The sequence below is a fragment of the Algoriphagus algorifonticola genome (assembly GCF_007655305.1).
Classification (GTDB): Bacteria; Bacteroidota; Bacteroidia; order Cytophagales; family Cyclobacteriaceae; genus Algoriphagus; species Algoriphagus algorifonticola.
The window spans coordinates 57,672-115,342 of sequence record NZ_VLOG01000055.1 but is presented as its reverse complement, the minus strand read 5'-3'; the positions used below and the strand labels follow the sequence as shown (position 1 = coordinate 115,342).

Genomic DNA, 57,671 nt, shown 5'->3' with positions numbered 1-57,671 from the left:
AGGCAGGACCAACAAACACCTCCGCCGTGGCAGGGCATGTTTCATAAAGGGCGATTTCATCATCGCTTAATCCGTCAGGAATTCTATAGCTGACCACTACTGTGTAGATACTTTCCTCATCAACCGTAATTGTGTTGGAGTTTTGATCTCCAAATACCTGACCTGCTGCATTGGTCCACTGAAAATCATACAATCCTTCAGCTGGATCATAACCATCAATTGCTGTTAAAACTACTGGGGTTCCAGAACATAAAGTGGCATCAGATTCCAATGTTAAAGTTGGTGGAGCATCAACCTGAATCTCTAAACTGTCCACAAAATAATTCTCTGTCGCACATCTGGTTACATTCAGTTCTACTGTATACAATCCAGGCTCATCGAATAGTTGATCCAATGTCTGGAACTGATCTCCAGGACCTCCGAAATTATCCAAAATCACTGTGCCGTCGTCTCTGGTTATGGTCCAGAAATAGGAGTCGATATCGGGTTCTCCGCCACCTTCCAATAGGGCACTTGCCCCATTTACAGGGTCTAGGCATAATCGTTCAGGTGCCAAAATTGAAGGTTCAGGAATAGAACTGCCGCTGTTTTGAACGAAAGAGGGTAAGCCAAGATTTGCAGTTCCCGGCATAGGCTCGACAGAATTCTGATTGAAGGTACTACTGGAATTACAACCTGCGCCAACTGCAATTTGTCCAATTTGATTGCTTCCCACTACAGCGACATAGATGTTTCCATCCGGACCTATCTGTAAGGCTCCCAAGTTGAGCCCGGTAGTGCCTCCTACTTGATTTCGGGTGGAAAGAATACAGGCTTCTCTTTGAGGGCGCGTATTTGCATTACCAAAACAGGATGGACATGTGGCAGCATTGGGGTCATCATTATCCACAGGCTGAATGGTGAATTCTTCCACTCCAGGCCCTCCATTTCGGTAAGACACAAAGACTTTTTCACCGCTGTCTGAGAATTCCAAGCCATAAACATCTCCATTACAGCCCAAATCAATTCTGGCATATTCGGTCATTCTACCAGTTCTGGCATTGAAATCGAAAATTTCTAATTTATTACAGCCTCCCTCTGAGATTGTAACGGCTACTTTGCTTCCGTCAGGACTAAATTTCATAGCACCTACTCCTGAATTGAATCCATGATTGCTACCCACCGAACTGAGCACGGGCTGCCCGATACCCTGAGAGGATACAGGATATGCTCTAAAGGTATTGTTCCCCAATTCATGGAATAGCACCCAGGTAGTATCTCCGTTGTTAAAAGCTGCAGAATGTTCTGTAGCAGGGCTAAATAGGAAGTTGTCTTTGGTTACTACATTTCCTACCCCCGTCGGATTATCAGATTTGATATCTACCAAAGAGAATTTTACTTGGTTACTTCCATTTGCACTTCTTTGAGTCGTAAAAAGGTAAAATAAAGTTTGTTCGTCTGGGACAGGAACCGCGATAACGCCTTGACTAGATCCATTATCTCCACCAATGGCATCTCCATTAGCCATCAAGTCTCCGTTTAAATCCCAGACGGACTCCCCGTCTGTATAAAACAATACCTGACCGGCTTCATCTGAAATGGTGGTTGTACCTGCCGGAATATTTTGAGGGTGTCTTTGGGCAATGGGTCTCGGAACAGGTGCATTCGGATCATTTGGATCAGGATTAAAGTCTATCCCTGCTCCATCTCCAAAATACCAGATATTATTGCTTTGATCTTGCAGGTCCCAGACCTTGACTCGGATTTCGGCATAGGCATAGCATTCTGAACCTGGCTCTCTCACCAAAACCCAGTATAGTCCAGGAAGACATACTTCATTCTCCTGCCTTGTACCCCAGCCTTCATCACGGTAATTTGACCAGAAATATTCGTATTGATCGCCACCGCCCGGAGGTGCTTCGCCATCCTGTTGACCAGCTGAATTTTGAGCCTCAAGGAGTGCTGCTATATCCACACATTGACCCTCGCAAATCGTGGTGTCTTGTGGCGTAAAGTTCGCCTCCAGATTGTTTTCAGTGAGTGGGATATTTTTTGTAACAGTTTGACTTTCCCCATCCGCAAATGTTACAGTCAAAGTCACCGATACGCTTTGTCCCTGGGCTGCATCAGCCGGAATTAAAAAGTGTTCTTCTGTATAATCCGCAGGCAATGGGTTGCCGTCAGAATCAGTGAGCGGAGGATTGAATTCCCAACTGAAAGAAACAGGCCTGTAATTTTCCGGCGTAATTTCGCTGGTCAGCTGAACAGGATTGTTAGCACAAGGCATGTCAGGGTCCCAATCAAAGTCAACTGTGGCGTTAATATCCGCATTTGGTGCAAAGGTTGGGAAGATAGTTCCGCAAAAGTCAACACCAGCAAATGGATCAATTTCTACATTGATTTCATCTATTTCCTCCTCATTTGGGTTGGTTACTTTACTTATGAGTTGTGGTCCTCCAGTGGTTTCTTCATAAATAAAATAGAGTTCTCCATCAGGCCCAACTTTCAGATCGTAAACGGTGGAAGGTTGTGGATCTAATGGAATTTCCTCTGGAGTAGCTGAGAGATCATTGCTTGGAACTCTGAAAAGTTGACTTCCTCTGGAGAAATAAATGAAATTACCATCCGGAGAAAAGGTTGCTCCTTCTATGGAGTCTGTCCCTCTGGATTGGCTAATAGGTGTAGGATTGCTGAAATTTCCTAATGAGGTATCAAAATCCAGTACCATGATATCATCTCCTGGATTTTCCGGAATTAAAATCAATTTCCCACTGTCCTGATCAAAAACTATGGCTTTTGGAGTGAAAGGAAGGGGTTGCGTATCCGTTTGGGTAAAGTTGCCCGCTGTTCCTTCAATTCTCCTAGAAATTAAATTTCCTCCATTAAAGCTGATCAGGTAAGAAGGAGAGGATGGAGATTTAACTACTAAAATTGCTCCCTGAGCATTCCCGATAGGTTGATCTTGCTCAATGATTTCTCCCAATGGACGCTCATTTCCGGTCGCTTGCCCGGGAGCATTCATATCTATCAAGGTGTAGAGCAGTTGTCCCCCTGGTGATACGTAGAATAAATAAAAGAGCTTATTTCCATCCGGCTCATATTCCAAAAAGCCAGAAGCCACTTGCTGTCTGGTATCAATCGGACCATTTAGATTTCCAACTTGGCCTTGAATGGGAGCTCCACTATAATCATAAACAATAGAGCCATTTGAATAAAATAATGGCTGCCCAGTGATGGGGTCGATCGTAACTGAGTTACTGAATTTATCCAGGATGATAGAACCGGGAAGACTTTGAACAGTCGGGCTTTGTCCTTTACCGAAGGATAAATAATTATTTGGAGTGCCAGAACCGCAATATCCAAATATCCATTCATTGTCATTAAAACCCTGAGCAAAGGATACAGATGTATTTCCAGCACAGAAAAATGCGCTTAAGAAGGTGAAAAAAAGGATAATATGTATGGAATGCGGTTTGCTTTTCATATTTTTCGAACTGCTATCTAAAACAACCTAGAGGAAGAAACGTTTTAGATGCTGACTGAATATTCAAATAAACGAACAAATCCTTGTTACGGTCTTCGCTGCTTATAGTTTTTTTCGGAATATTGGCTTTTGGCCTTAGCATGCCCTTGCATGCGCAGGATCCGCAATATAGCCAATATTATGCAGCGCCTTTGTATCTCAATCCAGCCATGGCAGGCGGAGAGCTTACAGGCAGGGTAGGTTTCAATTACAGAAACCAATGGCCAAGCATTGATGCTCAGTTTACCACCTTCTCAGCATTTTATGATACTTACCTCCCCGAATATAATGCAGGAGTAGGTTTTCATGTAATGCAAGATACAGAAGGAGCGGCCAAACTTCGATCTACAACCATTTCAGGTATATTTTCTTATGAATTAAAATTAGGCGAAAACTCTTATTTCCGCCCCGGATTTCAGGCAAGCTACATTCGAAGAGAAATTGGATTTTATGAAAATTTAATCTTTGCCAATCAAATCAATCCTAGTGATCCTTTCGGGCCTACCTTGCCTGGGTCTGATATTCCGGGTCTTGGAGATCCTGTAGGTATGCTCTCACTTTCTTTGGGAGGGATGTTTTTTACAGAAAACTTCTGGATTGGATTGGCTGCTCACCATGTTAATGAGCCGAATCAGTCTTTTATCGATGGCTTAAGTCCCTTGCCAGCCAAATTCTCTCTACATGGGGGATATAGAATTGCATTGGGCGAGGGTAGTTTCCGTGGAGATTTTACCCACATCAGGAAGCAGAGATATTTGACACCGACATTTAACTACAAAAGACAAGGGCCATTTGAGCAATTGGATGTAGGAGCCTACTTTTATGTGGAACCCTTGGTTTTCGGGCTTTGGTACAGAGGGCTTCCTTATAAGCCTGTCAATAACCAAAGCAACCGTGATGCAGTTGTCATGATGGTGGGAGTGAATTTACTGAGTGGTTTGAATATTGGTTACAGCTTCGATTATACTGTGTCCCAGCTTGGAATACAGTCTGGAGGAGCTCACGAATTAAGCCTTTCCTGGACACTTCCGAACAATTACCAAGGCAAGCCCTCCAGAAGGGATACTATCTTGCCTTGTCCTAAATTCTAAACATTTTACATGAGTCCTGAGACTTTAAAATACCTCTTGATAGGAGTGGTGAGCTTTGGTTTTTTGCTTGAGAAAATTTTAAGCTACCTGAATATCCAAAGGCCTGTGCCTAAAGTGCCAGAGACCTTGGGTCAATATCTGAGTTCAGAAAAGTTAGTGGAAGCCAAAGCCTATCAGCGTGAAAATTACAATTTTGGCCTAGTCACAGGTATTTTTTCTTTTGCATTAACAATCCTGTTTATCTATATGGGCTGGTTTGGCTGGATTGATGATTGGATTGGTAACTATATCAGCAATCCTCTTTTTCATTCGGTAGCCTTTTTTGCCCTCATATTTATTGGATCTGATTTGATCAGCTTACCTTTTGATTATTATAGCACCTTTATCATTGAAGAAGAATACGGTTTTAATAAAACCAGTTTAGGTACTTTTTTCTCAGATAAACTGAAAGGATATATTCTTTCCCTGATTATCGGGGGTGGCTTATTACTAGTTTTCTTATGGTTAATCCATCAGATGGGACCTCATTTTTGGTGGATTTTCTGGTCAGTGGCAGCAGTATTTATGATTTTGGTCAATTTATTTTATACTGCCTGGATACTTCCCCTCTTCAATAAATTAACTCCCCTGGAAGATGGAGAATTGAAGCAGAAAATCATTCATTATGCACAATCAGTTTCTTTTCCTCTGGAAAATATTTTGGTAATGGATGGAAGTAAAAGATCAGCCAAAGCCAATGCCTTTTTCTCAGGCTTTGGCAAGAGAAAAAAAGTAGTCCTGTATGACACATTATTAGGACAGCATCCACCAGATGAATTGGTCGCTGTTTTGGCTCATGAAGTCGGGCACTACAAGAAAAAGCATATCATTTTGGGCATGTTGACCTCTGTATTGCAGGTTGGCTTACTGTTGTTTTTGCTTTCTCAATTTATTTTTTCAGAAAATATGAGCCTGGCACTAGGTGGATCTGCATGGTCCGCTCAATTGAATATCATTGGATTTACCATGTTATTTTCACCCATATCCATGATAATTGGGATCGGAATGAATTGGCTCAGTAGAAAAAATGAGTTTGAAGCAGATGCTTTTGCTAAAGAAACTTTTGATGGTAAGCCTTTGGCGGAAGCACTGAAAACTCTTTCAGTGAAAACGCTAAGCAATATCAATCCTCATCCCTGGTACGTGTTTGTGAATTATTCCCATCCGCCTTTACTGCAGCGATTAGATAAACTGGAAAATTGAGGGGGTAGGCCAAGAATATAGAAATCGATACATTTTTTTTATCTTCAAATTTGCTTGAAGCCTCAAACCCATGAAAGACCTAGCCGATTTTCATCATCCACTTTCTGATCTTTTCTCCCAGCCTAAATCTCAGCAAGATTGGGAGCAATACAGACTCAGCCAAGATCAAATCGATTTTTTCCATGAGAATGGTTACCTCGTCGATGTAAAACTGATTGATGAGAAACAAATTGAGGCTCTAAAAAAGGCCTTGGATGAGGTCATGGATCCTCAGCACCCTTTGCATCATTTGTTTCATGAGTTTCACAGCAATGAGTCTGGAGATCCCAATAAGGTGCTTTTTCATTCTTTAGGCCATTGGCGAATTGCTGAGGCCTTTCATGATGTAATCTGGAATCCTGCCTTTAGAATGGTTGCGAGTCAGTTACTCGGAGATCGTGCGGTCCGATTTTGGCATGACCAACTCTTTTGTAAGCCTGCTCATCACGGAGGGAATGTGGCCTGGCATCAGGATTATAGCTACTGGACCCGAACTATAGAAATGCAGCATTTGACCTGTTGGTGTGGATTGGATGATGCCACGGAAGAAAATGGCTGTTTGCAGTATGTACCCGGCTCACATCGCTGGGGCTTATTGGAAAAGCCGGCACTTGCGGGAGAGATGGACGGTTTGAAGCAAATGATGACAGCTGAGCAGATAGCAGAGTTCAAGCCTGTACCTATTCCATTGAAAGCAGGATATGCGGCATTTCATCATCCTTTGTTAGTGCACGGAAGCTTTGCCAATTACTCTGATCGCTCTAGGAAGGCTTTTGTTCTGAATGTATTTGCGGACGGAACGATTTCAAATTCAGATGAACCGCTTTTGGAGGGAGTGCCTGTAATTCCAAAAGGGCAAAAAATGGAAGGGAAATTTTTCCCGCTGATTTTTGATCCAGCGAATATTTAAAGACTGATTTTTTATAATTTTTTCTTTAAAGCAGTGCTTAGCTAATATTATGATTTATAAAAACCGAATCTGAGGCAAATAGATTTCTAAAGATCGAATAAATCCAGTAAAGTATTTTGATTTTTAGGAAGTCAGACCGGTTGTAAAGTTTAACTTAGCTGATTAGAATCTGAATATGTCTGCCAATATTTGGAAATTATTGTTGCTTGCAAAATTTCAGATTTCAAATTTTATCTTTCAAAATTCTAACAATGGCTTCAGGATTATTTGCCCTTCTCGATGATGTAGCTACACTGATGGATGATGTCGCCAGCATGACCAAAGTGGCTGCTAAGAAAACAGCAGGAATTTTAGGGGATGATTTGGCGGTGAATGCCGAGAAAGCTTCCGGTTTTGTGTCCAATAGAGAGCTACCCGTGCTCTGGGCAATTACCAAAGGCTCTCTTTTAAATAAAATCATCATACTCCCATTAGCTTTTTTATTGAGTGCATTTTTGCCGGTTTCTATTACAATCATTTTAATCATCGGAGGTGTTTATCTTGCTTATGAAGGTGCTTTGAAAGTAATGGAGTGGATCCTTCCTGAAAAAAACAGAGAAAAAGCCAAGCTTCAACCCGAATTGAGCAAAGAGCAAATTCTCGCTCTGGAGAAAAAGAAAATCAAATCTGCAATCACTACAGACTTTATCCTATCGGTTGAAATTATCATTATTACTTTGGGAGCGGTAGAGGGAGAGCCGTTTTTGAATCAAATTTTGGTGGTCACCTTGATTGCATTGATCGCCACAGTGGGGGTTTATGGATTGGTGGCAGTCATTGTGCGTATGGATGAAATGGGACAGAAGTTAATCAATTGGAATGAGGAGGATGACACGCTGTCTGATAAAATAGGAATGGCCATGGTTGTAGGGCTTCCTTATCTTGTAAGGTTTATAAGTATTGTTGGTACCATCGCTTTATTTCTTGTTGCGGGAGGAATTTTTACCCATAAGATTGACTTTTTCCATCATCTTCTCACAGGATTGCCAACTATCCTAAGGGACTTTTTAATCGGTTTGATAATCGGTATTTTAGTGTGGATTCCTATCCATTTGATAAAAGCGAAGGCTTCAAAGAAAAACTAATTCCCATGAAAAGATTCCTTCCCCTGATACTCTGTGCATTTTTGATTTCCTGCGGACTCAGCGCACAGCAATACTTACAATTTGACGGAAAAGATGGGCCGGGAAAAGGAAAGCATATCGTTTTAGTAGCGGGAGATGATGAGTATCGCTCAGAGGAAAGTATGCCTATGTTGGCAAAAATTCTTTCTGAGCATCATGGTTTTAAAACCACCGTATTATTCCCTATCCACCCTGAGACAGGTGATATAGTACCAAACTATCAGAACAATATACCGGGCTTAGAGCATCTCGCGACGGCAGATTTGATGATCATGTTGATCCGTTTTAGGGAATTACCGGACGAGCAGGCACAGTATATTGAGGACTTTTTGCAAGCCGGAAAACCTATCATAGGATTACGCACTTCTACCCATGCTTTTGCGTATCAAAAGAATAAAGATTCACGCTTTGCCAAATGGCATTGGATGAGTCAAGTGGAAGGTTGGGAAAGAGGTTTTGGTCAGCGGATTTTTGGAGAAACCTGGGTAAACCACCATGGAAATCATGGAAAAGAAGGAACAAGAGGATTGATAGATGGAGTAAAGCAGGCTAATGATCATCCTGTGCTTCGCGGGGTAACTGATATATGGGGTCCCTCGGATGTGTATGGAATCAAACACTTGCCAGACGATGCCGAGGTATTGGTATATGGACAGAGCACTGAAGAGCTCGATCCTAATTCCTCCTTGGTTTGGGAAAAATCCCTCATGCCTATAGCTTGGACCAAGCCATACCAAATCGAAAATGGCAAACCCGGAATGGCTTTAGCTTCCACCATGGGGGCTTCTTTGGATTTTCAGAGTGAAGATTTAAGACGCTTGATTTTGAATGCTAGCTTTTGGCTGCTGGGAATGGAAGAGGATATCGAGCCGGACCTTTCGGTTGCTTTGGTAGGGAAATACGAACCCACCATGTTTGGTTTTGATACTTTTAAAAAAGGGATGAGGGTTTCTGATTTTAAATAAGGTAAACCTAAAAGGATTTAAAGCTAGGTAACTTTAGCTGAGTGGATTCTTATTTGTATCGGTCATTCAGTCCAACTCCTTGCAGGATCATAGGAATGATCTTTTCCATTCGGGAAATTCGGGTGGCTTCCCGCTTAGCTTCTGCAATGTATTCTGCATACTCCTTTTGTTTATAAGGGGGGAGGAGTTCAAATGCTTTTTGCAAGCTCAAATCAGTTTTTAGTTTTTCTTTCAACAACAGCGGTAACTCCAACTCTTTTGATTTTTCTGCTTTCCAAACCAGTCCTTTTTGCTCATTGGAAATAGCCTCTCGAACCAATTCTAAAAAAACCTTTTCATCCAAATCCGCCTCAGATTCCATTCTCCATTGGCGCATGGCTTTGGTTTTTCCTTCTTGGGCATTGATTAAAACTTGATGGGGATCTTTTAGAAATACTCCATTGTAGAACCAAACAGCAAAATGATGCTTCATCCCTGCAAAGCCCAATACATTTTTCCCTTCATGGGTAAATACAGGTATTCCCCATTTGATGGTTTCGCTGAGGTCTGTGGAAGACTCTATCAAATTTCTGAGTCGGTTTTCCAGTTCGATCCATTGAGAGTTTTTGGGCATTGCAAAATGATTTTAGAGATAAGAAGCCAAAATGAATGATGATTTAGGTTAAACAGGCTTTTATGTTTTTACGATAATTTTACCGGTAGCTTGATTGTCCTCCATGTATTGGTGAGCGGAGGCTACCTCATCCAACTGAAAAATCCGATCAATTCTTAGTTTCACGAAGCCCTTTTCCACTTCATCTATAAACTCCTGAAGTAATTCTTTAGAAAGGTTTTTCGAATCGCCCATGTATACGGTTAGTCTTCCTAAGGATGGAATGTCACCCATAGGCGTAAAACTTTCCATAGTCCATTCATTTCCAAGAATTCCAGTCATGCAGACAATTCCCTTCGGAGCAATACACTTCAAAGAATCCTTCAGTGTTTTAGTCCCAATCAATTCGAGTACTTTTTCCACACCTTCAGGGTAGATTTTTTTCACTGATTCACTGACAATCCCTTCATCCAAAATCACCTGATCAGCACCATTATCAATTAAAGCCTGCTGTTTTTTGAGGTTTCTGGTGGTAGCGATTACGGTCAATCCTTTGGCTTTTGCAAGCTGACATGCAAGCAATCCAATAGAGGAAGTTCCTCCCCGAATCAACAATTTTTCACCTTTTTGGATCTCGAGTGCCTGATTTAGCGAGCCTGATACTGTTTGAAACATTTCCGGAATAGCACCCAAGACTTCCCAAGGAAGCTTGCTCTCAAATGGAAATATGATCTCCAATGGAGCTAGAGTATATTCGGCATAAGCACCGTCGAAAAAGCGACCCATTCCACCCATCATGGCTGCGACCTGTTGTCCTTTGGAAAAGGTTTGTGAAGGATCCTCTACTACTATTCCTACACATTCAATTCCTTGAATTCGGGGAAAAATAACTCCGGGTGAATCACCTCTTCTGGTAAAAAGCTCGGAGCGGTTTAATCCAAACGCTTCAATCTTAATTAATACCCAACCTTTTTTAACCTGAGGTAGGGCTACCTCTTGAATTTGGATTACCTCCGGATTTCCTGCTTGGGTGGTTACGGCTGCTTTCATTATATATGGGAAGAAAGGAAGTAAAGAAGGTACTTATTTCTTCCAGATTTCGCAAAGACCACTCAGTGGATTTCTAGTCTTCAGCCGATATCAACAGGAGGAATTAAAACATAGATTCTCCATGAAGGCTATGATTCTCCAATCTGGAGTTTGTTGATTTCACTTCTAAGGAATAGCTGATTTGGCTTTTATTTTTAGGATAGAATGTTTTGGAAGAATGATAGACTATAGTTTCTCCAGGCTGGATTTCGGTAGGCGCTTTTTCAAAACTGACCGTTTTACCTTCGACTTTGAAAAATACTTGATAATCTATGGATGAAATAGGGGTGGTTCCGGTGTTTTTAATCGAATACGAGTAATATATTCCATTGTATTCGGTTCTATTCTCTAGTACCTGCCAAGCTTTCAACTCGTTAGTTTTTGGTTCAACTGTCCAAAGGTTTATTAGGGAGGTAATTCCAATGAAAAGAAGAGTAGTTGGATTCATATTTTTTTTGATTAAAAAGGTTTAAGACTAATCATAATTTCAAGAAAAGCTTTTTTAGCTTTTTATTAACCAGTTAGGTAAATCGGTCAACGTTTTTTAGGCATTTACAACTTCCTACTGCAAACTGCTCAACGCCCACTGCCTACTGCAAACTACTTCTCCTCCAATACCTCCCCATCAAACTGCACGCCTTCCCAACCGGAATTCATAAAGTTTCTGATGTTTTGATGGTCTTTTCCATTGGGGTTCAACAAAACGTCTTTTCTGTAATAATCTCCAAAAAGCTGAAGGGTTTCTTCCTTGGATAATCCTTGCATTTTTGCAAAAGAAAGGATTTTACAGCTTCCATTATTCTGCCCCGCTTCGTTGACTTCATTTCCATTGGTAAAACGGGTGGGGGTAAAAGTATAGTGCTTTTCGATAAACTCAATAACCTCGGAAAACTGGATTTTATCTGGAGCACTTTTCAGTTGGTCTAGCATATATAGGATTGATTTTTTCGCAAGTTGCAGTTTTTCTGATCATCAGGAAATCAAAAATTGATTGGTGGAAACAGGTTTTCAGGCGAGGTCATTCGGTCTTCTGTCTTCCAACCAATTAGCCTAAGAAAATCCAGCAACTGGTATGATTGCCGATAATCAGAATTTTAAAAAACATATTCTAGACCCACAAAAAAGGATCTTCCATCGGCTGGGATAATGCCCGGACCAGGATAACCTGCTGCTCTCCTCGTAAAATATCGTTCATCACTTAGGTTATTCACTGAGGTTTCGATTTTCAGACGTTTGATTTGGTATTGAAAAGTTAAATCCATCACCTGATATGAAGGGATGATGCCTTCCACTGCAGAAGGAGTTCGCACAGCATTGGTGGCGTCAGTGAAATGTTGCTGAACATAATTGTATTGAAAACTCATTCTGAATTTCTCCCTGCTAAATGAAAGGCCAGGTTTGATCATAACCGGAGGAACCAACTCCAATTGATTGCCTTCGACTCCTGACTCACCGGAGTTGAGATACCTTGCCTGAATCAGGGAAATATTAGAAAATACAGAAATCTTATACTTTTTATCATAGCCCAAAGCCTTGATCAAATTAACTTCTCCAAATGCCTCCATTCCTGCGCTGTAGGCATCTGCTACATTGGTTCGAAATCTGAAAATCCTGAAATTCTCTGGATCAGTCTTCAATACCGCACCGATTCTGTCATTGTACCGGAGATAAAATAAGCTGACATCATAATTGAATAGATCGGCTTTATTCCCACGAATACCTAAATCAAAGTTGTACCCGCTTTCGTCTTGAATATTTTCATCCACCACCAAATTGGGATTGTTTACCCGGATATCATTGAAATTAATGGACCTGTAATTTTGGGAGAAATTCGCATAAATCTCCTGATTGGGTATGCCTTTGTAGCTGAGTCCGATTCCGCCAAATAAAAAGGATCGGTCTCTGATTCTGGATTCATTTACCTGAAAAGTGGAGTCTACCGCAAAGCCTGTTTGGGGATCCAGCACCTTGGTAGTTTGGGTATAATAACCTTCGGCCTGGGTTCGTATCATCTCATATCTCAGCCCAGGGGTAATGCTGAAATTAGGACTTAGGTTGAATACATTTTCTGCAAATAGCGCCACATTTCTTCCCGGAAATTCATAGTCAGAGTCTTCCAGATCGCCGGGATTCAAAAATCTGAAATTAGCCTCTTTTCCTGCCGGTCCCAAACCCTGTTTTCTAAGAGTTAGTCCCTGATAATACCTTGCTCCGATCAGCAATGCCTGTTCTTGCTTTCCAATTTGGTAGTTGTAGATCAGTCTAGCTTCAGAACCGAAATTCTTAAAATTATCCACAAATAAGTTTCTCTCATCATCCGTATCTACCCGATCAATTCTTCCCAAATTTCCCAAGGCATCTCTTCCTCCGATCAATCCGAAATTTCTCCAGTTGAATCGAAGTTTTGATGAAAGCTTGTAATCTACAAGAAGGGAAAAGAGGTTCCAGTTGACCTGAAACCAGTTTCTTTCTCGAATAGACTGTCGTGCATTTTCTTCAAAAAGGGCATCAGTCAAGCCCCCAGGCTGCTGAGCCAGATAGTTCATGAATGTATATTGACCCGTTATACTTAAATTTTCATTGGCCTCAAAAGTCAATGAGGTATAAGCCACTTTGGAATCAAATCCGCTATTGGGCCTCCAACCATTTCCTCTTTTATACTGGAAAAAAGTATAATGATTGAGCTTTCCAACTTGTCCTCCAAAACTGGAAAAGGTATTGAAAAAACCAAATGAACCCACAGTATTTCGGAGAGTGACTTCCGCGTTTTTCTCCGGATTTCCTTTTTTCATCTGGAAATTCAGCAAGCCGCCAAACTGAGTTCCATACTGCAAGGAGGCTGCTCCTCTTACCACTTCTATGCGTTCTACGCCTTCCAATGAAGGTGTGTAATAGCTTTCAGGATAGCCCAAGGCATCGGCGCTGATATCATAGCCGTTTTGTCTTACATTGAAATGGGAAGTTCTATTTGGATCCAAGCCTCTTGCTCCAATGCCCAATTGTAATCCCGCCCCATCGTTTTCGTAGATATTCAGTCCCGGTACTTTGTTATAAGTCTGCCGGCTGTTGTTAGTTGCGAGGTTGAGAGCCAGATCCTTCAGTTCTATTACCTCATTTTTCTTTCCTTCGAAAATATTACCTCCTTCAATAGCATTAAGTCTTCTGACTCCAAAGGTATTCACGCGTTCATCTTGGATAGTTACATTTTCCAGTTCCTGGCTCAGTTCTTCCAGTTGAAAGTCTTTTTTCAAAATTGGTTGATCGGCTCTTACTTCTATTTCTTCCTGAATGGTACCAAAGCCCGTGAAAAAGACTACCATCATATAATTTCCTGTCGGAACCCCAACCATTTCATAATTTCCCCTAGCATTTGTAATCGCTTGATAGTTGGTCTCTTTGAGATAAACCAAGGCTCCGGGCATCCCTTCTTTGCCACTTTTTACCGATCCTCTGATGATTACCTGGCTTATGGCAAGGTGACAGCATAGGATAAGAACTAAACTTAGGAAGACTTTTTTCATCGATTAGAAAGGGGTAAAATCCAGTTTTTGGGAGCGAAACTATCTTTAATCTGGGTTAGGTCCTGATTAGGATCCAAAAACAGCTGACTGCCTCTTCCATTTAGAGAGACATACACCTCAGCTCTAATTTCAGGCTTGGATATTCCTTGCTTTTTCAGGCTATCCTCCAGAAAGTGCGCAAACTGAAGAATCATATCCGGTTGGGTCGACATCTGTTTTTCTTGCATGGGACTTAAATAGTCCTTTGGGTAGAGTTCCCAGCTTCTGCCTGTGTCAGGATCTGTCACATGGAAGATGGCATAGCCAGCCTTTTCCATCAACATCACCCTCCAGGAAAATCTATAACCTTGCTCAGTCCAAAAAAGATTTCCGGGATAGAGTAAATATCTGAAAGGGAAAAGAATCTGAAAGCTGAAAAACAGAAAAAATAAACCTGTCAATAGACTCAAATTCTGAGGTTTATATAGTATTTGCTCCTGTATAACAACTTTTTCTTTCTTGAAGAAAGCTTGAATTTTTTCATGCGTATCAGCACTAAAAAATACAGTAGTCAAGCCTATCATAATGAAAGGAAACATGCCGATCGGGAAAAGAATCCAGGTGGTAATATGAAAGACAACAACAGCCAAAAATGCCAAGCTTCTGTATTTCTTGGAGAATAAAAAGAAGGGGATGCTTAAATCATAAATGGCACCAAACCAACTGAAAAGGTATGCTACCCAGAGTTCATCTAAGAAAGGCCCAATCAATGGGAGGGAAGTATGAGGAGCTAACCATATTTTCAATGGAAGCGCTTCTATAAGCCATTCATGATTGAGCTTGGCTACACCTGCATAGAAATAAACAATCGCCAAGAGAAGTTTGACACTGAATATGAATCCATAGGGAACATGCGTGGCCAAATTGTTTTTATTTCTCAGAGAGTCGATGGAGAAACTTTTATGAGCAGGCAAAAAAATCATCACAAAAGCCAGTAAGCTGACAAAATAATAGTGGTTTAGGTAATTGGTCAAGTCTATCAGCTCTACATAAGTGAAGGACAGAAAGAAAATCACAGCGGAGATTCTGTAAAATAAACCGAGCATGATGCCTATGCTGGATAGAATCATCAGTCCAAAAAGTACATACATCCAAGTAGGGCCCGGATAGCTCACCCATTCGAAACCAAAATAGGAAAAATGGAAAATCGGCTCATTATATTGGGTTTCTATCCATCCATAAAAAACAAATCGAAGGGTACTCCATAGCATTAAAAAGCCAAAAAGCACCCTTAAATTACTTAAGGGTGCAATGCTGTAAGGTTTGTTTAGAAATGCCAGGAATCTATTGAGCACTTAATCTCCGTCGTTATCTTGATAGGAAATGAGAATGCCTAAGGCAGAAGCCAAATCAACTTTGACTAGCACAACTGTTTTTTGAAGTTCCAAATATGCCTCATTAGCTATGCTAGCCTGAGCTTCAATGGATCTGCTGTAAGGATCAGAAATTTGATTCAATTTGCTCAAGCTGTTTTGGAACTGTTGCTCCAAAGCGCTTGACAAGCTTCCTCCATTATACTGAGCATTCAGTTGATTGAGATATGCCAAAAGACTTTGAGGGTTAGTTCCTTCTGTAGTTCTGGATCCTTTGAAAACATCTAGGTATCCCTGCACATTGGATCTTGCCAAAAGCATGCTGTTTCCACTGTAATAAGCTTCTGCATTTTTGGGAATTAAAATGCCTTGAGATCTTTTTCCCAAAGGAATTCCCACCTTAGCATCTCTGGTAAATACCTCCAAAGACTGGGAGAGTGAATTGATTAATTGACCCAAAGAAGAACCCACATCAGTTCCTGTACGCTCCACAAAAGTAGAACGGTAATTTCCTTCTCCTGAATTCCAAGCCACAGAAACTCTAGATACTAAGGTTTGCATATCCTCAATGCTTGCTCTCAGATACTCTTTTCGGGTGGAGGCATTTGCATTGGTTGTGAAATCAGCAATGATGTCCGCGTCTGATTTGTTTTCTCCATAAAGCAAATAATCAATCGCGGGGAATCCCTTCTTGTTGTTGTTGCTTAGAGATTGCAATTGGATATTGCCTGTAGCGATAGCATTGTCTATTGCAAAATTATCTGTTGGAAAAGTGTTGACCTGTGCACGAAGGGTCTGGTCAAATGCTGGTCCAAAATCAAAGAATTCAACTTTCTGCCAGGCTACATAGGCTTTTATAAATGCAGATCTAGCATTGCTTAAGGTAGACGGGCTAGGTTCATTCAAAAATGTCGTAATGCTAGAATTCATCGCAGTCACCTCAGTATTCAACTGGGTATAACCTGGTATAATTACCTGGTCCGCCAAGTTTTCCAGAAGAGGCTTTCTGTCAATCTGAACTTTGGTTTCTTCAGTTGAGTCAACGCAAGAAAACAGCATGACCAAAAGGCCTGCTGTTAACATAGAAAGTTCTTTAATATTGATTTTAAAGGACATCTTTGATTGGGTTTAGTTCAGGATAAGCATTGCTTAATCTTTCTTTTGCTCTATTTAGACCTTCCATAGTTACTTTCCAGAAGTTGCCTCCTTCACCGAAATCTTTTGTAAGGATGTCATTGATTTCCTGGTTAGTCAATTTCTTCATTGGGCTATATTGGATAGCTTTCACAAAACCATATGTTTCAGAAAGTAAGTGAAGCATATTGCCGATATCGCCAGTACTCAGGGAGTTCATGGTTCTGTTGATATAGTGAACTGTAGTTGCGGCAGTTACTAATTCATGCAGTTCGATGATTCTTTGCTTTTGGGTGTCTCTCAAAGCATAGTCTTTTGCGACAATTGCAGCACGTCCGGTGATGTAGGCTTTCATTAATGGCTCATTTACATTCAGAGCTGCGTCTCTGCCATTGGTATACTTGGCCCAGAAGATGTTTTCGCTATCCTGCAATACGGGATCCCCTGATGGGAAATCTCTTGGTACACCCCAGTATCCAAACGCTTCATCCCAGTGATGCTCCATTGCTGTGTAGTTTTTACCTTCTACTAAAAGGGTATTCTCCACATTGTTGCCAATTTTAGATTCAGAAAGGTAGACATTCATGATTTGGTCATAGAATATCGAGCCCATCACGCCTTTTTCAAACATCTCCTTGAATTCCCATCCTTTTTCATTCACCAAGATGAAATTTCCGGAATTGCCTCTTTCAATCAAACCTGCTACTCCGTCTGAAGCTGTAGTTCTATTTTGAGCCATTTTGGCACTTGTAGATGCAGCTTCACTTAAGACAGATTTGATGAAATTAACCTCCGCAGGATTGGTTTTATCTTCTAGTTTTTTGCTGGAAGCATTCAATTCGCTGCTTTCAAAAGGGCTGTTGGTATTTGAATACATGTTCAACAGCTTCGTAAGCGAGATTTCAGAACCATCATTAGCAGAAGAGATGTAGTTCTTGATTTCAGTAGTCATGTTCAAACGATCAGTTTGACCTTGATAGCTTACTGTAGAAGAGCCGTTGCGCTCAAAGCTGTATGTATTAGGGATAAGGATACTTGGCTCTTCATTGGTGCTTTCACAAGCGAAAAATGGAGCCAGAAGGGAAACAAATAGTAGTTTTTTGAATTTCATACTAGTTGGTGATGCTACCTTTTATTTAGACTGATTTTAATTACCCGACAAAAGTAGGGGCTCGAAATAAAAAATCAAAGGTTAATTAGATTAATTTTAAATAAGAATAAGATAGGTAAAAACACAAGAGGGTTGAGTCACTCAAAACTATTTGAGCTCTAATAAATTACCGGCAATTAAAAGTGTTTCTGGTCTATTTAAATTTTATTCCCGTAACGCTTTCACAAAGGCCTAACAATCGCTCTTGGTAAATGGGATCGTTTACAGCCTCATGACAAGGTTTTATTCGTTTATGAAAAAAATAATGCCCCGAAGTCATTGCTTCTTTTTCCTGACTCTCTGCCAACCAAACCTGGGTCTCCATTCCTTTTTGAAGGTCGTCAGTAGCATTTTTACCGCCCATTTTGGTTGGAACCCAGCCGGGATCAACAGAATTAGAAAGTGTATTTGGATAGCGCTTTGCCAAAGCAGCAGCCAAAGTGCTCACCATTAGCTTAGTGTCAGAGTAATTGATGGAAGGTAAATCCTCTTTTCTGTAAATTGGTCTGCCACCTAGATGCATTCCTGAACTGAGATATATGAGCCTTTTTGGGAGTTTAACGAGTGCGGTAAGTGTATAAGGAGCTAAAACATTTACCTGAAAAAGTGTTGGCGAATCGGCAGAGTAAACTCCGGCGTTATGAATGATTGCATCCATTTTTCCATATGCGTTGACTTGATCAGCAAGACTTTTTACTTCCTCCATCTTTGATAAATCACCAACCAGAATATCAGCTGCCTCCGTAATTTGTCCGGCAAGAACTTCTTTCTTCTCGGTATTTCTGGCATGAAGAAAGACAGTATGCCCTGATTGAATCAATTTTTCAGCGGCTAGTTTACCCAAGCCATCGGAGGATCCTGTTATAAATATCTTAGCCATAACATTTCTTTATTTCTCCATGGGATGCATTCGCAGTAATTCTTCTGCATTCCAGAACCCTTTCTTATCCAGAACCTCCTGCCTTACTTTCTTTACCAACTCAGGGGAAATAGGAGAAGCTTGATTTCCGAAAGAATTTCTCACATAAGTTAATACCGCAGCAACCTCTGTATCATCCAACATTCCCTCATAAGGTGTCATAGGAACCTGACCAGGATATTGTCTTCCCGCTACCTCAATAGGGCCCATAATCCCTTTCAAAACGATTTTGATTAGACGCTCCTCACTTCCGGTTACCCATGGAGTTCCCTTGAGTGGAGGAAACTGCGAGGCAGTCAAACCATTGCCATCCAATTGATGACAAGTAGCACAAAATCCCTCTCTAGCATAGATTTCCTTTCCCAAGACAAATAATTCCCGATCTGAACCTGTCAGAGAGGACTTGATGTCTTCTTCTTTCTTTTGAGCAACAGAGAGTCCATTGATATGTGCCACGGCTGTTTCCAAAGTTCTCGGAATCCAGGTATTATCCTTGGGTTGATTTTCTGCCTCAGCTAAAATCGGTAAGCCTTTCTCCCTCGGTAACCAGGAAGCTGCAGCTACTGCTTCCATTCTTACCCTACCATGTGGGTCTTTCACAGCCTGCATCAAGAAATCAGCTTGATTTTCCACCTGATGCCCGGTATACCGAAGCACCCTGGTGGCAGCAGCTCTTACCTTATGGTCTTCAGACTTTAATAAATCACTTAATAAGGATTGATTCACCTGATTTATTCCCCAAGTTACCCACAGCGCTTCCAATCTATGATGCTCAAAATTTGGGTCATTTTTATCCAAGTTTTTAACCCAGTCAACAACAGCCTCACTGACTTTCTTTGGATCCCTTCCTCTCAACTCTCTACGGGTTCTGTAGCGGGTTCTGTATTCAGGCAATTTTAAATTTTCCAAAAGTTCAGGAATTTCTGCTCCGTCTATTTTTGCGGGAGTAACCAAGGGTCTGGAAGGGTAGGTAACCCGATAAATTCTACCATGTACATGGTCTCTGAGTGGGTCACGGGCATTGTGCTGCATATGTCCAATCAGGATATTATGCCAATCCACAATGTAAAGTGATCCATCCGGAGCAAATTCCAGATCGACTGGCCTGAAATTTCTATCTGTGGAACTGACCAGATCCTGTCGGTATTCGGCATGGAAACCCACCGAATCCTCTACAATTTGATGCTGCTTGGTTCCCAAAAATCCTATGGTATTATTTAATAAAATATCTCCCTGAACCTCATCCGGAAAATGCCTGCTGGAAACAAATTCCAATCCTGAGGTAGGTCTGACCATTTGCTCCTGCTCAATCAGATTTGGTCCCTTGAAGTTATTATTGCCATAGCGGGGAAGCGTGGACCCGGGAAGCATCCAGTTGAGGTTGGGACCCGAAGTTTCTAGATAAAAATTTTGTCCCCAATCATCAAAGGCTATCCCCCAAGGATTGGGAATGGGAACCTGGTTCACTCTTTCAAGTTTATGTCTTTTGGGTTCGTAGCGATAAAAACCTCCATTGGTTGCTCTTACAGGTCCATAAGAAGTTTCAACATTGGTATGCAAAAATACGCCCTCAGCCATGTAAATAGCTCCTGATTCATCAGTAGTGTAGGCTGAAATCGCATGATGGGTATCATGATCATCAAAGCCTGAAAGTAGAATGGTCTTTTTATCAGCTTGATCATCTCCATTAGTGTCTTGCAATAAAACTAAATTTGGAAGCTGGGACACATAGACCCCTTCCGCAGCCAGCTCAAAACCTACCGGTAAATGTAGATCTTCGGCGAAGACGGTTTGTTTATCCGCTTTTCCATCTCCGTCTGTGTCCTCCAAGATGATCAGCTTATCCTTTGGCTTGGGATCGCCAGGTTTGTAGTGGGGGTAACTTGGCATTGTAGCTACCCAAAGTCTGCCTTTATTGTCAAATGAAATTTGGACAGGGTTGGCTAAGTCCGGGAAATCCTCTTCTGAAGCAAATAATTCGATTTTATACCCTTCAGCGACTTGTAAACCTTTTAGCGCCTCTTCACCATATTTATACTCCAAACTCCCATTGGCCTGAGGATTGTAATTGGTTTCCACCTCGGGAAGAGAGCGGGTTCTTGCATCTGCTGCTGCCAGATCATAGTTTTTCCCCAGGTTGGCATCCCAAATTGCGGAGTCGCGATTAGCAGTCATTTGCCTGATTTTCTCCAGTTCATAGGGATAATTATCCGGGCCAAAAGGGTCATAACGACGTCCGAATACGTGAACCCCATTAGGTATTTTATAGTCATTGTGCCATAACCAATTTTTCTCCATTACTGCTATATGAATTTCAGCGAGATGTTGTTCAGCCTTTCTTTTTTCTTTTCCGAAAAGTTCATCTGCCAAAAAAGTAGAAAAAAGCTTGTAGCCATCCTCATTGAGCTGTGATCCGTCTATCGTTAAATCCTCCTTTTCAGAGTTATACCATTTTTTACTGGCGGAAAAAGCGTCAACAAACACGATTTCATGTTTTTTGGCCACTTCTTTCATGCCTTGGACATAGGCTTCGATTAGTTTATTTTGGGATTTTCCGTCTGGGACATCTAAATGATCGCTGAGATCTTCGATGGCTATGGGAGAGACGAGGGCCAGTTGAGGCGAAGCCTTTCCATTGTACTGTTGAGCTTTGGAATGAGTAATCCAGGCTTCTAATTCTTCCTTGAAAATGGGGAGTTTTTCCAGTCCTTGGAAGGATTCATTGAATCCAAAGAATCCTACCACAACATCAGCCTGAAGTCTTGTTAACCATTGATCGGGTTTTTCTAGAAACCCTTCACTGTTGGATTTGGTAGCAAATTCATCCTGAAACACCTCTGCACCGGGGAATGCCCAGGGGTCATTGGTCCCGGATCTTGGTCTGAAGCCGGGAGTATCCCCGGGATCGCATAAATTTCTGATAAATAGCGTGCTATCCGGATAACGAACATGCATTTCTGTTTCAAACCATCCATATTCCATCATCCTGGAACCCAAATTGTTTCCTACGAGCGCTATATGGGCGTTCTTATGTAGCTGGAGGGTCATTTTCTCCTTACATGAAGAAAAAAAAGCGGTGAGCAGTAATAAACAGATGATTGAAAATTGCTTCATGGGTTGAGGTTGTTTAGGCTGAAAGCATCCAGATTTTTTTAGGCTTTTGAAAAATCTACTCTTTCTGAATTGATATCTCTAAAATATCTCCTTTCTGTCAAAACAGTCGAATTATTCTGAAAATACTCCTGAAATAAGGATAAAGTAAGTTGAAATTTTATGTAAACGGTAGATTGATTTGCAAGAATTTAAAAGATAAAAAAACTAAATTCAGGCTTGTACTAGCCCAATCAACCTATGAAAACCTTTCAGAATATATTTTTCATAATTCTTCTTGCCGGGATCAGCTTTTCATGTGTCAAAAAAGAAGAATCAAGCCGGCAATTGACCGGAATCCCAAAAATTGACAAACTGAAACTTCCTGAAGGATTTGTTGCCGAATTACTGTATAGTCCCGGAGAAATGGATCAGGGTTCCTGGGTAGCGATGACATTTGATGATAAGGGCAGAATGATTGCTTCGGATCAGTATGGGTTTTTATATCGGTTGGAGCTGCCTCCGATCGGTTCGGATACTTCCGTCAAACCAAAAGTTGAAAAATTGATCATCGGAGATATTGCAGAGCCTCAGGTGGGGATGGGGTATGCACAAGGGCTACTTTATTCCTTTAATTCACTCTATGTCATGGTCAATCATCATTCGAATGAGACTTTTGCAAAGAGTACTGGATTGTACAGAATTCAGGATTTGGATGGGGATGATCAATATGAAACAGTGTCTACGATCCGACTTTTGGAGGGTGAACCGGGAGAACATGGGCCCCATTCCATGAAGCTTTCTCCAGATGGTCAATCCATAGTTTTGGCAGCAGGAAATCATGTGGATGTTCCTGAAATGGATCACTACAGGCTTCCTCGTGTTTGGAGGGAGGATAACCTTTTTCCATTGATCAAAGATCCTCGGGGACATGCCAATAACCGAGAGGCACCAGGAGGATGGATTGCTAAAATTGATCCGGAAGGAAAAAATTGGGAATTGATTGCAGCCGGTTTCAGAAATGAATTTGACATAGCATACAATGAAGTAGGGGATCTTTTTACCTATGACTCAGACATGGAATGGGACTTTGGGATGCCTTGGTACAGACCTACCCGAATTCTGCATGTCACCAGTGGAGCTGAGTTTGGCTGGCGAACAGGAAACTCGAAGTGGTCTCCTGAATTTCCGGATAACTTACCTGCCGTATTGAATATTGGACAAGGTTCCCCGACCAATGTGATGTTTGGAACAGAGGCCAAATTTCCGGCTCAATACAAAAAGGCCCTATTCGCTTTCGACTGGAGTTTTGGGATTATTTATGCTATTCATTTGACCCCTTCTGGAGCAAGCTATGAAGCTACTGCAGAAGAGTTTATTTCGGGCTCCCCTTTACCCTTGACAGATGGTACCATTGGGCCGGATGGGGCTATGTATTTTGCCACAGGAGGCAGAAGGTTGGAGTCGGATTTATATAGAGTTTATTACAAAGGCGAATCTGATGCTGCAGAACCAATGGAAGTAGCTGACTTGCCTGAGGCTGCAAAGACTAGAAGAGAGCTGGAACAATACCATTCGAAAAATGCAAGCTCAGAAGGATTGGAATTGGCATGGGCAAATCTGGCTCACGCTGACCGCTTTGTTCAATATGCTGCCAGGTTAGTTTTGGAGCATCAACCTATTGAGCTATGGAAATCCAACGCATTGAATGAATCAGATCCTGTGAAAAAGACTCAGGCCATTTTGGCTTTGGCTAGACATGGAAAGGATACAGATGCGGTGCCTATGGTTCGATCATTAATGGAGATTGACTATTCAAGCCTATCAGAGAAGGCAAAAGGAGACTTATTGAGAACTTTTGAAGTCATTTTATATCGTTATGATCAGGTGGCTACACCATTCAAGGCAGACTTGGTGGCTTATCTCAATCCTAATTTTCCAGCAAAGGATAATCTGTTGAACCGATCACTTGCTGTTTTATTGACTCATTTGGATGCTCCTGATGCAGTGGAGAAGACTCTTGCTTTATTAAAAAGTGCTGAGGACGATGAGGAATATCAGAAAACTGTCACTTCTTCCTCGGAATTGATTTTCCGGAATCCTCAATATGGTTTGGATATAGCTAATATGCTGGCCAATGTACCTCCTGCGCAGCAAACCTATTTTGCAACTGTTTTGGGAGGGGCTAATTCTGGCTGGACCGAAGATAGCAGGAAAGAGTACTTCTCTTGGATTAGAAATGCTTTAACCAATTACAAAGGGGGAAGAAGCTATGTTGGGTTTTTGGATCGGGCTAGAAAGATGGCTTTGGCTAAGGTTGCAAAAGAGGACTTTGATAGGTTTGATGAGCTTTCAGGAGGAAAATTGCTGACAAGCAGTGGGAATGATTTGGCTGGAGATGGGATTCAGCCTGAAGGTCCGGGAAGAAGATGGACTGTGGAGGAAGCTTTGCCTTTGGTAGATAGCCTTCAAGCTAGAGATTTTGTGAGAGGTAAGGCCATGTATGCTGCAACCCTTTGTCAATCTTGTCACAGCATGCAGGGCGAAGGAGGGGTGATTGGTCCGGATTTGACCCAATTGGGCTCCAGGTTTTCTAAAAAGGATATTTTGGAAGCTACCATCAACCCAAGTCAGACTATTTCTGAGCAATATCATGCTACGGTTTTTGAATTGAAAGAAGGTGGATCTATAGTCGGAAGATTGACAGATGAAGATGGAGCCAATTATTATGTTTCTCAAAATCCATTTGCTCCGGACCAGTTGAGAAAGATTCCGAAAAGCACGGTGGCTTTCACCAAAAACTCTGATATTTCAATTATGCTCCCGGGTTTGATAAACAGATTGAATGAGGAGGAGTTAAAGGATTTAATGGCCTACCTGATTTCCGGAGGAAATGAAAATCATCCGGTGTTTCAAAATAAGACCACTGCTGAAAGATAGATTGACCAAAGAACTTTACTTGATCAGAATTATGAAAAAACTTTTTTCAATTATACTGTTATTAGGCCTGATTGCCTGCCAAAGTGGTTCTGATCAATCGGAACTAACTGAAAGCAATTCCTACCTGGATTTTTCCAATCGGGATGATCAATGGGAGGGAGGGATAAAGATGATCCCTATACAAACACCTCTAGGTGAATTCAAGGTTTGGACCAAACGAGTGGGAAATAACCCCACCAAAAAAGTATTGCTGCTACATGGAGGTCCAGGCTGGACACATGAAATTTACTCTTCCTTTGATGGTTATTTGCCTCAAGAAGGAATAGAGTATATTTATTATGATCAATTAGGGTCTTACTATTCAGACCAGCCGGAAGATTCCAGCTTGTGGACAATTGAGCGCTTTGTAGATGAAGTAGAGCAGGTCAGGAAAGCCTTGAATTTGGGGCCGGATAATTTTTACCTCTACGGTCAATCTTGGGGAGGAATGTTGGCCATGGAATATGCATTTCGCCATCAGGATAAGCTGAAGGGGCTGATTATTTCCAATATGATGGCAAGTTTGGAAGATTACGAAAAGTATGCGAAGGAAGTGTTAGGCCCTCAAATGCCACAGGAGGTGTATGAAGAGGTGATGGAAATGGATAATAATCAAGATTTTGACAATCCTAGATATGGGGAATTATTGATGGAACATTACTATCCTGAGCATGTTCTGAGGAGGCCTTTGGATAAATGGCCGGAGGCTTTCAACAGAGCTATGAAGCATATGAATCCCGGTGTTTATGTGTACATGCAGGGATTTAGTGAATTCGGAATTACTCCCGGAGCAACATTAAAAGGCTGGGACGTCAAGGATCAGCTTAAATCTATCGAAGTTCCGACCTTAGTAGTAGGGGCTCAATATGATACCATGGATCCTGAACATATGAAATGGATGGCTTCGGAAGTTCAAAATGGAAGATATCTTCATTGTCCGGAAGGAAGTCATTTGGTTCAATATGACGATCCCTCACACTTTTTTCCGGGATTGATTCAATTTATAGAGGATGTGGATTCTGGAAGTTTTTAATCTTTCAATCACAAAACTTGATACACTACAATAAAGTGGGACAGAGTGCCTAGAAGTACGAATACGTGCCAAACCGTGTGAAAATAGCGTCTATTGCTCATGATGTAAAAAATCACCCCTAAGGTGTAACTCAAACCTCCTGCGGCCAGCCAGAAAATATTTTCGGGACTTAAGTTTTGGATGATGGAATCATAAATAAACACTGAGATCCAGCCCATCAAGAGGTATAAGCCAACTGATACAAATTTGAAACGGCCGGTGAAGAAGATTTTGAAGAGAGTTCCGACAAGAACAAAACTCCAGATCAATCCTAAAAAAGGCAGCGCTTCTTCCTTGGGCAGCACAGCCAAAACCATGGGTGTGTAAGTTCCTGCGATCAGGAAATAGATGGAAATATGATCGCTCTTTTGAAGGAGTGCTTTCCATTTTGGGTTAGATATAGCATGATAAAGGGTAGAGCTGGCATAGACCATCAACATTCCCAAACTGAAAGCAATAGCTGAAGCAAAAGTCCAGGAATCGTTGCTTTCAAAGGCTTTCCATAACAAAAAAGGAATTCCGATTAAGGCTAGAAGAATACCAATCCCGTGAGAAATTGCATTTGCAATTTCTTCCATTTTGGTTTGGGGACGTTTTGATTTTTTGCTTGCCATACTTAAATCGAAGAAAAATCAGGCCAAAATAGTTCGGGGAATAAAAAAATGAGGCTGTCTCATATATCGGTCTAATGTCAGCCTGAGCGCCTGCCTGACTTCAGGCAGGGAGTCGAAGGCTATTTCTATTGTTTTAAGCACATTTCGACTTCGCTCAATTGACAAGTTTCACCTTTGAGACAGCCTCAATAAGAAGTAATACTTTTTTATTTAGAACTGGCTTTTAAACTGTTCCATTTTTTGATCCACCATGGTATCAACAGGGAAAGAAACCATAACGCCTTCCCAAGCCATTGTCACGGTTGCTACCTTATTATCTCCTGCGGAAATATGATATTGCAATCTTTCGGTATTTCCACCTCTCGTGGTGGAGGCTTTGAATGCAACAGCATCATCTTTTGCAACAGCCTCTTCATCTATTTTACCGTCTTTCATGTAGGCAAAAACGGAAGCTGCCTTACTGTTTAGATGCACTGTCCAGTCGCCTGACTCAGTTGGAGTCATGAAAATAGAGTATTTACCTGCTCTAAGTGTTTTGCCGCCCACACTTACCGCTGTACTGAATTCAATCACGGTTTGAGCATTAGCGCCTGCTCTCCACGTTACCCCATACTTTTCTAATTCTCCAAAGATTTTTCTTCCTTTCACGGCAGGAGAGGAGTAATCAATGCTGATTTTAGTGAATCCTACAACCTGCGAAACTGAAGCTGCAGGGCTTAATGCCGGACTTTGCAACTGAGCAAAGGCTGAAAAAGAGGTTGCCACTAGTAGGGCAAACGCTAAAAAAAGAGATTTTGAATTTTTCATATCTGTTTGGTTTTGGGTTTTGTTTGGAAAGCTAACAAAAAATAAGGAAGCTTGTTTGAAGAGGGCTGTTCTTTATTTGATGCCCATATAAGACTTAATCAAAGCGTCAAAATCACCTAAGGATTTGTCTTCATATACTTTTATAAACTGACCAAACTGTAGAAATCCATAAATAAATGGGTTGGAAGACACTTGGTCATAGTTTTTATTGAAATATTCTTCTACCGTCATCCCTTTAGGTACCGGGTTTGGTAAGATACCCATGATGTGCTGCGCAAAATCATAACAAGATTTCAGGTTAGCCTCTTGCCCATGTTTTCTCCACCATTGCATTCCTATTTGATTGGCAAACAATTCATTTATGTAGGATCCTTTTTCGTCTCCTTTCACGAAAAACTGAACTCCGTGTCCCAGTTCATGAGGGAGGTAGAAACCATTGAAAAATAGTCCAAATAGGGTTTTCCCTGCCTCTTTAGATCCGCCCATTTGATCAAAAAAACCGATGGCTTCTTTTTGTAATTGATCCCAAAAAGGAAGGTTGACTGTTTTGGTGGAAGGGTCAAAGAATACTAATGCAGGGGTGGTGTTGATAATTACTTTTACATCAAATTTCTGATTTGGATTGATTTGATGAATATCTGCAACAAATTGTTCGGTGATATTTTTTCCATCTGCAATTAATTGATCAGTAGAGGAAAAAGTATGAAACCATTCATTGGGGATGGTTGACATAATTAGAAAATTTTGTGAATTTGAATATAGGAAATTAAAGAGCTAAATCTTGAATATAAGCTGTTTTCCAGTCCCAAAGAACAATTTCCCATTCCTCGTATTCGTCCTGAAAAGTATGGATGGTTTTAAAGCCAATCTTTTTGTGTGCCTTTAAGGAACGTAGGTTTTTCTTTGAGATTTCGGTAATGGCAAAGTCATACTCCTTGCTGAATAATTCTCTGTAAGCAGCATATGCATTTGCAAAGAGCCCTTGTGATCTGAATTCTTTGGCGACGCAAACCTGCCCGATCGCTAAGTAGCTATAGCTTGATACTTTCTGGCCTTTCCAATCTATTTGGTCAAACTGCTCAAACATGGGTAGCAACATCGGAATCGAGTTTTTTGAAGCATGCGGCATGGCTAAAATATAAGCTACTACTTCCTTGTCTTGGATGGCGATGAGTTGTTTTTCATACTCATTCAACTTTTTTAAATCCTCCAAACTGTGACAAACCCGAACGAAGCCTTCTTTTTGAATAGTTTCAGGACTTAGATTTTGCAAAAGATTGGCTTGCTGTAAAGCTATTATCCCCTTGAAATCCTCAATGTTATGAGCTGTTCTGAAGTAGTAGTCCATGATTGAAATAGAATGAAAGCAAGTGGAAAGTAACAGGTTTGACCTGATAAAAGTCAGGTTTTCAATCTGTTACTGTCATGAAATCGAGCACGACCCAAAGTGACACACAGAGAGACGCCTCGATGTATCGGGGAACCAATGCGAAGATTCCATCTGACCAATGAAAAACAATTTATAAACAGATGAAATTTAAAATTATTTGAAAAAAAACTTAGCACTGGAAGGTCAAACTCTTTTAAGTTCAGCTAAAAATTAGGCAAGAAAAATAAGGAAGGTCAGACCAACAGTAGCCTGACCTTTCCAAATTAGGGGTTTAATAATTTACTTGGCATTGAATGTAATATTTGCCAAAATAAATGTTCCAATTTCAGCTCCTCCTTGAGGCTCACTTACAATGTAAAGTTTATGCTTCTTTCCATCTATCTGGCCCGTGACAGGAATAGTTACCTGATCATAGATTACTGGCATTCCAGGCGCTTTTTGTTGGTTTCTCTGAACAAATGTGCCTTTCGCCAATACTTCACCAGTTGGACTATCCAACCTGATTTCGAAATCTACTCCCGTTTTCAAGGGCTCTACAGAAGCGGTAGTCAAGGTAACAGACCCAACCCCTGTCATGTCAGTAGCAGGTAAAGAAAAATGACCTTTTTGACCTGGCACCATCATCAAGTTATTGCCATCGAAGGACATTGAAGTATATCCTTCCATATCCCCTGATCTTCCTAAATCAATGGTATTGGCAGTCAAAACTATCGAGCTACTGCCTGACAAGGGTTTGATGTTTTCTCCACCTGCGTCGGTGTAGGATGCATTGATTATTAAGGCTCCTTTTGGTGAAGGGGTTTTGCCCAATGTTGGATCTAAACTGCCTTTAGAAGCTAAGCTAGGTTTTTGTTCACCTTTTAAAGAAAGTACATAGGTCACCAAAGCCTTCAAATCTGATTCTTTCAAATCTGGATTTGCTGGCATTACTGTTTCGCCCCAGACTCCTCCGCCACCATTTTTGATTTTATCCATCAAATAGGCAGCATCTCTATTTCTATACTTTTTGGCTACTTCTGTATAGGCAGGACCCACGGAAGCCTCGTTTTCTTTGTGGCAGGTTTTACAAGTAAGCGACTGTACCAGTGCTTTTCCAGTCATAGCTTCGCTCATTACTTTGTGGCCCATGTCTGCCTCTGCTTGATCCAACCCTTCGATGTAATCAGCAGCTACATACAAATTGCTCAAATCATTGGAAGCTTCAGGGTGGTTTTGGTCAGTTACCGTGATTTGGTAGTTTACTTTTCTACCAGGAAAATAGAAGGATTGATTACCCTCTACCTTTATACTCACTTCAGGAGCTACATTTCCCACATATACATTTGCTTTCGGTCCTTTTCCTTCCATCCCTGCCGGATCAGAAGCCATGACTGTTACTTCATATTCACCTACCGAATCAAAAGTGGTGGTAATCGTTGGTTCTGTGGTTTTTTCTGTTTTTCCATTTCCCAAGTCCCAAACATAGGTGATTGGGTCTTTTTCAGGATCTGAGGCTTGGGCAGTAAAGGTAACTGACAATGGTGCCAACCCGGAGGATTTATCTGCTGTTACAGATTCAACCACAGGAGGTCTATTTCCTCCGTTAAAATCTATTCTTGAAAGTCCGGCATCAGGATTTTTGGTAAACCAGCCATTTCCATATTCCAAAATATAAATTTTGCCATCAGGCCCCATTTCCATATCTATCAAGGAGTTGAATTTGGTATTTGGCATGAAAGGCTCCATTTTAGAGAAGTCACCGTTTTCTTCCATAGTAACTACTTTAACCCAACCTCTAATCCAATCATAAATGAAGAGTTTGCCGTCGAAATAATCCGGCATTTTACCTTCACTTTGATATAAATCGGAATAATAAACTGGTCCTGCCATTGCATTTCTACCTCCTGTTCCTACTTGTGGAAAGTCAGGTGATGCTGCATATGGATACCAAATGAATGCCGCTTGGGTGGCAGGTAATTCTTTGAGACCTGTATTATGAGGTGAATTATTTACTGGCTTTGCAGGATCGAACTTCAATCCGGATTTTCCAGCGGCGTAATCATACTCAAAATAGGTGTAGTTATTTCCAATAGCATAAGGCCATCCAAAATTACCGGCTGTTCTTGCTTGATTGACTTCGTCATAGCCTCTCGGGCCCTTGCTGTCTAATGAATCATTGCTGGCATCGGGACCTACTTCACCCCAGTATAGAAAACCTGTTTTTTGGTCTACGGCAATTCTGTATGGGTTTCTATTTCCTTGAACATATATTTCAGGTCTGGTATTAGCAGTGCCTTCGGGATAAAGATTGCCTGCAGGGATAGTGTAAGAACCGTCATCTTGGACTTTGATTCTAAGGATTTTTCCTCTTAGGTCGTTGGAGTTTCCTGAACTTCTTCTGGCATCCCATTGCTTTCTTCCCTCTCTTCCGTCCAAAGGAGCAAAGCCACTCAAGACATATTGGGAATCATTTTGATTGAACGGGGTAGAGTTGTCACCAGTCGATAAATAAAGGTTTCCATCCTTATCAAATGCGATGGAACCACCAGTATGACAACAAATATTTCTATCTGAAGCGACGTCTAAGATTACTTTTTCTGAACTCATATCCCAAACACCGTCTTTGAAGACAAATCGGGAAAGTCTGTTTATCTCCGCATCACCTGCTGGAGAATAGTAAACAAAGACAAAGTTATTGGAAGCATAGTTGGGGTCTTTCTGGATTCCCATCAATCCCTCTTCAGCATTTACTCCGGGTACTTCAGATTTCCAATAAACATTCAGTTTGGCTACTTCTTCTAGCTTCTCGGTTTCATTATTAAAATAAAGAATTTCACCTCTTCTTTGAGCCACCAAAATATCCAGGTTGGGTAAAATGGTCATTTCAGTAGGCTCGGTAAACTCACCCATGGAAAGGTAAGTCTTGGTAAAGCGATTTTCCTCTGGAGCCCTCTTACTTGTGGCTGCGGTATAATCCAATTCCAGATTTTCGCCGATTGCATATTGAATCCCCGCCAATAAATGTTTGAGAAAGTCTTCTTCCTGATAGGACTCCTTGGTATGGCCACCACCGGTATAAAATGCTCTTCCTCCATCAAAGTCATGATACCATGCGATTGGGTGCTCTCCCATATCCAGTCCTCCTTGGTAAGAAGACTCGTCCAGCATTAAAAGTTTTTTGGTATCGGGGTTTACCTTTTTATAGCTGTACCACTCGTCTGTTCTTTCCCATGATTCAGGAAGAAAATTGACGGAAGGGTGTTTTTCAGCAGTTCGTGTTACGATTCCCTTCTGAACATTTGGATGAGGGTCATTGATACCCGGGTGATCTGCGAAATAGCCGCCAACCAATTTCCCGTACCAGCCCCACTCGTATTCCGTGTCAGCAGCTGCGTGAATTCCCACATAGCCACCGCCTGATTGAATATATCTTTCGAAATCAGCTTCCTGATAGTGATCCAATACATCTCCAGTAGTGCTAAGCCAGATTACCGCAGCATATTTGGCCAAGTTTTCCTCATTGATGTCTTCTGCATTCTGGGTTTGATCCACATCAAAGCCATTTTCAGCTCCCAACTTCTGAATTGCTGCTATTCCATCCGGGATAGATTCATGAACAAATCCAGCTGTTTTACTGAAAATAAGGACTTTAGGGTTTCCTTCTCTTTTGTTTTTACAGGCAGAAAATGCCAGCAATACTACCAAAAAAAGGAGAAATAGGTTTTTAAGGGTTTTTGAGAAATTCATTACTGTATAATTTTAAGCAAAATAGGGAATTCTAAAATTCCGCCTGCTAAGTAATTGAATTTCGGTGATTTTCGAAGATGAATAGCTCTATTTTTTCAAATTGAGACAATAAAAAATTAAAATCTGATAAGCATTGGTTTATCAGATTAGTAAGAAAGTCTTTTATAAGACTTAAGCTTGTCTATTGGATGACTTCCTTGGTACCAAGGTGGTTTCCAAAACAATGGAAATAGGATCGTCTGAAGCTAGGCCATCCAATTGATCTAAAAGATGGCTTACTGCCAATTTTCCCATTTCATAGCCGGGTTGAGATACTGTAGTCAAAGGCGGTTCTACTACCGCCGATGTAGGGTTGTTTGTAAATCCTGCAAGGGCGATTTCCTCTGGAACTTTAAGTCCAATAGATTTCCAGTAGGTTAAGACATCTACCGCAACCGGATCTATCATACAAAAAACTGCATCAGGACGAGATTTCATCGCTGCAATTTCTTTGGCTACTTCTATATTTCCCTCTAGAGTCAAATCGGTGACTTTAATAAAGTCAGAGTTTTCCTTAATTCCGTACTCATTAAGGGCTTTTAGATAGCCTTCTTTTCTCTTTTTAGAAATATATAGGTCTTCAGGTCCGGAAACGAATACAATATTTCTACATCCCATTTCCAAAAGGTGATGAGTCACCTGATACGCGCCGCCTGCATCATTGAAAGTCACTTTGGACACAGGGATGTCCTCCTGAACACGATCAAAAAGGACAAAAGGGATTTCTCGGCTATAGAGCTCGTAGAGATGTTCGTAGTGATTGGTTTCTCTACTCAAAGAGATCAAAAGTGCATCTACCTGAGAGGCAACTAAGGTTCTGATATTGGCAATTTCCTGATCAATGGATTCATTGGATTGACATATCATTACATTATACCCTCTTTTATTGGCGTGATCCTGAATGCCACTAATACAGGATGCAAAGAAGTGGGAGGTAATTTCAGGCACAATCACTCCAAGGGTTTTGGTTCGGCTGATTCTAAGACTCTGCGCCAAGAGATTGGGTTGATAGTTCATCTCCTTTGCCATCTCCACAATCTTCCGCTTGGTTTCTGGATGTAACTCAGGAGAATCTTTCAATGCACGAGAAATGGTGGAAACGGATACCCCCAGTTTCTTCGCAATTTCCTTCATGGTAACCTGATGCCCTTTTTTCATGTGTTTAAAATCGTTTCTCAGAAGTCACATGGAATCTCGAATAAATTATAATCGTCCTGGTGTGTGTCGGATCCGATATGCTCGATTTCATCTGTCTCTAAATTGTCTATTTCAGTTTCAGCAAAACTTAATTTCCAAATTTATAATTGCAATCGTCAACAATTGTTTGAATTGCAATAAAATCAGTTGAAAATTTTATTCCTGATAAACTGTAAATAAAACAGTTTCTCCGACAGCTTGCAAGGATCTTGCATCAATCAGTTCCATATTATCCTGATGAGTATGGTGATATAGGCCAAAACCGTAGTCTGGAGAGAACTCAATGATGTCAATCATCGGAATTCCAGCATCCTCGTTAACAAATACATGGTCGTCCAAGATCTCTGGGGCATTTCTGTTGATAAAAAAGGCTGAATGTCCAATTTTAGCGGCGTTGTCCCAGACTTTCTTCAAAATTCCTGAGGCATATTGGCGGGAGTATCCTTCTTTGAAAAATCTAGCTCCCTTGGCACCAACCAAGTCCACTAAAATGCCATAATAAGCGGTATAGTTTGCCTGATGCTTGTTTTTTGACCAGTACTGCGAGCCTAAACACCACCAGATTTGTGAATTATTTCTAGCTCTGGAAGTTTCAGGCTCCCCATCATCTTCCCCGTCAAAGAGGATGATATCTATGCCTACATCCGGTTTTAATCCCTGAGCTTGAATTACCCGGGCAATTTCCAATAAAACTCCAACTCCTGAACCTCCATCATTGGCTCCGTCAATTGGTTCATCGATCCTGTCAGTATCTTTATCTGCGATTCTTCGGGTATCCCAATGGGCAGCGAGCAATATTCTCTTTTCCGCCTCTGGTTTAAAAGAAGCGATGATATTAGTGAGGTCCCAATTGAGTCCATCATAAGTTTTAGCTTGAAAATCCTGAGTTTGTACAGACCAGCCCCAATTTTCAAACTGGGAGATCAACCACTTTTTGGTGTTTTCATGCGCTTCGGTTCCTGGTACTCTCGGCCCAAAATCCACTTGTTTTTGCACAAAAGCATAAGCAGAATCTGCACTGAAGCTTGGGTAAGGCTTTACAGGTTCCTCGCTGCTATTGGATTGTTGAGTACTTTTTTCTCCTGAGCAAGCTCCAAAAAGAATTAATAGTAAGAGAATCCAGAGTTTATTCTTCATATGCCCAGTCAATTTTGTCTTTCATATCTTTTATTACAAATCCCATGGACTTCAAGCCTGCCCTGATTTCATCCACCTTGGCATAATCTCTAGCTTTCTTAGCTTCTCCATACAATTGCAGCAATAAGTCAAGCATATTTTCCTGAACATCGCTTTTTTCTTCAACCAAGCCTAGTATTTCGGTCACAAAAGTGATGTAGTTATCTTTTAACTGATCAAATACCTCTTTCCCTAGGGAGGCGGATTTTAGTTGGCCTGTAAAGATGGAGTTGATCTTTTTAAGCAAATTAAATAAATGTCCAATCGCCTGAGCAGTATTGAAATCATCGTCCATGGCCCTGTAGGCATTAGCGATACTGGACTCAATCTGCTTGATTTGATTTTCATCCAGAGCAATACCTTCCTCTGATTGATATTCTAAATTTCTGGCAATTCTCAATCCATTGATAATCTTCTTATAGCCTTTTTGAGCAGCCTGAAGAGCTTCATTGGAGAAATCCAAGGTAGATCGGTAGTGGGCAGTCAATATAAAATAGCGAATGGTCATCGGGCTGTATGCCTGTTCCAATAAGTCATGCTTCCCGGTGAACAATTCCTGAAGGGTAATAAAATTCCCCAAGGATTTGCCCATTTTCTGCCCATTGATGGTAATCATGTTATTGTGCATCCAGTAACGGGCCGGATCTCTGTGATTGCAGGCATTTCCCTGTGCTATTTCACATTCGTGATGAGGAAACATCAAGTCCATACCGCCTCCATGTATATCAAATTGACTTCCCAGGTATTTGGAGCTCATCGCTGTACACTCTAAATGCCAACCAGGAAAGCCCAATCCCCAAGGAGACTCCCACTTCATTAGATGCTCAGGTGCAGCGTTCTTCCATAATGCAAAATCTACCGCATTTCGTTTCTCACCCTGTCCATCCAAATCCCTACTTCCGCTCATTAACTCTTCCAGTACTCTTCCGGAAAGCTTCCCGTACTTATAGGTCTTATTGTATTTCAATACATCGAAATAAACTGAACCATTTACTTCATAGGCCAAACCTTCTTTTAGAATCGCCTCAACCAAAGCGATTTGTTCTGGAATATGGCCTGTGGCACGAGGTTCAATGTTTGGTTTCAGAGTATTCAACAAAGCCATATCTCTGTGATAAGTATCCGTGTATTGCTGGGCTACTTCCATAGGTTCCAACTGCTCTAGTTTGGCTTTTTTGGCAATCTTATCTTCTCCTTCATCCGCATCACCCTGCAAGTGACCTACATCGGTAATGTTTCTGACATAGCGAACTTTATATCCTAAATGAGTCAAATATCTATTGACTGTATCAAAAGTGATTGCAGGCCTGCCATGCCCTAAGTGCGCATCGCCGTATACGGTCGGACCACAAACATACATTCCCACAAATGGAGGATTGATTGGTTGGAATTCTTCTTTATCCCTGGAAAGGGTATTGTAGAGTTTGAGTTGGTGCGATTTCATAATATATACGAAGTACTAGTACAAGGTACCAAGTACAGGATGATTCCTTAATTTTATTTGAATTGCAAATTAGGAGAAAATTAAAGCAGATTAAAGGATCAATTGTAAAGTTTAAGAAGGTGAATGTTGATTAGTTCATCTCTAAAGACTCAATCAGCTTTCCTAGGACTTCAAAATAAAAAGACTCTCAGTTCCGAAGCGAAACCAAGAGTCTTATTTAAGGCATCTCTTATCTAGCCTCTAGCTTCTTTTTTTCTTAGATCAATGCTTAAAGTGTCTGACTCCAGTCATCACCATGCTCATGCCGTGGGCATCACAGAAGGCAATGCTGTCTTGGTCCTTGATAGATCCTCCAGGTTGAACAACTGCTGTGATTCCTGCTTCATGTGCAATTTCCACACAATCTGGGAATGGGAAGAAAGCATCGGAGGCCATCACAGCACCTTTCAAGTCAAAACCAAATTCATTGGCTTTAATGATTGCTTGCTTCAAAGCGTCTACTCGGGAAGTTTGACCTACACCTGAAGCAAAGAGCTGATTATCATTGCTCAACACGATGGTATTGGATTTGGTGTGCTTACAAACTTTTGCAGCAAAGACCAAGGCATCCATTTCCTTATCAGAAGGAGCTTTTTGTGTGGCTACTTTAAAGTCTGCCTTGCTTTCTGTTGCCAAATCCTTGTCTTGCTCGATTACTCCATTCAGCAAGGTTTTGATCATTTTGGTACCAGGCAAAGCCATCTTTTGGCGAAGTAGGATTCTGTTTTTCTTGCCCTTCAAAATTTCCAAAGCTTCCTCCGTAAATTCTGGTGCAATTAATACTTCGAAAAACAAAGAATGCATTTCTTCAGCCGCAGCCTTGTCTACAGTCTGGTTGGTCACCAAAACTCCTCCGAATGCAGAGAGCGTGTCAGCAGCAAATGCTTTTTGATAGGCTTCTTTTACTGTAGAGGCCGTAGCACAGCCGCAGGCATTAGTATGTTTTAAGATCGCAAAGGCTGTTTGATCAGGAAACTCAGCGATAAGGTTTACTGCAGCGTCTACGTCTACTAGATTATTGTAGGAAAGCTCTTTTCCGTTTAATTGGTCAAAAAGTTGCTCCAAGTCGCCATAGAAATGAGCAGCCTGATGTGGGTTTTCACCATATCGAAGAGCTTTGGATTTACTTTCAGATACTTTCAATGCCGGGATATTTTCGCTTTGATTGAAGTAGTTGAAAATATGGGTGTCATAATTGGATGAAACCTGAAATGCCTGAGCGGCAAAATATCTTCTATCTTCCAAGGTAGTTCCACCGTCTTGCTCAGTCAATTTTGCCTCTAATTCAGCATATTGATTCTTTGAGGCTATGATGGTCACATCTTTGAAGTTTTTGGCAGCTGCACGAATCAAAGAAATACCACCAATGTCGATTTTTTCAATGATATCTGCCTCGGAAGCACCAGAAGCTACTGTTTCCTCAAAAGGATACAAGTCCACAATCACCAAGTCAATAGCGGGAATTTCGAATTCGGCTGCTTGTGAAAGGTCTCCTTCATTTTCTCTTCTGTAAAGAATACCTCCAAATACTTTTGGGTGAAGGGTTTTCACTCTCCCTCCAAAGATAGAAGGGTAGGAGGTTAGCTCTTCTACAGGAATAACTTCAGCTCCTTGATCTTCGATGAATTTCTGGGTGCCACCGGTGGAGTAAATTGTTACTCCGTGTTTTTTCAATAGGGCAATAATAGGTTCGAGATTGTCTTTATAAAAGACTGATATAAGGGCAGATTGAATTTTTTTGACAGCCATTTTTGGAATGGGTTGGGATGAATTTCAATGAAGCTGCAAAGGTAGGAAAAAATGGGTAAAGACTCTGAGAAAAGGGTGATAAGAAAAGGAGCTGTCTCAAAAGTGCAATTTGTCACATTGAGCGAAGTCGAAATGTAGGCCAAAACGATAGAAATGGCCTTCGCCTCCGCTCAGGCTTACACTAGACCTGTTTATGAGACCGCCTCTTTTATCAGTCCTTCGGGGATGAAAAGTTCTTATTCCTCTTCTTGATATTCTCCGAATATCATGTTTTCAATTTTCCAGTTTTGGTCATTTTGCAATTTCCAAACAGTCGTGAATATTCCTTTGTCTGTACCTAATAATGAATCATTTTTAACAATATCCAGTGAATAAGTCCCCGAGTAATATGCTAAATTTTGACCATTGCCCGAAGAAATTTTAAATGTTTGGAGATTGGATACATTGGGGAGATTATTTTTTACCCATTTAAACATGATGGAGTCTTTTCCTGTCATGATATAATTGGTTGAAAAAATCACTACACTTTGTTCGTTAAAGAAATCCGAAATAGCCGTAGAATCTTTGGAGTTCCAGGCCTTGTTCCAAACTTGGATAAGAGAGTCTGCGGAAACTGTTTCTTGAAGATTTGTACTTATTTCTTGCTTAGGAGTTTGACATGAAAACCCTAATAAAAGTAATCCAAGAATTAGGGGAAGCTGGGTGTTTGTGATGAATGATTTCATGATTGAATCCAGGTTGGGGATTTGTGGTTTTGTTATTTTTTTTAAGTAAAAGTACTGATAGCTAGAGTAGTTAGTTAAGTCTTGCTATTATTAGAAAAAGTAGTGTAAAATTTTGAAATAAACTACTGAAAATGAATTAATTATATAGAATAAAGCTTAAGGGTTACAACCCAAAAAAATGATATACCTTGAATTTGAAGTTAGTTTACATTCCTTCTTAAATGATAAATTTTGAGGGAAAAGTAGTTTTTTTGAAAAAAGATAGAATCTACAGCAAACTTTCAATCACCTCTGGGAAATATCGATGTTCTAAGGCATGAACTTTCTGAGCGATAGTTTCCGGGCTATCCTCTTTGGAGACTGGGGTTGCTGCCTGAAAAATGATTTTTCCTTCGTCGTAGTGCTCATTGACCAAGTGAATAGTAATTCCTGTCTGCTGGTCACCGTTAGCCTTCACTGCTTGATGGACATGCATACCGTACATTCCCTTTCCCCCATATTTTGGAAGTAGGGCAGGATGAATATTAACCATCTTTTCAGGGAAAGCTCGAATCAATTCATCCGGGATTTTCAATAAAAAGCCTGCTAAAATGACCCAATCGATTTGTTCTTCCTTTAGTTTATTTAATAGTACTCCCGCTTCCATTTCTTTTTTGGAAAAAGTAAATGTGGGAACATCAAACTCTTTTGCTCTTTCTAAAACAAAGGCCTCGGATTTATTAGAGGCAATAAGCACTACCTTTCCTTTGGTAGATTTTTGAAAATGCTCCATGATTTTTTCAGCATTGGAGCCGCTACCGGAAGCAAGGATTGCAAGTCTTTTCATCTGTTTATAATTTGTTTTTCAAAGGTCAGATGGAATCTTCGCATTGATGATTATAATCGTCTCTCTGTGTGTCACTTTGGGTCGTGCTCGATTTCATCTGATTATAATTTGCTTTTTAGAGGTCAGATGGAATGCCCTACCCCGATTTATCGGGGCATCCCCCTCCCTATCCGCCGCGGCGGACGGGACAAGTTGTTTGAGATTTATTCTCATGGGCATTTCACAGGTTGTTTGTTCAATTGAAAAGTAAAAATAAAAAAGGCTTCCCGATTACCAAGAAGCCTTTCTTTTCATCTGTTTATAATTTGTTTTTCAAAGGTCAGATGGAATCCCTGCCTGCGGCAGGCAGGTCGCACCACTTCCCCGATACATCGGGGAATGCATGTGTGTGAGGTTCCATCGTGCTCGATTTCATCTGTTTATAATTTGTTTTTTATATGTCAGATGGAATGCCCAGGATAATCATCCCCTCCCTATCCGCCGCGGCGGACGGGACAAGTTGTATGAGATTTTTCCTCGTGGGCATTTCAATGAGTTTATTTAATAAGCGGGAAACTCCTGCTGAAGGCCTTTGAAGGCATCTATCATTTCCCAACTTGGTCTATAGAAGGTATTTATCATTCTTCCGCTGACAGTACCATTCTGAATATATTGCAGCGCTGCCGCTAATCTTAAGTCTTTGGTGTCTCCCCAAGGAACCTGCGGGCTATCTCCCACAGAGAAATTAGCTGGAAATCCGTCAAAATAATCTGCTTTCCCCTCTGAGTTGGCAGTCGCAAAGGTGATTGGGACAAGTTCAACGTTGTTCTCCGCTAGGGTTCTGTTGAATCGGGAAAGTGGAAATGAACCTACAGGCTTACCGAAAGTATTATCGCCAATAAGTATCAATTCCATATAGGGATTTAATGAATTAATAACTAATTCGGAAGCTGAAGCAGAACCTCTACTGGTGATAAAGATTATTCGGTTTAAAGCTAGATTTCCTTTTTTAGAGAAATTTTCAGAATCGTTCAGACTACTTTTTAGGCTGTTTAATTTATTGGTGTACATCAACTTGTTGCTATTGGATGCCTGGATCAGGTAATTATTGATCTGCTCTGCAACGGCTACCGAACCACCGCCATTATACCTTAAGTCGATGATTAATTCATTGATGTTTTGCTCCATAAAGAAATTCATGGAGTTTTCTACCTCTTGACTTCGGGTAGGTGTTAAGCCTGATGTGGCTTTGAAACTCTGATATACCCAATAGCCCACCTTCTTGGCTCCGATAGTATATACATTTTGAAATAATACCGAGTTGGATTGGTATTCTGCCTTGACATTGGTTCGCGTTGTGGTGGTTCCGTCAGGCAGTCTGAACTTGAATGTGTTGGAGATTCCGGGGTCAGGAGGACCTAATTTAAAATCATATCCACCACTTGATGTCTTGTAATCCACCAAAGGTTTCCCATTGATCTCAAGGATTTCCCAACCTCTTTTCCAACCGTCCTTTCCTGCTGGTGCCTCATTAAATACAAATGTAAGATATAGCCTTTCTTCTGCGTCGAAAGCAAAACCAAAGCCATGCCCCGCATTTCTTCCGACAAAGGCATTATTGAAAGCTTCCTGGGTAGTTAGGTAGGAAAATCTGTCTAAAGGTTTAAATAGGAGAGCATCCAGAAATTCTTCATTGCTGGAGAAATCTAAAGTGTTTACAGTTCCCGGAAGTTCTTGGTTCCAATAATACCATTCCTTCATGGTTTCAAATATAGCCCCTCGCACTGCATCTGCCTGGGGACTGGGATTGGGATCATCCTTAGGCTCACAGGCCCAAAATCCCAACACAAGCAGAGCAAATATCCACTTCACATTTTTCATAGTTACTTATTTAGAATGGCAATAATAAAGTCAGAACTGTCTTAGTATGCTGATTTTTGTGTAACCTTTAAACCTTAAATTCTTTGGCTGAGATCTAATTCTTCAGGATAAATTGACAAGTCTTGAATTAAGTACGGTAAAATAAAGAAAATGGATGTTTAAATTGCTATGTCATAAACTTTTACAGTGCTCCACATAGAAGAGTATTTTTCAATAAACTCTAGGTGTAATGGGTCTTTTTGGTAAACCAATTGATCCTCCAAACTATCAAAAAACAGGGTACATGAAACCTGCCAGGAATGATCAACCACATCTCTTTTCTCTGTTTCAGCAGGCGTACCGGCTATGAATTTTCCTACGGTCTTGCATCTTCCCAACATAGGAACAGCTTGGGTTAAAAATTCCTCTTTATTGGCTGTGTCATGTAGCCAAAAATAAACTTGGTGAATCATGGGTTGTTTTGCCATTTCTTTTGCGATTGTTTGAATAGGTAAGACAGCAGCAGCACTTGCTACGCTGAGATGTTTGAGAAAGGTTCTTCTAGATTTCATCTGTTTATAATTTGTTTTTCAGTGGTCAGATGAAATCCCTGCCTGCGGCAGGCAGGTCGCACAATTTACAATCATTCCAGTGTGTGTCGCTTGCGTCGTGCTAGATTTCATGTGAGAAATAAGTAAAGCGAGCTAAATATAAGGATTTATAAAATCTAGACTGGAGAAGTCCTTAGCAAATTGATCAAGAGCAGAGGATTCTTTTAGGGGTACAAAACCTCGATTGAACCTTTTTTCTTATCCCTCATTTAAGTAAATTTTGATAATTTAGTACTCTAGTTTGATCACCTAACACATAGCTATTTACTTTTATGAATTTCAGAAAACTTGGAAAAACCGGTTGGGAAGTATCAGAAATAAGTTTGGGAACATGGCAAGTTGGAGGAGGATGGGGAGGTCCTTTTGATCCTAAAATTGCAGAGCAAATACTGCATACGGCATTCGATCGAGGGATCAATTTTGTAGATACTGCAGATGTTTATGATGGTGGTCTCAGCGAGGCGGCAGTAGGTAAAGTGGTTCGGGAGCGATCTGAAAAAATATATGTCGCCACTAAGTGCGGCAGGAGAATTCAGCCTCATGCTAATGAGGGCTATACTCCAGAAAGGCTCAGAAAATTTGTGGAAGACAGCTTGAGTAATACAGGACTGGAGCGTTTGGATCTTATCCAACTGCATTGCCCTCCCAGTCAGGTTTATCATCGAGATGAGATTTTCGGTCTTTTTGAAGATTTGAAAAAGGAAGGTAAAATAGCGGCTATGGGAGTGAGCGTGGAAAAAATCAATGAAGCCATGACCGCAATGAAGTATGATATTGTATCTACTGTTCAGATTATTTTCAACATGTTTCGTCAAAGACCCTCTGAAGTCTTTTTCAAACATGCCCGAGTTAATGAAGTAGGGGTGATAGTCAGGGTTCCTTTAGCCAGTGGCCTACTTACTGGAAAAATCAGTCAGGAAACCAGTTTTTCAAAAGATGATCACAGGCATTTTAATAGAGAGGGAAAAGCCTTTGATAAAGGAGAGACTTTTTCAGGGGTTCCTTTGGAGGTAGCTTTTCCAGCGGTGGAAAAACTGAAAGAGGTATTTGGGGAAAACCTGGCTAAAGCTGCCTTGCAATGGGTTTTGATGTTTGGGGAGGTGAGTACAGTTATCCCTGGTGCCAGTAAAATGGAGCAAGTGATTCAAAACTTAGAAGCAGGTCAGGCTAAACCATTAAGTACCCATCAGATGAAAGTAGTGGAGGAGGTATACGAGGAGTTTATCAAAAAAGAGGTACATCATCTTTGGTGAAAAAAATAAGGGTTGCTTTCAAGTGTGCAACCCTTATTTACTCGAAAGTAGAGAATCTTAGTTTATTCTATTTTTTACAAACTGATGATTTTCGGTAAGCATTTGGTAATTAGTGATTCCATTTCCGTCTCTTTCCATGAGAACTATGGAGTTGTCGTCATATTTTACAACTTTCAGCTGGTTTGATTTTGTTCTCAAATCCCGGATAGTAACATAGATTCCATCTTCTTCACGAGTGATTTTATCTATGTTGACGAATTCTCTCAGACCCTTTTCATTAATAACAGAGATAGTGCTCACATTTGGAGACCATCCATTTCTTTTCAAGGTGATTTTTTGAAAAGGAGTTATCTTTTGATTGATCAAAACTTGCTCTATTTCATCCAAATCCAAACTTTCATTAGAAAAAGCCATTCCGGAATAGGATGTTTGAGTGCTATTTCCTGGAGTGTACTCATTTCCATATTGATTTCCCCTTTGATATTGATTGCCTATATAGATTGCATTGGCACCTAGCATGGCAGCTTCGTATTTCAATTTGGTCAATGCCCGATTATTGACATTGTTGATACTGGAAAGAGTGGTTACTCCTGTTGCTTTTGAAAAAAGACTTCCCAAATTATGAAGTCCTAGCATTTCGTCCGGGTTGAATGTGATATACACATTCTCCACATCCAAAATATTTTTTATCGGTTTAAGGGGGGAGTTGAATTTTTCTACTCTTCCACTTTCAAATTCAACTTTAGTAACCAAAAATTTATTGATGGTGTAGATTACCTCTTCTCCAGGGTGCGTGTATTTAATATTTGACTGTCCGATTTCTTTGACATTGACCTCTTTGGTTCCATCGCTGAGGTAGATAATATCATTCTTAGATTGTGATATTCCTTTACTAATTGTAAAAAAAGCTAGGAAAACTAGTGATAGATAGCGCATAGTAATTAAAATTGAAATTTAAAGAATACACGATTAGGATGCTCTAAAAGTTTAATTCTTGCGTGAGAATTTTGTAAAAAATTGATTGCGAGGCGGAAAACTTCTGGATTGAAAGGTTATCCGACTGGCTAATAGTGATTATAGATTGAAATAAACTAGTGAAAGGAAATACTGGAAATAAAAAAGACCCCGGGATTACCGAGGTCTTGGGACTTAGCTCTTAAAGTCTAGCTTCTGTATTAAGCGTCTTTCTTAGCCATTCTGTTTCGCTCGTTTTCATCCAAATAGATTTTTCTCATTCGGATACTTTTTGGAGTGATCTCCAGATATTCATCTTTTTGGATATACTCCATGGATTCTTCCAAAGAGAATCGCTTTGGTGGAGCAATACGCGTATTGTCATCAGAGCCAGAAGCTCTCATGTTCGTAAGTTTCTTGCCTTTCTGCACATTCACCACGATGTCATTGTCACGGGAATGCTCTCCAATTACCTGACCCGTGTAAAGGTCTTCTCCTGGCTCTACGAAGAAAACACCTCTATCTTGGAGTTTATCAATGGCATAAGCGGTACATGGTCCACCTTCCATAGAAATCAAGGAACCATTGATTCTTCCCGGAATTGTACCTTTGAATGGTTCGTATGCTGAAAATCTATGGTTCATAATCGCTTCACCCTGAGTTGCGGTCAAGACATTATTTCTCAAACCAATCAAACCTCTGGAAGGAATCTTAAACTCTAGGTGTTGTAAGTCGCCTTTTGGCTCCATGATCAGCAATTCACCTTTTCTTTGAGTAGCCAGTTCGATGACTTTACCGGCAGTTTCCTGAGGCACGTCAACTACCAATGTTTCGATGGGCTCACACTGTACGCCGTCAATCTCTTTATAAATCACCTGTGGTTGACCTACCTGCAATTCGTATCCTTCCCGACGCATCGTTTCGATCAAGACGGACAAGTGGAGAATTCCTCTTCCGTAGACCAAGAATTTATCTTCCGAATCAGTGGATTCTACACGAAGGGCCAGGTTTTTCTCCATTTCCTTCATCAATCGATCTCTCAGGTGACGGGAAGTCACAAACTTTCCTTCTTTTCCGAAGAATGGAGAGTTGTTGATCGTGAAGAGCATATTCATCGTAGGCTCATCTATGGAAATTCGTGGAAGTGGCTCTGGATTTTCAACATCAGCTACTGTATCTCCAATTTCGAAGTCTTCCAAACCGGTAATGGCACAGATATCACCGGCCTGAACGGTTTGCACTTTATTTTTACCAAGTCCTTCAAAAGTATGAAGTTCCTTCACACGCATTTTCTTGATGCTTCCATCAGCCTTGCAAAGGGCAATCTGCTGGTTTTCTGAAACAGTGCCTCTTTTCACTCTACCGATGGCGATACGGCCTACAAAGTTGGAGTAATCCAAAGAGGTAATCTGCATTTGAAGTGTTCCTTCATCAATTTTGGGAGCTGGGATATGTTCCAAAATTGCATCCAGCAAAGGAAGAATAGAATCAGTTGGGTTTTTCCAATCCGGTCCCATCCAGTTTTGCTTGGCGGATCCATATAATGTTTGGAATTCCAACTGCTCTTCTGTAGCGTCCAAGTTGAACATCAACTCAAATACGGCTTCATGCACCTCATCCGGTCTACAGTTTTCCTTATCCACTTTATTGACCACTACAATAGGAGTAAGTCCCAGAGATAGTGCTTTACCCAATACAAATCGGGTTTGAGGCATAGGTCCTTCGAAAGCATCCACTAGTAGGATTACTCCGTCAGCCATTTTCAAAACTCGTTCTACCTCACCTCCAAAGTCGGCGTGACCAGGAGTGTCAATGATATTGATTTTGGTGTCTTTGTATCGTACCGATACATTTTTGGAAAGAATGGTTATACCTCTTTCACGCTCCAAATCATTGTTGTCCAGAATCAAGTCGTCAAACTGCTGATTCTCTCTGAAGATTTTGGAAGCGTGGATGATTTTGTCCACGAGGGTAGTTTTCCCGTGGTCAACGTGTGCGATAATCGCGATATTTCTGATATCCTGCATGATCTGCGTTTTTCAAGCCGCAAAGGTAGGGAAAAATAATGGGATCAAGGTTATGAGTAGATGAAGTTAAATGAGATGGGAGAGAATAGAGCGGAGAAGTGAGATATTTGATGCGTGAGGCTAGAGTTTAGAAGCGAGAAGCTAGCGGTCAGAAGAGTGGAAATAGATACTAGAATCGAGAGATTAGAAGTTCTAAACTAGATAAGAGACCAAGGGGTTTGGGTTAAAAAAATATTCTTGGTGAACTTTTAACCTGGAATTTCAATAACATACTAGTATTGTCACCTTTTTCATTTTAAACTATTTTCATCAAATGGATTACCAAGAACTCATAGAAGAAGTTTATCAAGAAGTACAGGAAGAGAATCTCAGAGGAAAAGTTGCGAATTATATCCCGGAGCTGGCCACTGTGGATCCCCATCAATTTGGGATTGCCTTAGTAGACCTCAAAGGGAATGTATATGGTGTGGGTGATTATCAAAATCCTTTTTCAATTCAAAGTATCAGTAAGGTGCATACCTTAACCATGGTTTTCCCAAAATTTGATACGCAGCTTTGGTCTCGAGTTAATGTGGAACCTAGCGGTAACCCATTCAACTCCATTGCTCAGCTGGAATATGAAAAGGGTATCCCTCGAAATCCCTTTATAAATGCAGGTGCTTTGGTAATCACGGATGCGCTTTGCAGTAAATTTGAAAAGCCTGTCTCGCAGATATCTGATTTCATCAATGAATTGGCAGGTGAAAACTGTGTTGAGATCAATCAGGCTGTCATGAAATCTGAAAAGAATCATGCCGCAAGAAATACCGCTCTTGCCTACTTTCTCAAATCCTACAAAAACTTTGATAATTCGATTGATGAAGTATTGGACGTTTATTTTTCCCACTGCGCTATGGAAATGAATTGTGTTGACTTAGCCAAATCTTTCTCGTTTTTAGCTAATGATGGATATTCCATTTTTGCCAACAAGGAAATTTTGACCGAGAGTCATGCCCGAAGAGTCAATGCGATCATGTTGACCTGTGGATTCTACGATGAGGCAGGAGAGTTTGCCTACAGAGTGGGATTACCTGGAAAGAGTGGGGTAGGAGGTGGAGTAGCTGCCGTGATGCCCCATAAGTTCAGTATTGCAGTCTGGAGTCCTGAATTGAACGAGAAGGGAAATTCTGTAAAGGCGATTCGAGCTTTGGAATTGTTGACAAATAAGTTATCCTTCTCGCTATTTTGAATTCGAAGCCAGGTTTTCTATTCAAATAGTCCTTAAACCCGAAATATGCAGTAGACTACTTATTACGAGTCCAAACCGCTTCAAAATCAATCGCTTTGCTGTATTTAGCTCAATCACCGTAGCGGTGCTATGCTTCATTCTCCGCCTCAGGCGGATTGATTTTATTGCGATTTGACCTCTCACTACAGATTCTAATGCATAATCCGGGTTAAAGTATGCTAGATATCTTCTTTTGCGATTTTTGAATGCAAGTCAAAAAGTAAAGGCAAGGTAGCAGATCCATACCATTCCTTAAGTTCCATTTTCAGTACACCAGCCTTGATAGAAGGGTCGGATTCCGTTAATGCCTGTGCCTCTTCTATACTCTGCACATCAAAAAAGAAGAGCCCTCTCAAATCCTCATTTCCGAAGAATGGGCCTGCTAAAACCATTTTGCCTTCTTCAGCCAACCTTGAAATATTGGCCATGTGTCCTTTTTGCAGCTCAGCTCTTTCTTCAGCGCTATATTCATTGACCCGATCTCCCCGATATAGGAAAGCGATGACATATTTCTTCATACCATAGGGATCAGCTCCTACTTTGTCTGCCAGCTCCTGATCAAATTTCTCCTGAGCCTGACTCAATCCGCTAATAACAAATAAAAGAGCCAAGGTGATGATGATATTTTTCATAGTGAGTTTTCTTAATATAGAATCAAAGCAACTGTATCTGACTTGGTCCTGAGCTTTAGCCATTCGATAAATTTATCCCTTTCAGCTCTTGGAGGCTTAGGAACAAACTCAGCATAGGCGACCAATAAGGTATCTGCTTTCTTTTTTTCCAGATCGGTTACTAAAGAACGGTTCAAAGTGAATTTACGAAGATTCGGATGATTGATTTTTGCCTCCTGGGCAATTTCTCCTCCGAGTGCTCTTACCTGCGCATAATTGGCAACTTCATTTTCCAGAATAGCGATACGCTGGTCCTTGTCTTGGATGACTTGTTCATTTCGCTCGTAAAGATCTTTAAGGATATCTGATCGAAGTACGTTGAGGTCTGTTCCTCCATTTCCACTTTGATGGATGACCACTTCCGTCTGATCCAAACCATACTCTTTAGCTTTTTCCTTGGTGATTTCTATCAGGTCGGAGTCTAGTTCTTCTCCAATCAGATTTACCTGAATTCTTCTTGGCTCTGTGGAGTAATCAAAGTCCGAATTTAATATCTGAGTCCTCGGAAAAACCATTTCAATTTTAACATACCTCTTAGCTTGCTCTTCCCAAATCGAACGAAGCACAATGCCATAAGCCAAGTAAATAGAAGGTACTATGGTGATGATGGTAAAGATGGTGATATAGGTCTGAACCTGCTTCTCTTTTTTATGATCCAAGAATTCTTTCTTGGGGTATTTCATAAATCGAACGATCAGATAAGTTGAAAGGCTGATGAAAACTGAGTTGATAAAAAAGAGGTAAAATGCTCCGAAGAAATAATAGAAATTGAAGGTCGCTAAACCATAGCCGGCAGTACACAAAGGAGGCATCAAAGCGGTAGCAATTGCCACCCCTGGAATCGCATTACTCTTCTCTTTTCTGGAGCCTGCCACAATTCCGGCGAGACCTCCAAACAGAGCGATCAACACATCCCAAACTGTGGGTTCGGTACGAGCCAAAAGTTCGGACTGAGGACCATCAAGAGGGGAGAAGTAAAAGTAAATTGTAGAGGTTAAAATGGAGATGAAAACTGCTACTCCAAGATTCCTCAAAGAGCGTTTCAAAAGTTCAAAATCATTGATCCCTGCTGCCATCCCAATACCCATGATTGGACCCATCAATGGAGAGATCAACATGGCTCCAATGATGACCGCGGTAGAGTTGACATTCAGACCTACAGAGGCCACGAAAATGGCGAAGATCAGAATCCATAAATTGGCTCCTTTGAAGTCCACATTTTTGCGAACATACTCGATAGTTTCTAGCTCGTCTTCCTTCCCTTCATGTAGATCAAATCGATCTTTCAAGTAGAGCAAAAATCGGATAAACTGATTCCTTTTTCTTGGCTTAGGAGGGGTTGATGTCATACAGTTGAATTGAAAATCAATGGCCCAAAATAAGTATTAAAAGGCTATTTATTGATCCATAGGTCAAAAATATAGCTGGCTCGATCCTTGAGTAATGGATTACGGATAGAAAAGATTCAGAGTATCTAACCTCAAAAAAATCATTAATTCATTACTTCTTATTTGGTATCTTAAATAATTGATTTATAATTAAATATAAGATATTTAGCCCCGATATAATTAAGTTAGGCTAAATTTTTTAGATTTAACTAAAAATATGAAAACTTCATTTATTGACGTTTTTTGAGGAATTAGCTATAATTTTAGGAATTGATTTTGGTTCTTGGAGTCCACGTCACGTCAAGCTTAGATTTAGAAAGTAAAAAGTATTCATGGCATCAATTATTTATTTAGACGACGATTTGATTCAGCATATGCTGATGAAAAAACTTTTAAAAATACACATCCCCGGAAGCATTACAGAGTTCTTTCATGAGCCTGAAAAACTCAAAGTTTGGCTTCAGGAAAACAAGGCAGATTTGATACTTTCTGATCTGAATTTGGAGGGAGAATCCGGTTGGGATTTAGTGGAAGATTTTACCAAAATTTCTGACGCTCCTATCGTATTTATAACGGGGCATGCGTCCCCTGATGACAAGAAAAAAGTGAAGAATTTTCCTCAGGTAAAACAGCTTTTGGAGAAACCTTTGGAGAAGGGGGATTGGGAAAAAATAGCGGGCTTGATTTGATCATTTTAAAGGGGGATTATCCTCTGGGCTTCGATTTTTTTAAACCTAAATCTGAACCCTTTTTCATCACCGTAAATTACCTTTCAAAACCACTAAATGGATAAGAAAAAGTTAGAAGGAATCCCTTTAGAATATTTTGACTAATTTCGGGCATTCGAAGAGAAACTATGGCTGAAAAATCAGATGAAAGAAAGCCTTTGCTTTCGAAGAAAATAGATAAGTTTTTTACGGGTCTGGCAGACGCCTGGAATTTCGTTAGGCGATTTTTTCAGGAAGTGTTTTTGCCACCCTATGAATTCAAAGAGGTAGTCCATCAATGTTACAGAATTGGAGTTGAGTCATTGCCTTTGATCTCCTTGACAGGGTTTATAGTTGGGATTGTTTTTACCAATCAATCCCGGCCTTCTCTGACAGAATTTGGAGCTGCATCTTGGCTTCCTTCTTTGATATCTATCGCAGTGGTGAGAGCGATGGGGCCTCTCGTTACAGCCTTGATTGCTGCAGGAAAAGTGGGTTCCAGTATTGGAGCCGAAATAGGTTCCATGAAAGTTACCGAGCAGATAGATGCGATGGAAGTTTCTGCAACCAACCCTTTCAAATTTTTGGTTGTTACACGGGTATTAGCTACCACGTTTATGATTCCAATTCTTGTCATGTACACAGATTTTGTGGCACTGATTGGGTCTTTCCTGAATGTGAATTCCAATGAATTGGTCAGTCTATCTACCTTCTTTGTCCAGGTATTTGAATCTATTTCATTCTTGGATATCTGGTCCTCTGTTCTCAAATCCCTGCTCTTTGGTTTTACCATTGGCATAGTGGGATGCTACAAAGGTTACAATTCATCGAAAGGAACAGAAGGTGTAGGTAGAGCTGCAAACTCAGCGGTGGTTATCTCTATGTTCCTGATCTTTATTGAAGAGCTATTGGTTCTTCAAATCGTAAACGCAATTAGAGGAATGTAATCATGGCAGAAAAGGTTGTTGAAATAAGAGGATTAAAAAAGTCTTTTGGAGATCTGAAAGTACTTCAGGGAGTTGATTTAGACTTGTTCAAGGAAGAGAACTTGGTGGTTTTGGGTAAATCAGGCTCTGGCAAATCTGTATTGATCAAAATTATGGTGGGCTTGCTCAAGCAGGATGCGGGGACCATGCATGTTTTTGGGAAAGAGGTTTCGCAATTGAATTCCAAGCAACTGAATGAATTAAGGCTAAAAATTGGCTTTTCTTTTCAAAATTCGGCCTTGTACGATAGTATGACAGTTAAGGAAAACTTGGAATTTCCATTAGTTAGGAATGTGAAAAACCTGACTAAAGGGGAAATACAGAAGAAAATTGAAGGTTTGTTGGATTCAGTGGGTTTGCCACAGACTATCAACCAAATGCCTTCAGAATTATCCGGAGGTCAAAAGAAACGAATTGGGGTAGCCCGTACCTTGATATTGGACCCTGAAATCATGTTATATGATGAGCCTACAGCAGGTTTGGATCCCATTACCTGTATGGATATCAATAATTTGATCAATGAAGTGAGGGAACAATTTAAAACCACATCCATTGTTATTACGCACGATTTGACCTGTGCTAAAGTAACCGGTGATAGAATGGCCGTATTATTGGACGGTCAATTTAAAGCTGTCGGTACTTTTAATGAAGTGTTTGCTGATGCAGACGACCAACGAGTGAAATCATTCTACGATTATAATTTTATAGAATCATGAGAGGTGAAAACAAGAGATCAGTCATTGTAGGCATTTTTGTCTTTTTGGGGATCGCCATATTGGTAGCCGGGGTATTGACACTGGGTGGCCAGCAAAAGAAATTTGTAAAAGCAATTCATCTGAAGGCTGTTTTCGATGATATCGGAGGCCTTCAGACTGGAAATAATATCTGGTTTTCAGGGGTGAAGATAGGAACAGTACGCAAGATCAATTTCTACGGAGATTCTCAGGTGGAGATTGAGATGAATGTAGAAAAATCAGTGGCTGAGTTTATCCGTAAGGATTCTAAGGCTACCATCAGTTCAGATGGTTTAATCGGTAACAAAATCATCGTGATCTACGGTGGAACTACTCTAGCGCCTCCTGTAGAGGACGGGGATAGACTAGAGGCTGTAATGCCTTTAGATACTGATAAAATGATGGAAACCCTTCAGGAAAACAATAAAAACCTAGTGGATATCACCAATGATCTTAAATTGCTCACCGGCAAATTAGCTAACGGTGAAGGAATAGTGGGAGCGGTGATGACTGACTCGGTTTTGGCGGATAATTTCCGTTCTATTCTTTCCAATTTAAATAGAGCCTCAATCAACAGTAATAAAATGTTGACTGACTTGACAAAGTTTTCTTCTAAACTGAATGCCGAAGGAAGTTTATTCAATGATTTGGCAACAGATACCACGATGGTAACTGACTTGAAAGCAACCTTGGAAAGCTTCAGATCCTCAGCAGACAATACTGAGGCGCTAACTGCTAAACTGAATGAAATCACGGCTAAACTGGATGATCCAAACAATTCCTTGGGGCTATTGCTGAATGATCCGGAGTTTGCTCAAACCTTGAAAAGCACATTGGAGAATACGGATTCTGCGACTTATAATCTGAATCGAGGACTTGAAGCCCTAGAATATACCTGGCCATTCCGAAAAGGATTCAAGCGAAAAGCCAAAGCCGAAGAAGGAGGAAATTAAACTCAATCAAGCCCGTTGGAAATTTTCTGCCGGGCTTCTTTTTTTTCATCCCCGTTGGCCTGAAGGGTATCGGTCGTGTTTCTTTTTGTCAAGACTGCCTTCAAACTGATCGGAAAATGATCTGAGCCTATCCCTGACAAGACTTTAAGCTCAGAAAGGCCAAACTCCTTGGATAAAAAGATGTGGTCAAGAGGCCACCTAAAAACGGGTATTTTCGCGTGAAAAGTATTAAAGGTACCACGCCCCCTTCTGGGATCAGCCATTTCAGATATTTTTAGAAATAGTTCAGTAGTATAACTCCAAGCCACATCGTTCAAATCTCCGATTACCAAAGAAGGAAGTGGGTTTGCTTTGGATTTTTTCCCGACTATAAGTATTTCAGCATCTCTTTCAGTGCTAACCGAATTTTCTCCAGGTACGGGCGGAGTAGGGTGAATGGCATAAAGGGTGATTTTTTGACCATCGTTCAAGATAATATCCAGCTCTAAGGATGGAATTTCAGAATCAATCAGATAATGGGTTTCTTTTCTGTCGATTTTAAGGTTGGTATACAAAAGCAGTCCATAGGTGTTGTCAAGGGGTATTTTAATGCATTCCGAATATTTAAATTCCAATTCCTTCATTGCATCAGCCCAAGCTTGATCAGTTTCTACCATAAATACTAAATCCGGATTTTCCTTTGCTACCAGACGAAGCATTTTATGATACTTCCTATTGTATTGATATACATTAGCCACTATCAAATGAATACCTGAACCCTGGTCAAAATTTACTTTTTGAATCATTTTCTTTCCCAGTGGTGTGAAGGGAATAACTTTTCGGATCAGGAAAGCTTCGCAGACAATTAATAGACTCATCCAAATCCAAAACTCAACCTTGAATTGAGAAGAGAAAGAAATCCATCCTATTAAAAGTAAAAGGTTGATCAGGAACTTCTGGATTCTGGGGTAATCAAAAACCCGAATCCACCAATTGTCCCATTTAATCAGAGGAAGGAAGGTGGCAAGGATAAAGAAACCACTAAAAATTCGCAGTAAAATCATGATGAATAAGAGGGAAATAATGTTGAATGTAGAATTTTTAGCAAGGAAATGTTCTTTAAATTCTCAAAAAATAAATACCTTTTACCTATGTAGGGAATCCAAATGCCCTAATTCTGGTTAGTTTACTAGAAATTGTTTTATACTCTAACACCTTTTTACCATGAATTTAGATCCATTTAAAATCAAATCCCAACTTAAAACCTCAAGCGGAGAATATACCTATTGGAGTTTGGAAAAGTTGGAAGCGGCTGGCAAGAAAGTAAAACACCTACCTTTTTCCATCCGAATCTTATTGGAAAATGCCCTTCGAAACTTCGATAATTTCGCAATTACACCTGAGCATTTAGAAACTATTTTAAACTGGTCTCCCAGCCCATCGGATAAAGATATTCCCTACAAACCTGCCCGTGTGTTGATGCAGGATTTTACAGGAGTTCCGGCTGTAGTAGATATAGCATCATTGAGGTCAGAAGCTAAAAGAAAAGGGAAAGATCCTTCTAAAATCAATCCGCTGATTCCGGTGGATTTGGTAATCGACCACTCTGTCCAGGTTGATTTTTTTGGTACCAATTATAGCTACCAGAAAAACGTGGAGGTTGAATATGAGCGGAATCGAGAAAGATATCAGTTCCTCAAGTGGGCTCAAAAATCCTTTAATAATTTCTCCGTAGTACCTCCTGGAATGGGAATTTGTCATCAGGTAAATCTGGAATACCTCGCTCAAGGTGTAATTACCAGGGATGGAAATGCTTTTCCTGATACTTTGGTGGGAACAGACTCGCATACTCCAATGGTCAATGGCATAGGTGTCGTTGGATGGGGTGTTGGTGGAATCGAAGCGGAAGCAGCTCTTTTAGGACAACCGATTTATTTCATCATGCCTGAAGTGGTTGGATTGAAATTGACAGGAAAGTTACCTGCAGGAACCACCGCTACAGATATGGTATTGACTATTACAGAATTGCTAAGAAAGCATGGAGTGGTAGGAAAGTTTGTCGAAGTCTTCGGTCCAGGATTGGATCACCTTTCTGTGCCTGACAGAGCTACTATTTCAAATATGTCTCCTGAATTTGGTTGTACTGTGACCTATTTCCCTATCGATGATAGAACCTTGGATTACATGGGCAAAACCAATAGAAGTGAGGAGCAGATCAAATTGGTGGAAGACTACTGCAAAGCAAACTTGCTTTGGAGAAAAGAAGAAGATTTGATTCAGTACTCGTCTTTGGTCGAATTGGATTTGGGCACAGTTGAAGCTACTGTATCAGGTCCAAAAAGACCTCAGGATAAAATCCTAGTAAGAGATTTTAAGCCCAAATTTCAGGAATTACTAAAATCTGCTCACGGAAGAGAATACATTCCAATAGATAAACGTGAAGTATCCCGATGGTATGCAGAGGGAGGAGGACAAACTGGAGCAGAAAACACGGCAGTCCAAACAGACGTGAATTATGAGACTAAAGTAAAAAATGGCCTCAAAACTGTCACAGTAGATCTTCACAATGAAAAATTCGAGCTATATGACGGTTCAATTGTTATTGCAGCAATAACCTCCTGTACTAATACATCCAACCCTTCGGTAATGCTGGGGGCGGGTTTGGTTGCCAGAAAAGCTAGAGAAAAAGGCTTAGACGTCAAGCCTTGGGTCAAAACTTCCCTAGCTCCAGGGTCTAAGGTTGTGACTGACTATTTGGAAAAAGCAGGGCTGATGGATGATTTAGAAGCCTTGAAATTTCACACAGTAGGTTATGGCTGTACTTCCTGTATCGGTAACTCCGGACCACTTCCTCGCCATATCGCAGCTGCAGTGGAGGATAATGATCTGATAGTGGCATCGGTTCTTTCCGGTAATAGAAATTTTGAAGCTCGAGTTCACCCTCAAGTGAAAATGAATTACCTCATGTCTCCAATGCTAGTGGTGGTTTATGCTTTGACTGGTCGCGTGGATGTGGACTTATATAATGAACCCGTAGGTTATGATCCAAACTTAGAGCCGGTTTACTTAAAGGATATCTGGCCTAGTCAGGAGGAGATAGACGAAATTGCAAGACAAGTGCTTTCTCCTGGCGATTACCAGAAAAGTTATGGAGAAATTTTTGAAGGAAATGATATCTGGAAAAAACTGGAATCCGGGGAAGGGGAGATTTACCCATGGGACGATGAGTCCACCTATATCAAGGAAGCTCCTTTCTTCAAAGGTATTTCAGTGGATGTGCCAGAACCAAAGGATATCAATGGAGCCCATGTTTTACTCAAGTTAGGAGATTCTATTACCACAGACCATATTTCTCCGGCAGGTTCTTTTAGAGAAAATTCTCCGGCAGGAAAATACCTTATCAATAGGGGCGTTCAAAGGCCTGATTTTAATTCTTATGGATCACGACGTGGAAATGATGAGGTGATGGTGAGAGGAACCTTTGCCAATGTCAGAATCAAAAACCAATTAGCTACTCAGGAAGGTGGTTTTACCACATATATTCCAAGTGGTGAGGAGATGAGTGTATTTGAAGCATCCACTCAATACCAATCTGCCGGAATTCCATTGATTGTGTTGGCAGGAAAAGAATATGGCTCCGGTTCTTCCAGAGACTGGGCTGCCAAAGGGACTAATTTATTGGGAATCAAGGCAGTCATTGCAGAAAGCTACGAAAGAATCCACCGCTCTAATCTAGTAGGGATGGGAGTAATGCCATTACAGTTTCTAGATGGAGAAAATGCCTCTTCACTGGGATTAAGCGGGAAAGAGCAGTTTACCATTTCAGGAATTGAAGCAGGGTTGACCCCGGGTCAAGAGCTTGATGTTATTGCAAAATCTGACGAGGGTGAGAAAAAATTCAAAGTTAAGTCTAGGTTAGATTCAGAAGTTGAAATCGCTTACTACAAACATGGCGGTATCTTGAATTATGTACTTCGAGATTTTCTGAAGAGTTAAATAATAATGTGGATATCCGCTTTCCTACCAGTATTGACAAAAATCTGGTTTATTGTCTGCTGAAAGGATCAGAATCCGGAAGCTTCGCCGGCCGTGGCTGGGTCCTCGGTCCTCGGTCTTCCAACAGTCAAGCAAGGAAAATAAAGTAACTGGCATGATTGCGGATAATCAGAAATAATAAATAAGCAATTCTCCTGTAGAAATTCTTCAATAGGAGCCTATCAACCTCTGGCGAGTGTCGAAATTTCCTGATACCTAAAAGGAAATTTCGACTTCGCTCAGTTTGGTAAATGTGCTTTTTTGTCAGATTAAATTATTTAGGCCTAAGGCTAATTTAACGGATAAACTGAAGTGGGATATAGAGCCATTTTTCAATTGGATTTCCAAAAGGGTCAAGGGCGGGCAGATAATTATCACCCCATTTTAAGATGAGTTCTAAGGCTTTTTGCTCAAAATAATCCTCCACTTGGTGAGGGTTTGCAACTTCAATTTCTTTTCTATTGCCATTCTCATCAATTAAAACCGCTATTAAGGCATATTGAAAATCCTCCTTGATTCTCATCCCGTTTACCTTGAAATTGCGGTTGAAAAATTTACCCCATTCTTCTTTTGAAGCATTCAATTGAGGATTGAAATTGTTTTTCTCCAATTGATGAGGTGAATTTTCCCCATTTCGTATCACCCGGTAATTTCCGTTTCCTTCATAAATTGATTGAGCGACTTGTTTTCCATCGAAATAATAAGTTGTGATAGAAAGTTGATTT

44 protein-coding genes (2 of these 44 cut by a window edge) are annotated in these 57,671 nt (G+C 40.7%); 14 read left to right on the top strand and 30 right to left on the bottom strand.

The annotated features are described in order from the left end of the window. Positions 1–3,463 carry the 5' portion of a gliding motility-associated C-terminal domain-containing protein gene (locus tag FL972_RS15300; protein WP_144606632.1) on the bottom strand. 2,057 nt of this gene lie to the left of the window's left edge, so only the first 3,463 of its 5,520 coding nucleotides appear in the window; the start codon lies at positions 3,461–3,463; the stop codon falls past the left edge of the window. Positions 3,464–3,546: 83 nt separating this feature from the next. Between FL972_RS15300 and FL972_RS15295 the strand changes: the two genes are divergently transcribed. From FL972_RS15295 to FL972_RS15275, 5 genes are all read left to right on the top strand, one after another. Next, a complete protein-coding gene (locus FL972_RS15295) occupies positions 3,547–4,593 on the top strand; it encodes a PorP/SprF family type IX secretion system membrane protein (protein ID WP_144606630.1) in 1,047 nt (348 codons plus the stop codon). 9 nt (positions 4,594–4,602) lie between these two features. Then, positions 4,603–5,835, top strand: a complete 1,233-nt coding sequence (locus FL972_RS15290; RefSeq protein WP_144606627.1) for a M48 family metallopeptidase — start codon at positions 4,603–4,605, stop codon at positions 5,833–5,835. Positions 5,836–5,905: 70 nt separating this feature from the next. Further along, a complete protein-coding gene (locus FL972_RS15285; protein ID WP_144606625.1) occupies positions 5,906–6,784 on the top strand; it encodes a phytanoyl-CoA dioxygenase family protein in 879 nt (292 codons plus the stop codon). A gap of 251 nt (positions 6,785–7,035) precedes the next feature. Then, entirely contained in the window at positions 7,036–7,908 is an 873-nt protein-coding gene (locus FL972_RS15280) for a DUF808 domain-containing protein (protein ID WP_144606623.1), read from the top strand. A gap of 5 nt (positions 7,909–7,913) precedes the next feature. After that, a complete protein-coding gene (locus FL972_RS15275) occupies positions 7,914–8,912 on the top strand; it encodes a ThuA domain-containing protein (RefSeq protein ID WP_144606621.1) in 999 nt (332 codons plus the stop codon). A 49-nt stretch (positions 8,913–8,961) separates the two neighbouring features. Here FL972_RS15275 and FL972_RS15270 read toward each other — a convergent pair whose 3' ends face one another. The 10 genes from FL972_RS15270 to FL972_RS15225 form a co-directional block, all read right to left on the bottom strand. Beyond that, entirely contained in the window at positions 8,962–9,525 is a 564-nt protein-coding gene (locus FL972_RS15270; protein ID WP_144606619.1) for a YdeI/OmpD-associated family protein, read from the bottom strand. 60 nt (positions 9,526–9,585) lie between these two features. Next, positions 9,586–10,554, bottom strand: coding sequence for a zinc-binding alcohol dehydrogenase family protein (locus FL972_RS15265; protein ID WP_144606618.1), 969 nt, complete (start codon positions 10,552–10,554; stop codon positions 9,586–9,588). Between the two features lie 103 nt (positions 10,555–10,657). Then, positions 10,658–11,041 (bottom strand): hypothetical protein, encoded by a 384-nt coding sequence (locus FL972_RS15260; protein ID WP_144606617.1) that lies wholly within the window; start codon positions 11,039–11,041, stop codon positions 10,658–10,660. Positions 11,042–11,193: 152 nt separating this feature from the next. After that, positions 11,194–11,523, bottom strand: a complete 330-nt coding sequence (locus tag FL972_RS15255) for a HopJ type III effector protein (RefSeq protein WP_144606615.1) — start codon at positions 11,521–11,523, stop codon at positions 11,194–11,196. Positions 11,524–11,687: 164 nt separating this feature from the next. After that, positions 11,688–14,114 carry a TonB-dependent receptor gene (locus FL972_RS15250; RefSeq protein WP_144606614.1) on the bottom strand — a complete coding sequence of 809 codons (2,427 nt, stop codon included), beginning with the start codon at positions 14,112–14,114 and terminating at the stop codon, positions 11,688–11,690. Further along, the gene (locus FL972_RS15245; RefSeq protein WP_250161370.1) at positions 14,111–15,448 is read right to left on the bottom strand and encodes an HTTM domain-containing protein; all 1,338 of its coding nucleotides are present in this window, start codon (positions 15,446–15,448) and stop codon (positions 14,111–14,113) included. Before FL972_RS15245 ends, FL972_RS15250 begins: the two co-directional genes overlap by 4 nt. Continuing rightward, on the bottom strand, positions 15,449–16,582 hold the full coding sequence (locus FL972_RS15240) for an imelysin family protein (RefSeq protein ID WP_144606612.1): 1,134 nt from the start codon (positions 16,580–16,582) through the stop codon (positions 15,449–15,451). It abuts the gene before it with no gap. Continuing rightward, on the bottom strand, positions 16,572–17,711 hold the full coding sequence (locus FL972_RS15235) for a DUF4856 domain-containing protein (RefSeq protein WP_144606611.1): 1,140 nt from the start codon (positions 17,709–17,711) through the stop codon (positions 16,572–16,574). The genes FL972_RS15240 and FL972_RS15235 overlap by 11 nt, the downstream gene beginning before the upstream one ends. 193 nt (positions 17,712–17,904) lie before the next feature. Continuing rightward, the gene (locus FL972_RS15230) at positions 17,905–18,630 is read right to left on the bottom strand and encodes an SDR family NAD(P)-dependent oxidoreductase (RefSeq protein WP_144606609.1); all 726 of its coding nucleotides are present in this window, start codon (positions 18,628–18,630) and stop codon (positions 17,905–17,907) included. 9 nt (positions 18,631–18,639) lie between these two features. Continuing rightward, entirely contained in the window at positions 18,640–21,783 is a 3,144-nt protein-coding gene (locus FL972_RS15225; protein ID WP_144606607.1) for a PVC-type heme-binding CxxCH protein, read from the bottom strand. Positions 21,784–22,020: 237 nt separating this feature from the next. Here FL972_RS15225 and FL972_RS15220 point away from each other — a divergent pair, with 237 nt between their 5' ends. Continuing rightward, positions 22,021–24,699 (top strand): c-type cytochrome, encoded by a 2,679-nt coding sequence (locus FL972_RS15220; RefSeq protein ID WP_144606605.1) that lies wholly within the window; start codon positions 22,021–22,023, stop codon positions 24,697–24,699. A 31-nt stretch (positions 24,700–24,730) separates the two neighbouring features. Beyond that, complete coding sequence (locus FL972_RS15215) at positions 24,731–25,771, top strand: proline iminopeptidase-family hydrolase (protein WP_144606603.1); 1,041 nt, start codon at positions 24,731–24,733, stop codon at positions 25,769–25,771. A gap of 8 nt (positions 25,772–25,779) precedes the next feature. Here the strand turns inward: FL972_RS15215 and trhA are convergent, their stop codons facing one another. The 13 genes from trhA to FL972_RS15150 all read right to left on the bottom strand — a co-directional run bounded on the left by trhA (position 25,780) and on the right by FL972_RS15150 (position 41,953). Then, a complete protein-coding gene (trhA, locus tag FL972_RS15210; RefSeq protein ID WP_186300128.1) occupies positions 25,780–26,388 on the bottom strand; it encodes a PAQR family membrane homeostasis protein TrhA in 609 nt (202 codons plus the stop codon). Positions 26,389–26,634: 246 nt separating this feature from the next. After that, positions 26,635–27,231 carry a DUF2911 domain-containing protein gene (locus FL972_RS15205; protein WP_144606599.1) on the bottom strand — a complete coding sequence of 199 codons (597 nt, stop codon included), beginning with the start codon at positions 27,229–27,231 and terminating at the stop codon, positions 26,635–26,637. A 72-nt stretch (positions 27,232–27,303) separates the two neighbouring features. Continuing rightward, complete coding sequence (locus tag FL972_RS15200) at positions 27,304–27,963, bottom strand: hypothetical protein (protein WP_144606597.1); 660 nt, start codon at positions 27,961–27,963, stop codon at positions 27,304–27,306. Between the two features lie 34 nt (positions 27,964–27,997). Continuing rightward, complete coding sequence (locus FL972_RS15195) at positions 27,998–28,579, bottom strand: GNAT family N-acetyltransferase (RefSeq protein WP_144606595.1); 582 nt, start codon at positions 28,577–28,579, stop codon at positions 27,998–28,000. Between the two features lie 321 nt (positions 28,580–28,900). Continuing rightward, the gene (locus tag FL972_RS15190; RefSeq protein WP_144606593.1) at positions 28,901–32,347 is read right to left on the bottom strand and encodes a ThuA domain-containing protein; all 3,447 of its coding nucleotides are present in this window, start codon (positions 32,345–32,347) and stop codon (positions 28,901–28,903) included. A gap of 171 nt (positions 32,348–32,518) precedes the next feature. Beyond that, entirely contained in the window at positions 32,519–33,544 is a 1,026-nt protein-coding gene (locus FL972_RS15185; RefSeq protein ID WP_144606591.1) for a LacI family DNA-binding transcriptional regulator, read from the bottom strand. A 195-nt stretch (positions 33,545–33,739) separates the two neighbouring features. Further along, positions 33,740–34,720, bottom strand: a complete 981-nt coding sequence (locus tag FL972_RS15180) for a M28 family peptidase (RefSeq protein ID WP_144606589.1) — start codon at positions 34,718–34,720, stop codon at positions 33,740–33,742. Beyond that, positions 34,710–36,203, bottom strand: a complete 1,494-nt coding sequence (gene cysS / locus FL972_RS15175) for a cysteine--tRNA ligase (RefSeq protein ID WP_144606588.1) — start codon at positions 36,201–36,203, stop codon at positions 34,710–34,712. Before cysS ends, FL972_RS15180 begins: the two co-directional genes overlap by 11 nt. Before the next feature lie 261 nt (positions 36,204–36,464). Then, positions 36,465–37,991 (bottom strand): bifunctional phosphoribosylaminoimidazolecarboxamide formyltransferase/IMP cyclohydrolase, encoded by a 1,527-nt coding sequence (purH, locus tag FL972_RS15170; protein ID WP_144606586.1) that lies wholly within the window; start codon positions 37,989–37,991, stop codon positions 36,465–36,467. A gap of 236 nt (positions 37,992–38,227) precedes the next feature. Next, on the bottom strand, positions 38,228–38,716 hold the full coding sequence (locus FL972_RS15165) for a YybH family protein (protein WP_144606584.1): 489 nt from the start codon (positions 38,714–38,716) through the stop codon (positions 38,228–38,230). Positions 38,717–38,984: 268 nt separating this feature from the next. Next, complete coding sequence (gene purN / locus FL972_RS15160) at positions 38,985–39,542, bottom strand: phosphoribosylglycinamide formyltransferase (RefSeq protein ID WP_144606582.1); 558 nt, start codon at positions 39,540–39,542, stop codon at positions 38,985–38,987. A gap of 540 nt (positions 39,543–40,082) precedes the next feature. Beyond that, positions 40,083–41,402, bottom strand: coding sequence for a S41 family peptidase (locus FL972_RS15155; protein ID WP_144606580.1), 1,320 nt, complete (start codon positions 41,400–41,402; stop codon positions 40,083–40,085). Between the two features lie 158 nt (positions 41,403–41,560). Beyond that, positions 41,561–41,953 (bottom strand): Dabb family protein, encoded by a 393-nt coding sequence (locus FL972_RS15150; RefSeq protein ID WP_144606579.1) that lies wholly within the window; start codon positions 41,951–41,953, stop codon positions 41,561–41,563. Between the two features lie 311 nt (positions 41,954–42,264). Here FL972_RS15150 and FL972_RS15145 point away from each other — a divergent pair, with 311 nt between their 5' ends. Continuing rightward, on the top strand, positions 42,265–43,245 hold the full coding sequence (locus FL972_RS15145) for an aldo/keto reductase (protein WP_144606576.1): 981 nt from the start codon (positions 42,265–42,267) through the stop codon (positions 43,243–43,245). A gap of 57 nt (positions 43,246–43,302) precedes the next feature. Here FL972_RS15145 and FL972_RS15140 read toward each other — a convergent pair whose 3' ends face one another. Both FL972_RS15140 and typA read right to left on the bottom strand, forming a co-directional pair. After that, positions 43,303–44,181, bottom strand: coding sequence for a hypothetical protein (locus FL972_RS15140; RefSeq protein WP_144606574.1), 879 nt, complete (start codon positions 44,179–44,181; stop codon positions 43,303–43,305). Between the two features lie 239 nt (positions 44,182–44,420). After that, positions 44,421–46,226: a translational GTPase TypA gene (gene typA, locus FL972_RS15135; protein WP_144606572.1), complete on the bottom strand. Its 1,806-nt coding sequence runs from the start codon at positions 46,224–46,226 to the stop codon at positions 44,421–44,423. A 313-nt stretch (positions 46,227–46,539) separates the two neighbouring features. Between typA and FL972_RS15130 the strand changes: the two genes are divergently transcribed. Further along, complete coding sequence (locus FL972_RS15130) at positions 46,540–47,454, top strand: glutaminase (RefSeq protein WP_144606570.1); 915 nt, start codon at positions 46,540–46,542, stop codon at positions 47,452–47,454. A gap of 218 nt (positions 47,455–47,672) precedes the next feature. Here FL972_RS15130 and FL972_RS15125 read toward each other — a convergent pair whose 3' ends face one another. Beyond that, on the bottom strand, positions 47,673–48,125 hold the full coding sequence (locus tag FL972_RS15125) for a YciI family protein (protein ID WP_144606568.1): 453 nt from the start codon (positions 48,123–48,125) through the stop codon (positions 47,673–47,675). A gap of 11 nt (positions 48,126–48,136) precedes the next feature. Continuing rightward, positions 48,137–49,513 (bottom strand): TIGR00341 family protein, encoded by a 1,377-nt coding sequence (locus FL972_RS15120; RefSeq protein WP_144606566.1) that lies wholly within the window; start codon positions 49,511–49,513, stop codon positions 48,137–48,139. Positions 49,514–49,884: 371 nt separating this feature from the next. Between FL972_RS15120 and FL972_RS15115 the strand changes: the two genes are divergently transcribed. The 4 genes from FL972_RS15115 to FL972_RS15100 all read left to right on the top strand — a co-directional run bounded on the left by FL972_RS15115 (position 49,885) and on the right by FL972_RS15100 (position 52,932). Further along, positions 49,885–50,241 (top strand): response regulator, encoded by a 357-nt coding sequence (locus FL972_RS15115; protein ID WP_144606564.1) that lies wholly within the window; start codon positions 49,885–49,887, stop codon positions 50,239–50,241. Positions 50,242–50,408: 167 nt separating this feature from the next. After that, positions 50,409–51,206: an MlaE family ABC transporter permease gene (locus FL972_RS15110; RefSeq protein ID WP_144606562.1), complete on the top strand. Its 798-nt coding sequence runs from the start codon at positions 50,409–50,411 to the stop codon at positions 51,204–51,206. 2 nt (positions 51,207–51,208) lie between these two features. After that, positions 51,209–51,961 (top strand): ABC transporter ATP-binding protein, encoded by a 753-nt coding sequence (locus tag FL972_RS15105; RefSeq protein WP_144606560.1) that lies wholly within the window; start codon positions 51,209–51,211, stop codon positions 51,959–51,961. Then, positions 51,958–52,932 carry an MlaD family protein gene (locus FL972_RS15100; RefSeq protein WP_144606558.1) on the top strand — a complete coding sequence of 325 codons (975 nt, stop codon included), beginning with the start codon at positions 51,958–51,960 and terminating at the stop codon, positions 52,930–52,932. Before FL972_RS15105 ends, FL972_RS15100 begins: the two co-directional genes overlap by 4 nt. A gap of 2 nt (positions 52,933–52,934) precedes the next feature. Here the strand turns inward: FL972_RS15100 and FL972_RS15095 are convergent, their stop codons facing one another. Further along, a complete protein-coding gene (locus FL972_RS15095; RefSeq protein WP_144606556.1) occupies positions 52,935–53,975 on the bottom strand; it encodes an endonuclease/exonuclease/phosphatase family protein in 1,041 nt (346 codons plus the stop codon). 160 nt (positions 53,976–54,135) lie between these two features. On the opposite strand from FL972_RS15095, the gene acnA reads away from it, so the two are divergent. Beyond that, a complete protein-coding gene (gene acnA / locus FL972_RS15090; RefSeq protein WP_144606554.1) occupies positions 54,136–56,907 on the top strand; it encodes an aconitate hydratase AcnA in 2,772 nt (923 codons plus the stop codon). A gap of 334 nt (positions 56,908–57,241) precedes the next feature. On the opposite strand, the gene FL972_RS15085 is transcribed toward acnA, so the two are convergent. Next, positions 57,242–57,671: the 3' portion of a hypothetical protein gene (locus tag FL972_RS15085; protein WP_144606552.1), read on the bottom strand. It continues 335 nt past the right edge of the window; only the last 430 of its 765 coding nucleotides appear in the window; its start codon lies off the right edge, out of view — the gene reads right to left on this strand; its stop codon occupies positions 57,242–57,244.

Excerpts from the sequence above, each read along its gene's own strand:
- FL972_RS15290 (WP_144606627.1), top strand. The coding sequence starts at position 4,603 with ATGAGTCCTGAGACTTTAAAATACCTCTTGATAGGAGTGGTGAGCTTT.
- FL972_RS15285 (WP_144606625.1), top strand. The coding sequence starts at position 5,906 with ATGAAAGACCTAGCCGATTTTCATCATCCACTTTCTGATCTTTTCTCC.
- FL972_RS15280 (WP_144606623.1), top strand. The coding sequence starts at position 7,036 with ATGGCTTCAGGATTATTTGCCCTTCTCGATGATGTAGCTACACTGATG.
- FL972_RS15275 (WP_144606621.1), top strand. The coding sequence starts at position 7,914 with ATGAAAAGATTCCTTCCCCTGATACTCTGTGCATTTTTGATTTCCTGC.
- FL972_RS15270 (WP_144606619.1), bottom strand. The coding sequence starts at position 9,525 with ATGCCCAAAAACTCTCAATGGATCGAACTGGAAAACCGACTCAGAAAT.
- FL972_RS15265 (WP_144606618.1), bottom strand. The coding sequence starts at position 10,554 with ATGAAAGCAGCCGTAACCACCCAAGCAGGAAATCCGGAGGTAATCCAA.
- FL972_RS15260 (WP_144606617.1), bottom strand. The coding sequence starts at position 11,041 with ATGAATCCAACTACTCTTCTTTTCATTGGAATTACCTCCCTAATAAAC.
- FL972_RS15255 (WP_144606615.1), bottom strand. The coding sequence starts at position 11,523 with ATGCTAGACCAACTGAAAAGTGCTCCAGATAAAATCCAGTTTTCCGAG.
- FL972_RS15250 (WP_144606614.1), bottom strand. The coding sequence starts at position 14,114 with ATGAAAAAAGTCTTCCTAAGTTTAGTTCTTATCCTATGCTGTCACCTT.
- FL972_RS15240 (WP_144606612.1), bottom strand. The coding sequence starts at position 16,582 with ATGTCCTTTAAAATCAATATTAAAGAACTTTCTATGTTAACAGCAGGC.
- FL972_RS15235 (WP_144606611.1), bottom strand. The coding sequence starts at position 17,711 with ATGAAATTCAAAAAACTACTATTTGTTTCCCTTCTGGCTCCATTTTTC.
- FL972_RS15230 (WP_144606609.1), bottom strand. The coding sequence starts at position 18,630 with ATGGCTAAGATATTTATAACAGGATCCTCCGATGGCTTGGGTAAACTA.
- FL972_RS15225 (WP_144606607.1), bottom strand. The coding sequence starts at position 21,783 with ATGAAGCAATTTTCAATCATCTGTTTATTACTGCTCACCGCTTTTTTT.
- FL972_RS15220 (WP_144606605.1), top strand. The coding sequence starts at position 22,021 with ATGAAAACCTTTCAGAATATATTTTTCATAATTCTTCTTGCCGGGATC.
- FL972_RS15215 (WP_144606603.1), top strand. The coding sequence starts at position 24,731 with ATGAAAAAACTTTTTTCAATTATACTGTTATTAGGCCTGATTGCCTGC.
- trhA (WP_186300128.1), bottom strand. The coding sequence starts at position 26,388 with ATGGAAGAAATTGCAAATGCAATTTCTCACGGGATTGGTATTCTTCTA.
- FL972_RS15205 (WP_144606599.1), bottom strand. The coding sequence starts at position 27,231 with ATGAAAAATTCAAAATCTCTTTTTTTAGCGTTTGCCCTACTAGTGGCA.
- FL972_RS15200 (WP_144606597.1), bottom strand. The coding sequence starts at position 27,963 with ATGTCAACCATCCCCAATGAATGGTTTCATACTTTTTCCTCTACTGAT.
- FL972_RS15195 (WP_144606595.1), bottom strand. The coding sequence starts at position 28,579 with ATGGACTACTACTTCAGAACAGCTCATAACATTGAGGATTTCAAGGGG.
- FL972_RS15190 (WP_144606593.1), bottom strand. The coding sequence starts at position 32,347 with ATGAATTTCTCAAAAACCCTTAAAAACCTATTTCTCCTTTTTTTGGTA.
- FL972_RS15185 (WP_144606591.1), bottom strand. The coding sequence starts at position 33,544 with ATGAAAAAAGGGCATCAGGTTACCATGAAGGAAATTGCGAAGAAACTG.
- FL972_RS15180 (WP_144606589.1), bottom strand. The coding sequence starts at position 34,720 with ATGAAGAATAAACTCTGGATTCTCTTACTATTAATTCTTTTTGGAGCT.
- cysS (WP_144606588.1), bottom strand. The coding sequence starts at position 36,203 with ATGAAATCGCACCAACTCAAACTCTACAATACCCTTTCCAGGGATAAA.
- purH (WP_144606586.1), bottom strand. The coding sequence starts at position 37,991 with ATGGCTGTCAAAAAAATTCAATCTGCCCTTATATCAGTCTTTTATAAA.
- FL972_RS15165 (WP_144606584.1), bottom strand. The coding sequence starts at position 38,716 with ATGAAATCATTCATCACAAACACCCAGCTTCCCCTAATTCTTGGATTA.
- purN (WP_144606582.1), bottom strand. The coding sequence starts at position 39,542 with ATGAAAAGACTTGCAATCCTTGCTTCCGGTAGCGGCTCCAATGCTGAA.
- FL972_RS15155 (WP_144606580.1), bottom strand. The coding sequence starts at position 41,402 with ATGAAAAATGTGAAGTGGATATTTGCTCTGCTTGTGTTGGGATTTTGG.
- FL972_RS15150 (WP_144606579.1), bottom strand. The coding sequence starts at position 41,953 with ATGAAATCTAGAAGAACCTTTCTCAAACATCTCAGCGTAGCAAGTGCT.
- FL972_RS15145 (WP_144606576.1), top strand. The coding sequence starts at position 42,265 with ATGAATTTCAGAAAACTTGGAAAAACCGGTTGGGAAGTATCAGAAATA.
- FL972_RS15140 (WP_144606574.1), bottom strand. The coding sequence starts at position 44,181 with ATGCGCTATCTATCACTAGTTTTCCTAGCTTTTTTTACAATTAGTAAA.
- typA (WP_144606572.1), bottom strand. The coding sequence starts at position 46,226 with ATGCAGGATATCAGAAATATCGCGATTATCGCACACGTTGACCACGGG.
- FL972_RS15130 (WP_144606570.1), top strand. The coding sequence starts at position 46,540 with ATGGATTACCAAGAACTCATAGAAGAAGTTTATCAAGAAGTACAGGAA.
- FL972_RS15125 (WP_144606568.1), bottom strand. The coding sequence starts at position 48,125 with ATGAAAAATATCATCATCACCTTGGCTCTTTTATTTGTTATTAGCGGA.
- FL972_RS15120 (WP_144606566.1), bottom strand. The coding sequence starts at position 49,513 with ATGACATCAACCCCTCCTAAGCCAAGAAAAAGGAATCAGTTTATCCGA.
- FL972_RS15115 (WP_144606564.1), top strand. The coding sequence starts at position 49,885 with ATGGCATCAATTATTTATTTAGACGACGATTTGATTCAGCATATGCTG.
- FL972_RS15110 (WP_144606562.1), top strand. The coding sequence starts at position 50,409 with ATGGCTGAAAAATCAGATGAAAGAAAGCCTTTGCTTTCGAAGAAAATA.
- FL972_RS15105 (WP_144606560.1), top strand. The coding sequence starts at position 51,209 with ATGGCAGAAAAGGTTGTTGAAATAAGAGGATTAAAAAAGTCTTTTGGA.
- FL972_RS15100 (WP_144606558.1), top strand. The coding sequence starts at position 51,958 with ATGAGAGGTGAAAACAAGAGATCAGTCATTGTAGGCATTTTTGTCTTT.
- FL972_RS15095 (WP_144606556.1), bottom strand. The coding sequence starts at position 53,975 with ATGATTTTACTGCGAATTTTTAGTGGTTTCTTTATCCTTGCCACCTTC.
- acnA (WP_144606554.1), top strand. The coding sequence starts at position 54,136 with ATGAATTTAGATCCATTTAAAATCAAATCCCAACTTAAAACCTCAAGC.